The following is a 56880-nucleotide window of genomic DNA, read 5'->3' as shown; positions in this document are numbered from 1 at the left end:
CGCGCGTGACGCCCCGCTGCGGGACGAGGAGCGCCTGGGGGTTCACGCCCTCGTTGATGCGCGCGCGGACGAACATGCCGGGCAGGAGGCCGCCGCGGGGGTTCGGGAAGATCGCCCGCAGCGAGATGGAGCCGGTGCTGGGATCGACGGAGACGTCGGAGAACTGCAGCGTGCCGCGCTGGTCGTACTCGCGGCCGTCCTCGAGCACGAGCGTGACGCTCGCCCGGTTCTTCCCAGCGCTCTGCAGCCTCCCGCTCTCGAGGTCGCGGCGCAGCCGCAGGGCCTCGGTGCTCGACTGCGTGACGTCCACGTAGAGCGGGTCGAGCTGCTGCACCGTCGCGAGCAGGGTCGCCTGCGCCTGCTGGACGTAGGCGCCCTCGGTGACGGCCGAGCGCCCGATGCGCCCCGGCACCGGGGAGGTGACGGTGGTGTACCCGAGGTTGATCTGGGCCGACTGCACCGCCGCGCGCCCCGCGGCGACGTCGGCCTCCGCGGTCTTCAGCGCGGCGACCGCGTCGTCGTGCTCCTGCCGGCTCACCGCGTTCGCCTCGACGAGCTCCGTGTACCGCTGCGCCTGGAGCCGCGCGGACGCGACCTTCGCCTCGGCGCGCGAGAGCGAGGCCTTCGCGCTGTCGAGCGCCGCCTGGTAGGGCGCGGGGTCGATCCGGAAGAGCGGCTGCCCCTCCTTCACGTCGCTGCCCTCGGTGAAGAGCCTCTTCAGCACGATCCCGTTCACGCGCGCCCGGACCTCGGCGACGCGGAACGCGGACGTCCGGCCGGGCAGCTCCTTCACGAGCGTCACCTCGGACGGCGTGAGCGTCACGACCCCGACCTCGACCGGACGGGCCGCGGCGGCCGCTCCTTTTGCCTGGGTCCTTTCGCACCCGGAAGCGATGAGCGCGAGGGCCGCGATCGTCGCGAGGGACGCGCTGGCGCGCCGGGGGAACGGGTGCGCGCGTCGCGGAGCGACGGGCGAGGTCTCGAAGGGAGAAGTCATTTCGCGGCTTTCGCTTGCTCGGTTCACGCCGGACGAGCGCTCCGGCGAGCCGCAAGACATACTGTCGCACCTGTTGACGGTCAATACTGAACCGTTCAGTATAGTGAGCACGAATGAGCGAAGATGGCGCCAGGACAGCAGAATTTTCGCCCGCGAAGCGGCGGCAGATCCTCGCCGGGGCGCGCGCCACGTTCGGCGAGCTCGGGTTCGAGCGGGCCTGCGTGGACGTGATCGCGTCGCGCGCCGGCGTCTCCAAGGCGACCGTCTACAACCACTTCGGCGACAAGAAGGGGCTCTTCGTCGCGTGCTTCTCCGAGGAGGTCGACGCCCTGCGCGACGGTGTCCGGGCGTCCCTCGCCGAGCCCGCGGGCGACCTCGAGCAGGCGCTGCTGGAGACGGGCGAGAAGGTCGTGGCCCTGCTCCTCTCTCCCGCGGTGGTGGCCCTCTATCGCCACGCGCAGGCGGAGTCGGTACGGTTCCCGGAGATCGGCCAGACGCTGTTCGATCACGGCCCGAACTCGCTGCAGGCCCAGATCGCCAGCTACCTCCAGCGCTGGCACGAGAAGGGCGCGCTCTCGATCGATGACCCGAGGACCGCGGCGGTGCAGTTCGTGAGCCTCTGCCAGTCGGACCTCGTGCTGCGCGCGCGCCTCGGGATCCTCGAGCGCCCAGCCGACGCCCGGATCCGCGAGACCGTGCGGAGCGCGGTGCGGACCTTCCTGCGCGCCTTCGGGCGGTGAGGCCCCGGCGGATCGCGCAGGTGTAGCAGGACGGCCCAGGTCGGGGCGGCACGCCTACATTCACTCCGGGAGTCAGCGTACTGTCCGTCAAGCACGCGGGGTGCTATTCCTCTCGGCTCCGGGGAGGAGCATCCATGCCGCGTGCGAGGTGGAATCGGGGGCTGCCCCTCGTCGTCGCCCTGTCGCTCGTCGCGACCGCCTGCAAGGAGGCCGCGACCGCGGAAGGCGCGACGTGCGCCCCCGCGGGGAACCCGTGCACCGGCGGCCTCGCCTGCTGCTCGGGCCTGACCTGCGACGCCACGGCCGGCGCGTGCGTCGCGCCCGGCTGCGTGGACGCGAGCGGGTCGTGCGCGAACGGCGAGACCTGCTGCAGCGGCAGCGCGTGCCTCGACGGAACCTGCACGCGCGCGTGCCCTCCCGCGCTCCCCGTCACCCTGTGCCTCGCGAACGGGCAGGCCTGCCGCCTCTCCGCGGAGTGCTGCGCGGGCGCGTGTGACGGCGGCGTCTGCGGCCTGCCCGCGACGTGCATCCCGCTCGCGGAGCTCTGCCAGTTCAGCGAGCAATGCTGCGACCACGGCCGGTGCGTTCCGGATCGCGACGAGATCCTGCGGTGCTTCGCCTGCATGTCGGAAGGCGCGCGTTGCAGCGGGGCAGGCGACACGACCTGCTGCGCCGGGACGAGCTGCCTCCCGGACGGAAATCGCGGTAAGTACGCGTGCGTCGCGTCGCCGCCGCCACCGCTCTGCGGCATGGTGGGCATGAGCTGCACCGTGAACGGCGACTGCTGCTCCGGGCTCGGGTGCGAGATCCCGCCGGGCGCGACGAGCGGCGCGTGCACGCCGACCTGCGCCGGGACGGGCTCGAGCTGCACCGTGAACGGCGACTGCTGCTCCGGGAGCTGCGCCGTTCAGCCGGGCGCCACGAGCGGCGCGTGCACGCCGACCTGCGTCCAGGCGGGCGCAAGCTGTACCGTGAACGGCGAGTGCTGCTCCGGCAACTGCGCGATCCCCGCGGGCGCCACGAGCGGCGCGTGCGCCTGCAGCTCGAGCACGTGATGGCCGTCCACGCGAGTCGAGCCCCACGCCTCTCCCTTCACGAGCTCAGGGCGAGCGGCCTGTGATCCGCTCGGGCTGAGCCCGTCCAAGCACGAGCGGGGGAGGATCGCCCATCGCGCCCGCTCGCGCCGCCTTTCACGATGTGTGAGTCATCGACCGCGTCGCGTACCGCACGGCCGCGGGGCGGTCGGGTGCGGGGCGGCGCGCGACGCGGCGCGTCCCGGAGACTGCCTCGAGCGCCGCGGGGTCCCGTGCTCCGCAGTGCCGGCACGCCCGTCGCAGTTGCGCCCGCCCCACCCACCCAGGGGCGCACATGTTCCCGAGAAACGTCTCCGCCGTCGCCGTTCCACGCTTCGACTCGATCGGCGAGCCGCCGGCCCTCGACCCGGCCCGCGCTCGGGAGCTCCGCGGGCGCGAGCGGCTCCACGCGCCGGCGGAGGTCGCGCGGCCACAGGCCGTCGCCTCGCGCCCGGCTCCCGATCCGCTGTCATTCGCAGGCCTCGCCGCGTGCATCGAGGACGCCCGCGCGGCAGCCCTCGCGGGCGGCGACGGCCCGCCCGACCCGGTGACCTTCGCCTCGCTGCGGGCGCGGCTCGAGAAGGCGAGCGCGAGGCTCCCGGCGGCGTACCGGCGCGCGGTCGCCGAACCGCTCGTGAAGACGCTCGACCGGCTCGGTGCGCGCGGGTTCGCCCGCGTCCTCGCGCAGGATCCGGAGCGCGAGGGGGCCGCGCGCCTCCTGCTCGACGTGGCGCAGGCAGTGCTCCAGCACGCGGAGGGCTACGCAGCGCGCGCGACGGCGGCGTTCCAGGAGGTCGTGAGCGATCTGTACGAGGGGTTCCTCTCCGCCGAGGACCGTCGCGGCGTGAAGGCGCCGGACCACGGCGTCGTCCCGCCGCTCGTCCGGTGGGGCAGCGCCGAGGACGGTCCTTACACCTGGCCGGCGACCGCCACGGAGACGCTCGACGTCGAGGCGGCGGTGGTGAGCCTCCCGGCCGCGAACGCCTCGGGCGGGCTCCTCGCCTGGCCGGCCCTCGCGCACGAGACCGCGGGGCACGACCTCCTCGACGCGGACGACGGGCTCCGCGACGAGCTCGCGCGCGTCGTGCGGGAGCGGCTCCTCGCCGAGAAGCTGGGGCTCGCGGTGGCGGACTACTGGGCGGACCGCATCGACGAGACAGCGTCGGACGTCCTCGGGGTGCTCAACATGGGGCCGGCCGCGGCGGTGGGGCTCGTCGGGTACTTCCGGGCGATGAACGGGGCGGCTGGCGGCACGGGGTCGCTGCGAAACGTCGGGAGGACGGACGACCCGCACCCGGCGGACATCGCCCGCGCCTACCTCGCGGCCGAGACGGTGCGGCTCCTGTCGTTCGAGGGCGCGGCGCGGTGGGCGGACCGGCTGGTCGCCGAGGCCGACCGGGACCTCGGGCGGATCCGGCTCGGCGACGTCGCCGTGACCGCCGGTGTGGCGAAGGCCGCTGCGGCCGTCGTCGCGCGGGCCATCGTGCAGACGCGGCTCCGCGCGCTGGACGGACATGCGTTCCGGGACATCCAGGACTGGCGGGACCAGGACGAGGCCGTCGTCGCCGAGCTGCGTCGAGAGCTGAGGGAGGGGGGAGCGAAGGGCGGGAGAGCGCGCGCTGGCGCGGTGCCGGGAAGCTACGCGGAGGGCGCGTACGCCGCGCACGCGGTGGCCGCGGGGGTGTACGAGGCGGTCGGGGGGACCTCGAGCCCGGCGCAGGTGATGAGCCGGATGATCGGCGTGCTCTCCGGGATGCACGAGCGGAACCCTGCGTGGGACCCCGCTCGCCTCACCCCGTCCGCGCCCTCCGCGGCGCCGGGCAGCCCGCGCGTCGCCTGACGAGGGCGGGAGGGGCCGGACCCCGATCACCTGGCCGGCGCGCCCTTCAGATCCACCAGGATCCCCTCGAACCGCTCGCCCATGTTCTCGAGCGCGTGCGTGAGGGGTGGACGGTAATGGACCGCCCCGGCCTTCCCGGAGACCTCGGTGGTCTTGCCGTCGGGCGTGGTCTGGCGGACGTGGGCGTCGGTGAGGGTGATCTGCACGCCCGCGGGGTGATCGTGCATCGGTGACTTGTCGCCCTTCGCGTACGCGTACCGGACGATCCGCACCTGGTCGTTCTCGAACTCCACCTTGTCGTGCGGGGTCACCTTCACGGCGTCGCGCGGCGGCGGGGTCCAGGCGGCGTTCCCCGCTCCCTTCGGCTCGACGAGGATGCCTTCGACAGGCTTGTCGCCGATGTTCTCGGCCACGTGGACGGTCGGACCTCGCCACGCCGCGGTGCCGGCCTTGCCGTGGACCTCCGACGTCTTCCCCTCCGGCGTGGTGAGCCTCAGATCCGCGTCGGTGAGCAGGACGTTCACGAGGCTCGGGTGGTCGTGCAGCGCGGTCTTCTCGTGCGGAGGGATCTTCCAGCGCACGACGCGCACCTGGTCGTTCTCGAGCTCCACCTTGTGATGCGTGGGGTCCGCCTTCGGCGAGTCGAGCTCCTGTGCCGCCTTCGCGGCTCCGCCGACGAGCGCAACCAGGCAAAACAATGCACAAGCCGTGATCGATGCGCGCATGTCATCACCCTCCCGTCCAGTTGAGGTCGCTCTACGCGCGCGGCGGGAGCGATGCACGAATCATTCGTGAACCCTCCCGCGCAGGATGGAGGCGGCGAGGGACGTCGGGTTCGCGCGGCGGGCGCGACGCGACAGCGCGTTCCGTATCTGTTCCCTCGAGCCGGCTCGCCGGCCCCGCGAGCTCGAACACGAGGAGCGCTCGTTCACCCCGATTGCCTGGCTCGGGAGCGAGCGGCCAGAGCATGCACCTGCTCACGTGCGTTCGTTCGCCCGGGCGTCCCCGGGTTTCCCCGCGCACGGGGCCGGCTGCTCGTGTGCGTCATTTCGGGGCTCACCGATTCCCAGAGGCCGGGCGCTACAGGGCGGGCGTATCGTCGGGGTGTGGTGAAGGGTCGCGCTTGTCGAGGGTCGCCATGTTGCACGCGGCGACAGCCCGAGGTTCGAGCGCGGCGCGCGTCATCCGCACGCCGGATCAGCGCGTTCGCGTGTTCATCAGCTCCACGCTCGGTGAACTGGCCGAGGAGCGGCGCCTGGCGCGGGCCGCCGTCGACCGCCTGCGGCTGACGCCGGTGATGTTCGAGCTCGGGGCGAGACCTCATCCCCCCAGAGCGCTGTACCAGGCCTATCTCGCGCAGAGCCACGTCTTCGTCGGCATCTACTGGCAGCGGTACGGGTGGATCGCGCCCGGGGAGACGGTCAGCGGTGTCGAGGACGAATACGACCTGAGCGGCGACCGGCCGAAGCTCATCTACGTGAAGGAGCCGAGGGCCGGTCGCGAGCCGCGTCTCGAGGCGCTGCTCGCGCGCATGGAGCGCGACGCCCGCGCATCCTACAAGTGCTTCTCGAACGCGGAGGAGCTCGGCGCGCTGCTCGAGGACGACCTCGCGACCCTCCTCTCGGAGCGGTTCGAGTCATCGCGAGCGAACGCCTCGACGGACTGGGAGGAGTCCACGCACGCGCGCCTGCCGGAGGCGACCACCACGTTCGTCGGACGCGAGGAGGCCATCCGCGGGGTGCGCGCGCTGCTGCGGGAGTCGGGCGCACGGATGGTGACGTTGACCGGCCCCGGGGGGATCGGAAAGACCCGCCTCGCGCTGCAGGTCGCGAGGGGGCTGCACCATCGGTTCCGGGATGGCGTCGTCCCCGTGTTCCTCGGCGCCCTGGCGGAGCCGAGCCAGGTGGTCCCCGCCATGTGCAACGCGCTCGGGCTCGCGGAGATCCCGGGCGTCAGTCGGATGGAGACGCTCGTCCGCTATCTCCACACGCGGAAGCTGCTGCTGGTCCTCGACAACTTCGAGCACGTGATCGCGGCAGCTCCGGAGCTCACGGCGCTGCTCGCCGCGTGCCCCCGCGTCCGCATGCTCGTGACGAGCCGGGAGCTCCTGAAGGTCGCCGGTGAGCGCGGATACGAGGTGCCGCCGCTGGAGGTCTCCGGGAGGGAGACCGAAGGCCGGGCAGCAGCGCCATCCGAGGCCGCCCGGCTGTTCGTGGAACGCGCTGCATCGGCGCTGCCGGGGTTTGCGCTCACGCCGGAGAACGCGCCGAGCGTCGCGGAGATCTGCCGAAAGCTCGAGGGCCTGCCGCTCGCGCTCGAGCTCGCGGCCGCGCGCGTGCGAGTGCTTCCCCTCGACGAGCTGGCCGACCGCCTGGAGGACCGGCTCGGGCTCCTCGTCCACGGCCCGCGCGACATGCCCGAACGACACCGGACGCTCCGAGCTGCGCTGGAGTGGAGCCACGGACTGCTCGGCGACTCGGAGCGGAAGCTCTTCGCGCGACTGGCCGTGTTCCGGGGCGGGTGGACGCTGAGCGATGCCGAGGCGGTTTGCGGTCCGGACTCGGACGTCCTCGAGGGCATGTCGTCGCTCCTCGACAAGAGCCTCATCCGCGGCAACGCGTCCGGCGCGGCAGGCCCGATCCGGTTCGCCATGCTCGAGACGATACGCGAGTTCGCGTCGGAGCAGCTCCGGAAGCGCGGAGAGGAGGAGTCACTCCGGACGCGGCACGCCGAGCACTTCCTCGACTGGGCCGAGCGCTCGTACGTCCTCGCGTACCGCGGCGAAGCCATCCGCCACGAGGTGATCTGGACGAGCCGGATCGACGACGAGGCGGAGAACCTGCGGGCCGCGATGCGATGGCTCGCGGACAGGGGCAGAAGCGGCGCCGTCGCTCGCATGGGACTCACCCTGTGGCGCTACTGGTGGGTTCGCAGCGAATTCACCGCGGCGGCGGCGTGGATGCAGGAGGCGCTCGCATCGGGTTCGCTGGACGACCGCGAGCGGGCGCTCGCCCAGCTCGTGCTCGGGATCGCCGACGTGGGCCGGAGCGAGTACGAGCACGCTGTGCCGAGCCTGGCCGCAGCGCAGGCCGCACTCGACCGGCTCGGCGACGAGGAGCACGCGGCGCTCGCGGCGGTGATGCTCGGAACCGGCGTCGCGCTGACCGGTGACGCGACCGAGGGGGAGCGCATCGTTCGTCGAGCGCTCACCACGTTCCAGGCCCGCGACGACGTCTTTGGAGCCGCGTGTGCGATGTTCGGGCTCGGGCGTGTGCTGCTGATGCAGGGCCGCCTCGCCGACGCGGCCGCGATGGAGGAGGAGGGTGCCGCCTCGCTGCGCGAGGCGGGCGAGGTCTTCCTGCGGAGCATGATCCTCGTGAGCCTGAGCTGGACGCTCGTGGCGAGCGGACGCTTCGAGCGCGCGATCGCCCCGCTGCAGGAGGCGCTCGAGATCGTAACCTCGATGCAGAACCGCGACGGGATGGCCAGGGTGTTCGAGGCGCTCGGTGCCGTCGGCCTGCATCGCGGACATCCGCGCCTCGGCGCGCTCCTGTTCGGCGCCGCGGAAGGGGTTCGCCGCTCCGTGGGCGCCCGCGTCTGGGTTCTCGACCGGGTCCTGAATGACAACCTGGAGGGCGAGCTCCGTCGGGCTCTGGGGACGCAAGCCTTCGAGGCTGTCTTCGCGGAAGGCGTGGCGCTCCCGCCAGAGCGCGCGATTCAATTCGCGCGCGCGGCGGCGGGACGCGTCACCGCGAGCCGAGCCGAGGCGACCGGCGCGTCGGCGGGGGTCGACCTGTGACCTGCCCACCCGCCGCGACCGCCGTCGGCGTCGCGGCGGTCGCGAGTGCGCCTCCTCGTCGAGATCGATTCACGTGCGGCAGCTCACCGGGAGAGCACGCTCGACCGCTCACGCCGGCTCACGCGCCGCGGATCTCGGCGGGATCGATCGCGAGCTCCACCACGGTCCTGCGGAATCCCATTGCCTCGGCGATCGCGAGCGCACGGTCGTTGCGCGCCGCGACCTGGATGACGGCCTGGGGCGCTCCGCGCCGGCCGAGCTCACGGACGAGCGCCTCGATGAGCATGCGGCCCGCGCCGCGGCGGCGCGCGCGCGGCACGACGTAGACGTCCACGCCGACGCCGCAGGGATCGCGCAGCGTGTTCCAGTCTCGCCCCTCGAGCCGGCCGTACGCGTACCCGACGATCCGCTCGCGCCCGCGTGAACGCGCGATCGCCGCGAGCACCACCGCCTTCCGGCTCGCCATCTCCCTGGAGAGCCAGGAGGCGTAGCCCTCCTCCATCCCGCGGATCGCGAAGAAGCGCCGGGGGTCCATCCGGTTGTGCAGGCGCGCCAGGGTCGCTCCCATCCGCCCGAGCGTCGGTGCGTCCTCTGGGCGTGCCTTCCGGATCTCGATCTCGCTCACCCCGCAACCGTAGCCCGGCCGAGGCCGGTCCGCCCGCCCTGCCTGACGGGGCAGGCTCCGACGAGGCGGCGGCACGCACCGAGGCAGGGTCCATCGGCGAGAGGCCGCGATGAGCGCGTGGCGGCGACGCGGCGCGGCCGCACCTGCGCTAGGATGGCTCGCGGCGAAGGGAGTGTGCGATGGGCGCAAAGATGCCACGCCTCGCGGATACCGCTCGGCGATACCTCGACGACACCGTCCGCGCGCGCCTCGCGAGCCCGGGCGTCGAGCGCTATCGCGTCGAGCGAAGGGGCGGCGCCGGGGCGGTCATCGTCGCTGCGCTGAGCCTCCTCGCGCTCATCGCGGCCTTCGCGTGGCTCTCCATGACCTCCTGAGCGGCTCCCGATCGGGCGGCCTCACCCCGCGAGCAGCCCGATCAATACCGGATGCAGCTCCGGCGTGAAGAGCCCCGCCACGACCGCGGGATCGCGCTCCACGAGCGCTCGCGCCTCGGCGGCGTCGGTCACCTTGAAGATCGCGACGCCGTAGGCGCCGTCCAGGCAGGGGCCGGCGAGGAGGAGCCTTCCCTGCTCGAGCAGCTCCTTCAGGAACGCGGAGTGCCTGCCCATGATCTCCCGCTCCGCCGGCGTCGCGTCGTGGACGAACGTGGGGCGCGGCGGGCGCGCGAGATAGAGGAAGTGCGTCGGATCCACGGGCGATGACCTCCGGGGAAGGTGGCGCCCGGTCACGGCTGCCCCGTTGCACGCCACGCCCGGTCCGTTTCATGCTGGCCGGCCATGACGCCCGCCACCGAATGCCAGCGCCGGATCGACGCGCTCCGCGAGACGCTCCGCACCCAGGGGCTCGACGGCGCAGTCCTCGTCCACGCCACCGACGTCTTCTACCTGTCCGGCACGCGCCAGAACGCGGCGCTGTGGGTGCCGGCGGCCGGCGACGCGGTGCTGCTCGTGCGCAAGAGCCTCGAGCGCGCCCGGGCCGAGAGCCCGCTCGCCGACGTCCGCCCGTTCCCCTCCTCGAAGGAGCTCGCGGCGGCGCTGGGCGCGCCGAGGCGCGTGGGGTTCACCTTCGACGTCGCGCCGGGCGCGGTGGAGCGGTTCTGGGCCCGGGCGCTCGGGGCGGAGCTCGCGGACGTCTCCGCGCCGCTCCGCGTGCAGCGGAGCGTGAAGTCGCCCTGGGAGCTCGAGCGGATGCGCGAGACCGCGGCGCTCCTCTGCGGCGTCTTCCGCGAGGTCCCCTCGTTCCTCCGCGCCGGCATGCGCGAGGTCGAGCTCGCCGCCGAGATCGAGTACCGCATGCGCAAGGCGGGGAACGAGGGGAGCCCGCGGCTGCGCGGGTTCAACCAGGAGTTCTTCATGGGGCTCGCGCTCGCCGCCGGGTCCGCCACCGCGCCGAGCTACTTCGACGGGCCGGTCACCGGGCGCGGGCTGTCGCCGTCCTCGCCGCTCGGCGCGTCGGTCGAGCCCATCCCGCGCGACGTCCCGATCCTCCTCGACTACACCGCCATGAAGGCGGGCTACGTCACCGACATGACGCGCATCGCGGTCTGCGGCCGGCTCGCGCCCGAGCTCGCGCGCGCGTTCGAGGTGGCGCTCGCGATCCAGGAGGAGGTCGTGCGGGGGCTCGTGCCCGGCGCGATCCCCTCGGAGCTCTGGGCGCGCGCGAAGGCGCTCGCCGAGCGGGAAGGGCTGGGCGATCGCTTCATGGGGCCGCCGGGCGCGCAGGCGCGCTTCGTCGGGCACGGCGTGGGCCTCGAGCTCGACGAGCTGCCGGTGCTGGCGCCCGGGCTCGACACGCCGCTCGTGCGCGGGCAGGTGCTCGCCATCGAGCCCAAGTTCGTGCTCCCCGGGCTCGGCGCGATCGGCATCGAGAACACCTGGGCGGTCGGCGAGGGCGGCGGGGAGCGGATCACGGAGCTGCCCGACGCGGTCATGGCGCTCTGAGGCGTCGTGTCGGGGAGGAGGAGCGTGGCGGAGGGCGATCGAGAGCGGTGGGACGCGCGGTACCGCGACGAGGACGCCGTCCCCGATCCCTCGCCCTTCCTCGACGCGCTCGACGCGCTCCTGCCGCGGCGCGGGCGAGCGCTCGACGTCGCCGGAGGCTCCGGCCGGAACGCGCTCTGGCTCGCGCGGCGCGGGCTCGACGTCACGCTCGCCGATGTGTCGGAGGTCGCGCTCGAGCGGGCGGCGCGCGAGGCGCGCGCGCGGGGCCTCGCGATCGAGACGCTCCGGATCGACCTCGAGGCGTCGCCGCTGCCGGCCGGGCCCTGGGACCTCGTCCTCTGCACGTACTTCCTCCACCGGCCGCTCCTGGCCGCCGTCGCCGCGGAGCTCGCGACCGGCGGCCTCCTCGTCGTCGCGCACGCGACGCGGACGAACCTCGAGCGCCACCCGCGCCCGGGCCCGGCGCACCTCCTCGACGACGGCGAGCTCCCGACGCTCGTCCGCGGGCTCGAGATCGTGCGCTACGAGGAGGGCTGGCTCGAGTCGGGCCGGCACGAGGCGCGGCTCGTGGCGCGGAGGCCGCTCACGGGCCCGTGAGCTTGGGCCCGCCCGTCGAGACAGGGGCAGGGCGAGGAACGCCGCGCGCGCGACGCGCTCGTCCCGCCCTGCGCGCTCTTGCCGCAGCTCGCAGGGATCGCGCCCGCCGGCGCCCGGGTTCGCGGTAAGTCACCGGTCCTGGACGACCCCGCGGCAAGGCGGATTGTCAGGGATCAACGGACGGCAAAACGCCGGATGATCCCCGGGGTTGCACAGGTGGAAGGAGGCGGCCCACCAGGGGCGCACTCGGCGCGTGCGTTGCAGGACGCGTGCCCTCATGGCGATAGCTCACTCACGGTCTCTGCGGGCTGCGCTCGTCCTGCTGTCCGTGGCCGGCCGGGCGGCTGCGCTGGCGGCCGAGGGTTCCCCGATCATCGACGCGCTCTCCGCGCCGAGCGCGTCCGTCCTGACCGGCTCCGAGAGCGCACTGTCCGTGACGGCCAGGGATCCCGCGGGGCGGCCGCTGGCCTACGCCTGGACCGCCTCGGCCGGCACGATCGTCGGCGCGGGGGCGAACGCCACCTGGACCGCGCCGGCGAGCGCGGGGTGGGCCCAGATCACGGTGACCGCGACCAACGACGCCGGACAGGCGGCGTCGGCCGCGGCGTCGATCTATTCGACCATCGCGCTGTACGAGGGCGGGCTCTCCGCGCCGCTCTCCGCGCCGCGCCGCATCGCCGTGGCGGACTCGGGCGAGCTCTACGCGGTGAACGGCCGCGATCCTTCGCTGTTCCTCCTGACGGCGAACGGCGGGCTGAAGGGCGCGGTCTCGCTCCCGGGCGTCCCGCTCTCGATCGCCACCTCCTCGCGCGGGCTCTACGCCTCGCTGCGCGACGGCAGGCTCCTCCTGCTCGATCCGGCGCGCGGTCGCGTGCTCGGCTCCATCGCGAGCGGCGCCGCCGCCGGCGCGGTCGGCATGGCGTGGGACGAGGCGAACGGCCTGCTCTGGATCGCGGAGCGCCACGCGAACCGCGTCCGCGCGCTGCGGGCCGACGGCTCGGTGGCGGTCACGCTGGCGCAGGCCGGGACCACCGTGCTGAAGGAGCCGGTGGACGTCGCGCTGGACCCCGCCGCGGGGCTCGTCTGGGTGGCGCTGGAGACCAACGAGAGCGGCAAGCTCGTCCACGCGTTCCGGCCCGACGGGACGTACGTGAGCTCGATCATCGGGTTCGGCGGCGGGCCTGGCCAGGTCACGCGCGCCGCCGGCCTCGCGGTCGACCGCGCCGGCCGCGTGTACGTGGCGGACGCGTTCCAGGGAGTCGTGCAGGTGGTGAGCCGCGCGGGCCTGGCCCTCGGCACCGTGGGCACGTTCGGCCGGGGGCCGGGGCAGCTCTTCCAGCCCGCGGACGTGGAGCTCCTCGCCAGCGGCGACCTCCTCGTCGCGAACCAGGACGCGGGCACGCTGCAGCGGTACGGCAGCGGGGCGCCGCTGCCGACCTGCGCCGGAGACAGCGACTGCGACGGCCTGCCGGACGACTGGGAGCTGGCGCACGGGCTGTCCCCCTTCTGGGCGGGAGACGCGCTCGCCGATCCCGACGGCGACGGGCTCGACAACCTCCATGAGCTCGCGTACGGGACCGACCCGCGCAACGCCGACTCCGACGGCGACGGCTTCGCGGACGGCGAGGAGGTCCTCGCCGGCACGGATCCGCTCTCCCGCGAGGTCCCGCTCCTCGCGGCGCGCGCCCCCGCCTCGAGCCCGCCCGGGCTCGTCCAGCTCTCGTCGTCGCTCGTGACGCGCCTCCCGGCGTGCACGTACCGCTGGCGGCAGGTGCAGGGGCCCGCGGCGAGGCTCCTCGACGGCGCCTCCGGCGCGCCGCGGTTCATCGCCCGCACGCCCGGGGTCTACGCGTTCGAGGGCGTCGCGTCCTGCGCGGGCGTGGCGAGCTCGCCGGCGGGGGTGAGCGTGGAGATCCTGAACGTGCCGCCGCGGCCCGATCCGACCCGCCTCGTCGTGACGCGGGCCGGCGAGCCGTTCGTGCTCGACGGCAGCCTCACCTCGGACGCGAACGGCGACGCCTTCTGGCTGCGGTGGGATCAGACGATCGGCGCGCCGCTCGTGGCGCCCAGCGGCGGGCCCGAGCTCGTGGCCACGGCCGACGTCCCCGGCTACTACGCGTTCGCCCTGACCGCGACCGACACGCGCGGCGCGGCCGCGACCGAGGAGGGCGGCGTGTACGCCGTGGGCAAGGCGATGGCCCCATCGGCCCTCGTTTCGAGCCCGCTCATGGCCTCGGTCGGCGAGCTCGTGACGCTCGACGCGACGCGGAGCGAGTCGCGGAACGGCAAGCCCCGCTACGCGTGGACGCAGGAGTCCGGGCCGCCCGTGGCGCTCTCGGACGCGGCGGCCGGCGCGCCCACGTTCGTGCCGCCGGAGCCCGGCCTCTATGCGTTCACCGTGCACGTCCGCGACAACAAGATCACCGCGCCGCCCGCGCGCGTGGAGGTGTACGTCGGCCCCGCGGAAGGCCTCCCCATGGCCTTCGCCGAGGTGAGCGCGCCGGCCGTGGACGCGGGCGCGCCGGTGCGACTCGACGGCGCCCGGAGCCGGGCCGCCGCGGGAGGCCGCCTCACGCACGCGTGGCGGCAGGTCTCGGGTCCGGAGGCCGGCCTCACCGACGCCGATCGCCCGGTCGCGACGGTCGTGCCGTTCGCGCCGGGGCACTACGTGTTCGAGCTCGTCGTCCGCGAGGGCGCCTCCGTCGGCGTGCCGGTGCAGGTCGAGCTCGACGCGGACGCGCCGGGGGTCGCGCGGCCGCGCGCCGTCGCCACCGCGCCCGCCACCGCCCTCGAGGGCGACACGGTCAGCCTGGACGGCTCCGCCAGCACCGGGAACGGGCCGCTCGTCTACCGCTGGACCCAGGTGGCTGGTCCCTGGATGCCCCTCCTGGATCCCGGGTCGCCGAGGCCGGCGTTCGAGCCCGCCGCCCCCGGCACCTACGGGTTCGAGCTCCAGGTCGAGGACGGCGGCGTCCGGAGCGCGCCGGCGAGGGTCAGCGTGATCGTGTTCGGCAAGAAGGCGTCGAGATAGAGGCCCGCGATGAAGAAGATCACGCTCGCCCTGCTCCTGTCCGGCGTCGTCGCCGCCGCGCCCGCTGGCGCGATCGACGCGCCGCACGACCGGTCCTTCTGCACCGGCAGCTGCAACGCCTGTCACAAGACGCACAGCGCCCCCGGGGGCGCCATCACGATCGAGGCCGGCAACGCGAACCTGTGCGCGAGCTGCCACAAGGCGGATCGCACGCTCCCGGACAACCGGCTCAAGTTCCCGTGGACGTCCGGCGAGCAGGCGGTGCCGCGGACCTCCGGCGTTCACCACCGGTGGGATGCCCCGGCGCAGAGCGCGGAGCACGGCGCGCAGACGCCGACGAGCCCCGCCCTCTCGGCCCTGAAGAAGGACGGGACGCTGGCGTACCTCCCCGGCGGCAAGCTGCAGTGCTCCACCTGCCACGACGTGCACAAGGCCAACCCGGCGTTCGCGCCGGACCGGGTGCACGCCTCGCTCCCCACCGGCGTGTTCGTCGCCGGGAACGGCGCGGTGACCGGCAACGGCACCCTGCGGCTCGACCCGCCGGCCGCAGGCGCCGCGGCGAGGGGGTACCTCGTCGAGATCACGGTGGGAGGGAGCGCCACGGCGGCGCGCTTCAAGCTGTCGAACGACAACGGCGCGAGCTGGTGGGGCTTCAGCACCGGCACCTGGGTCGCCTACTCGGCGTCGCCGGAGAACGGCCGGAGCCTCGGGGGCGGCGCCACGGTGACGCTCAACGACCCGGCCGTCGGCGTGGCGTTCGGGGTGGGCACGTTCGCGGTCGGCGACCAGTGGAAGTTCTACGTCTCCTATCCGCACCTGCGCGCGGAGCTCGGGTCGCTCTGCGACGACTGCCACCGCGAGCGCGTGCAGGACCATTCCTGCATCGAGGGCGGCGCCGGCTGCGTCGCCGACGGCGTGCGGACGTTCAGCCACCCCGTCGGCGAGGCGCTCGACGCGAACGCGCAGGGCTACGACCGCGTCGCCGCCGGCGCGCCGCAGATCCTCGACGCCGACGGGCGCGTGCAGGGGTCCGCCGGCTCGAACGGCGCGGGCGATCCGGGCGGCGCCACGAACGACCTCCGCCTCGACGCGCAGGGCCGCGTCCGGTGCACCTCCTGCCACTCGCCGCACAACGCCGACTCCAATGCCCTCACGGTCGACTAGCGCGCCGCGGCCTCGCGGCCTCCGCCGCTCCGGAGCCATGAAGATGCGACCCCTCCGTACCGGGCCCCTGCGGCTCGCGCTCGCGGCGCTGCTCCTCGTGCCCGCCGCGGCCCTCGCCCAGACGCTGTACCTGCGCAACGACCCGGCGTCCGTCGCGGGCTACCGCGAGGCGAACCCCACCGCGGGGACGGCCGCCGTCCAGGCGACCACGAACACGACGAACGCCGGGACCCGCATCAACTGGACCGCGACCGCGGGCGGCACGCAGCTCGCGTGGCTCTCGCCCCCGCTCGCCGCGGCGTACAGCTTCGGCGCCGCCGCCACGTGCAACGTCTGGGCGCGCGAGAGCAACGCCGCCGCCAACACCACGGTCCGCTGCGAGTTCTTCCGGTACACGACCTCGGAGGCGGGCACCGCGCTCTGCGCGGCGAGCCGGACGGCGGCAGAGGTCAGCGCGACGACGATGACGCAGTACAGCTGGACCTGCACGCCGACCACGACCTCGTTCGCCGCTGGCGATCGCGTGGCGATCCGCCTGTACGTCGCGAACCTCGGGACCATGGCGGCCGGCTACCAGCAGCTCGGCCAGTACGACGGGACGAGCGCGCAGAGCGCCCTCACGTACGTGACGCTCCCGGGAGCGCCCTCCTTCCGGACGACCACCGTCGGGAACGGCACCGACCCCGCGAGCGCCACGCTCGCGCCCGGGGCCGCGGCGACGAACCTCGACACCTTCACGCTCGCCACGAACAACGGGACGGACTCGGTCGGCAGCCTCACGGTCACGCTCGCGGCGGGCAGCGCGCCGGCGCTCTCGCGGGTCGAGATCACCAACTCCGCCGGCTCGACCGTCTACGGCTCGGTGGTGAACCCGGCGTCGGACACCCTCCCGATCACGCTGACGACCGCCATCCCGGTCACGACCACCGCCACGACCTACCGCGTGCGGATCACGCCGCTCACGCACGCCGCCATGCCGGCGCCCCCGGGCGCGTCCTACGCCGTCACCGGAACCGTGACCGGCATCGCCTCCGCGAACGATCACGTGGTCACGCTCTCGGATAGCGCCAGCGCGACCCTGACCATCGACAACCGGTCGCCGGGCGCCCCGGGCGCACTCGCGGCGACGGCCGGCAACGGCCGGGTGGACCTCTCGTGGACGAACCCCGCCGACGCCGATCTCGCGAGCGTCGTCGTGCTCCGGTCGGCGGGCGCGCCGGTGACCGCGGTGCCCGTCGAGGGCGCGGCCTACACGGCCGGCGCCGCCCTGGGCGCGAGCACGGTCGTGTTCTCCGGCGCCGGGACGGCCTACGCCGACACCACCGTCGCGAACGGGACGACCTACTACTACGCCGCGTACGCGCGGGACGGGTCGGGCAACTACTCCGCCAGCGGCGCGACGGCGGGCCCGGCCACCCCGGCGGCGATCACCGTGGTGGGCGACGGCGCCGCGACGCCGAACGTGGGACCCATCGCCCCGGGCTCCGCCGACGCGCTGCTCGACGCGTTCACGCTCTCGACCTCGACCACCGACACGGTGACCGGCGTCACGGTCGGGCTCCCCTCCGGCGCGGGCGGCGTCGCCGCGGTGCGCCTCATGGGGACGAGCGCCTGCGGCGGGACGCAGTACGGCTCGGCGACGCCGGTCTCCGAGGCGGCGACGAGCGTGGACGTCGCCGTCACGCCCATCGCGGTCGGCCCGACCGCGACGAGCCTCTACGTGTGCATCACGCCGAAGTCCCACGCCGCGATGGCCGCTCCCCCGGGCGCGACGTACGCGATCGCCGGGACGGTCACCGGCGCCGTCTCGACGAACGCGAAGTCCTACCAGGACGCGACGGGCGCGACGGTGACCCTCGACAACCAGTCGCCCGCGGCCGTGACCGGGTTCCTCGCCACCGGCGCGCTCGATCAGATCACGCTCTCCTGGACGAACCCGCCCGACGCCGACCTCCAGCAGGTCGTCATCCTCCAGAACACCTCGGCCATCACGGACGTGCCCGTCGAGGGGCAGTCCTACGCCGCGGGCGCGACGATCGGCACGAGCACCGTGGTGTACGCCGGGACCGCCTCGCCGCAGACGCTCGCGCGGCCGGCCCGGACGACCTACAACTTCGCCGCGTTCGCGCGCGACACGCGGGGGAACTACGCGACCGGCGCCGCGGCGAGCGGCGCGGCGCTCTCGCGCGCGGTCACGCCCGGCAGCGTCTCCGCGGTCGCCGACGCCTGCAACAGCGTCACGGTCAAGGCGGGCTTCTCAGACGACGGCGACAACGACAGCTTCATCGGCGTGAGCCGCGGCACCGCCCCCGCGGGCCCGTTCACGACGAGCGTCTGCGCGAACCAGGGCGCCGGCACGGGCAACCCGAGGACCTGCGTGGACACCGGCGCGCAGGCGCTCGCGACCTACTACTACCAGGTCACCTACGGCGACCCCGACGGCGTGAACGGGACCGCCACGAAGGTCACGCCCGCGGTCGCCACCCCGGCCTGCCCCGGCAACCTCTCGCTCGCGAACGGCGGCAACCCGGCCGTCGCGCCGCTCGTCGCGGGCGGCGCGGCCGTGCCGGTCGCGCGCCTGTCGCTCACCGCCTCGGCGAACGCCAACATCACCCTCGCCTCCATCGCGGTGGGGAACGGCGCGACGGCGCCCGTCGCGCTGGCGGGCCGCGACGTGCAGGCCCTCACGCTGCACGACGCCTCGGACGCGGTCCTCGCCGTGTCGTCGTGGGACGCGTCGAGGTCGCGGTGGGTCTTCTATCCCCGGGGCGCGAACGGCGACCTCGTCGTGGTGGCGGGCGGGACCACCGCCGTGCTCACCGTGAAGGCGATGGCCGCGTCGAGCGCCTCGGCGGGACAGCGGCTCGCCATCTCCGTCGCGCCGGGGGACGTCGCCGTGGCCGCGCCGGACAACGGACCGACGGCGGGCGGGTTCACCGCGCTCACCTTCACCACCTCCGCGTCGGCGATCGCCGAGGGCGACAAGACCGCGAACAGCACGGCGCCGATGGTCTCCATCGTGAACCCGACGCGGGGCGGGGTCCTGAGCGGCTCGTTCCGGCTGCGGGTCCTCGTGCACAGCCCGACGGCGAACGGCGTCGCCGACGTGACCGCCCTCCAGTACGCCACGGACGCCTCCGGGACGTGGACCGCGCTGAACCTCACGACCGATCGCAACACCCAGTACGACGGCGGCGTGAAGGGCGCGGTCTACGAGAAGACGCTCGCGCTGGCCCAGGGGGCCTACACGCTGCGCGCCCGCGCCACGAACGCGAGCGGGACGGTGAGCTCCGCCCCAGTGTTCGTGACGGTCCGCGCCTCCGGCTCCGGCGACGGCAACCTGCTCGTGCGCGACAACTCGAGCCAGCTGTGCACCGACTGCCACGCGCTCCCCAGCCACACGAGCCAGGTCGTCGGCAGCAAGTACGGCTCGTGGGCGACCGTGTGCCGAGACTGCCACCAGCCGCACGGCGGCAAGAACCTGTACCTCGTCGCGAACGAGATCACGCCACCGGCGGTGAACGGGGCCCAGGCGCCCGCCGCGGTGACGTTCTACGACGCGACGGCCGGCGACTCCGGCTCGGCGGGGAGGCCGTCCTTCGTCTCGAGCGATCCGGCGAAGCTCAACGGTCCGTGCCAGGTGTGCCACACGCGGACGCAGGGGGCGGGCGGCGTCGCGCGCTGGCGGAGCACGGGGAACTCGGACACGCACTACGCCGGCGCGGCGACGCAGGCCTGCACCGGCTGCCACTCGCACAAGAAGGGCTTCGGCGCCGGCGAGAGCTCGGGGGGCGCCAGCTGCGCCGGGTGCCACGGAACCGTCTGGGACGTCGTGACCGGCACGACCGGCGGGATCGCCTCGAGGCATGGCCTGTCGCTCGACTCCTTCCAGGACACGGGGACCGCCGCGGAGTGGGGCGCCCAGGCGAACCTCTCGAACGTGCCGGCGGCGAGCCGCTCCTGCGTGAACATGTGCCACACCGATCACGTCCACAACGCGCCCGGGGCGAGCCCGGTGACGCACGACTCCGACGTCCACAAGGACGCCTCGAGCCAGGCGAAGCGCGCCGTGACGCGCGACGCCGCGGGCCTCGTCACGGCGGGCACTCCGGCGCGCACCGACTTCGACTCCGCGACGAACACGGGGCTTTGCGTCTCCTGCCACGTGAAGCCGGTGGACGCGGCCCACCCCGCGATCGACGCCGCGGCCTACGGCGCGTCCGCGCACGACTACGTCACGGCCGCCGGCCAGACCTGGCAGTTCGGGCTGCACGACGGGTCGAAGTTCGACCGGAACTGCACGAAGTGCCACGCCTCGCGCGCCGAGGGCACGACCCCGCAGTCCGCGGGCGGCAGCGGGGCGGTGCACGGCACCGGCTACCCGTCGCTCCTCTCCGGCAACGTGAACCCGGCGGCGGCCGGGAACGTCGCCGGCGAGCTCGTCTGCTACAACTGCCACGGCAACGCGACGACCGGCGCGAACCTGTCCGGGAAGGACATCGCCTCGCTGGTGACCCACACGAGCAACCATCCCGCCAGCGCCGACGGGGTGCACGACTCGGTCGCCGAGCTCAACGGCGCGGCGTTCGGGAACGCCCTCGGCAACAAACCTCGCCACGCGAGCTGCCTCGACTGCCACGATCCGCACGAGGCGAAGGCGGGCCTGCACGCGGCGCAGACGAACCAGGCCGGCCCCTCGCTCCACGGCGCGTGGGGCGCGCAGCTCTCCACCCTGCCGGCGCGCTGGGCCGCGCCGACCGCGGCGAGCTTCACGAAGAAGGTGATCGTCTCGGGGACCGACGTCGAGGCGACGCTCTGCTTCAAGTGCCACTCGGCGTACTACGGCGCGCTCCCGATCTCGCCCTCCAGCGGCTCGCCGGGGTGGAACGAGACCGACCAGGCGCGCGAGTTCAACCCGAACAACGCGAGCAGCGGCGCGACGGCGGGCGGCTTCCACCCGGTGCTCGCGTCGGCGGGCGGAAACCTCGGCGCGACGGGCAACATCAAGGCGCCGTGGACGCGCACGAGCCTCATGACCTGCAGCGACTGCCACGCCTCGGACACCACCACGGATCCGGCGGGGCCCCACGGCTCGGCGGCCGGCTTCCTCCTGAAGGGGCCGAACACCACCTGGAACGCCTCGATCGCGACCCTGTCCAGCGGCATGCCGAACGGTACGTTCTGCATCAACTGCCACAACCAGGCCTTCACGAGCAGCCGGTTCGCGGAGCACGGGTCCATCGACAAGCACCGGGTCGCTTGCTGGAACTGCCACGCGGCGATCCCGCACGGCACGGCACGGCCCGGGCTGCTCGTGGCGGTGGACCAGTCCACCTACGGCGACAAGACCACGGACGTGGCGCCGTACCGGCAGATGCCGGCTGCGGCCGGCTCCGGCCTGTACATCAAGAGCTACCCGACGAGCAACACGACCGCCTGGGGTCAGAGCAACTGCGGCTGTGGAACCGGCGGCGGTCATTAGCGCGCCCGCGGGCGGAGCGGCGGCCTCCGGGGGCCGCGGTCCCGGCGCGCCGCTCTGGCGCCGCCTGCGATCCCCTGCCTTTGCGCGCGCGGTCCTCGTGTACCTCGCCGCGCTGAGCGGAGTCGCGGCGTGGCTCCCATGGGTCCGCGCTAGCGGCCTCGGTGCGCCGGCCTGGGCCGAGGCCATCGGCCTCGATCACCCGTTCTCGTCGCTCGCGTTCCTCGCCGGCGTGGGCGCGCTGTTCGCGAGCACGCTCGCGTGCACGTGGGGCAGGCGGAGCCGGATCGCCGCGCGCGCCCGCGGCGCGCTCCCCGTCGGATCGATCGAGCTCGAGGGCGCGCCCGCGGAGCAGCTCAGGGCCTTCCTGCGCGCGCGGGGATTTCGCGGCGAGGGGCCAGTGCTCCGGCGCCACGCCGCGGCGCTCTGGGCGGGGTGGGTGCTCCACGTCGGGCTGCTCGTCCTCGTCGCGGGGGTGGGCGTGCAGCAGGCCTTCCACGACGGCGCGAACTTCGAGCTCGCCGAGGGCGAGACGGCGCGTCTCGACGGCCCCGGCGCGGTCTTCCAGCGCGAGCGCGGCCCGCTCGCGCCGCGGGACGCGCCCGCGCTCGAGGCGACGCTCCTCGCGTTCGACCCCTACCTCCGGCAAGAGGGCTACGCGCCCGACCGGCGGAGCCGCGTCCTCTTGCGGGCGGGAGCGGGGCCGGGGCGCGTCCTCGACCTGGACCGTGCCGAGGGGACGCGCATCGAGGGCGTCGACGTCTACCAGGCGATCCCGACCGGCTACGCCCTGCTCCTCGACGTCGCGGGGCAGGGGATCCGGAGCGTCCACCTGCACGCCGACGGCCCGCGCCGCGCGACCGCGGAGGTCGCCGCGCCCGGCGGAGCGCCCATGCGCTTCGTCCTCGAGGCGGAGCGGGGCCTCGACGATCGCAGCGGGGCCGGGGCGATCTCGGTGAGGATGGGGAGCGCGGCCGGCGAGGCGGCGCTCGGGATCGGCGCCCCCTTCGCCTTCGGCCTCGCGCCCGCGCGCCTCGTCGCGGTCGACCGCTGGGCCGGGTTCACCTACGAGCGGTCCCCGGGGATGCCGGCCGTGCTCGCCGGGTTCGCCGTCGTGCTCGCGGGCTGCGTCCTGCTGGTCTTCCCTGCCGGAGTGGCCCGGATCGAGCATGAGGGCGGGCGGGACGTGGCGCGGGTCTGGGTCTCGCGCGGCGGGGACGTGCTCGCGGACGAGTGGCGGAGCGAGCGGGACGGCGGAGGAGGGGCGTGATGGAGACGATCGCGTTCTGGGCGGCGACCGCGTGCTATGCGCTAGCGACGGTCGGCTACTTCGTGTGGGCGGCTTTCCGCGCCGATCGCGCCGGCACGGCGGGGCGGTGGCTCCTCGCCGCCGGGACGATCCCGCATGCGGCCGCGGTGGTGCTTCGGTGGATCGCGGTGGGCCACGGCCCCTACAACACGCGCTACGAGGTGCTCTCCGCGAACGTGCTCGTGCTGGTCGTCGTGCTGCTCGTGGCGAGCGCCCGGGCGAAGGAGCTCGGCGGCCTCGGGGCCTTCGTCGCGCCCCTCGCGTTCCTCGGCATGGGCTGGGCGGTCTCGTCGTTCGGCGTGCGCGCCGAGGTGCCCATCATCCTGCGGTCGTCCTGGCTGGTCCTGCACGTGGGCTTCGCGAAGCTGTTCGCGGCCACCGCGCTGCTCGCCGCGGCCTGCGCCGCCGCGTTCCTCGTGAAGGCTCGGCGCACGGAGGCGCTGCGCTGGCTGCCGTCCGCGGCGCGCCTCGACCTCCACGCGCACCAGTTCCTGCTCGTCTCGTTCCTCTTCCTGGGCGTGATGATCGTCGCGGGCTCGCTCTGGGCCCACCAGTCGTGGGGGCGCTACTGGGGCTGGGATCCCATCGAGACGAGCTCGCTCGTCACCTGGATCGTCTTCGGGATCATCCTCCACTTCCGCGTCCTGCACGGCTGGTCCGGCCGCCGCATGGCGCTGCTCACCTTCGTCGGCCTGGCGTTCGCGCTCACCACCGTCTACGTCGTGGCGATCGTCGTGCCCACCATCCACGACGCCTACCTGGTGGGCGGATGACGCGGCTCGGCGCGTGCCCCGCCGCGGCGCTCGCGGCGATCCTCGCGGCCGCGGGCTGCCGTCCCGGGGGAGAGGGCGGCAGGGCGGTCCGCGCCTACGACGACGCGCTCATCGCGGCGTTCCGCACCGGGGACCACGCTCCGCTCGCCGCCACGGCGGGCGAGGCGGAGGTGCGGAGGGTCGACGCGCTCGTCGACCTCAAGAAGGCGGCGGGCCTCGTGCTCGAGAGCGAGCTCACGTCGTTCGCGGTCGAGCACGAGGAGCGCACCGGCGAGGAGACGATCCGCGTCCGCACCCGCGAGCGCTGGCGATACCACGACCGCGCCCTGCGCCCCGGCGTCGCCGCCGGCCCTGCGTTCGTCGCCGACATGGTGATGGCCTACGACGTCGCCCGCCTCTCCGGGACGTGGAAGGTCGTGAAGGCGGAGACCGTGTCGAACGAGTTCCTGGAGCCGAGGGGATACGCGATCGCGCCGGGTCACCACGGCGCGGCGGAGGCGCGGGCGCCGTGACGATCGCGCCGCCCCGCAGGCGTTGCGCAGCGCCTCCGCGCGACGAAGCCTTTGCGCCAGCCACCCCTCCACGAAACGGACGCCGCTCGTGATCATCCCGAACATTGCCCCCCGCCGCCCCCGGGTCCTGCTCGTGACGTCGCCGTACCACTCCGGCGTGGTGGAGGCCGCGGGCGTCTGGCTCCCGCTGGCGTTCGTCTACCTCGCGGGCGCGGCGCGCGCGGCCGGCGCCGAGGTCCTCGTCTACGACGCGATGAGCCTCTTCGCCACGCACGACGACATCGCGCGCGTCATCGCGGACTTCCGCCCCGACGTGGTCGGCACGACCGCCATCACCGCGACGGAGCCGGACGCGCGCGTCATCTGCGAGACGGCGAAGCGCTGGGACCCGGCCGTGAAGACGGTCGTCGGCAACGTGCACGCCACGTTCTGCTGGCAGGACGTGTTGCGGGATCCGAACGTCGACTTCGTCGTGCGGGGCGAGGGCGAGGCGACCCTCGCCGAGCTCGTCCGGGCGGTGGCCGCGGGCGAGGGCTGGGACCGCATCGCCGGGCTCGCGTGGAAGCGCGACGGGGTGCCCGTCTCGAACGCCGCGCGCGGACTGGCGCCGGATCTCGACGCGCTGCCGCGGGCCTGGGACCTCGTCGACTGGCCGCGCTACTGGTATCGGCCCCGCCCAGGCGGCCAGCTCGCGATCGTGAGCTCGGCCCGCGGGTGCGCGCAGCGCTGCTCGTTCTGCTCGCAGCAGAAGTTCTGGGCCCGCACCTGGCGCGGGCGCGATCCGCTGCGGTTCGTCGAGGAGCTCGAGCTGCTCCGGGACACCTACGGGGTGCGGGTGGCGATGCTCTCCGACGAGACGCCGACGGCGAGCCGCGAGCGGTGGGAGCGGGTGCTCGATCTCCTCGCCGAGCGCCGCACCGGCGTCGAGCTGCTGATGGAGACGCGCGTCGACGACATCCTGCGGGACGAGGCCATCCTCCCGAAGTACGTCCGCGCCGGCGTCTCGCACGTGTACGTCGGCGTCGAGTCCACCTCCCAGTCCACGCTCGACCTGTACCAGAAGGACATCCGCGTCGCGGAGTCGCGGCGCGCCATCGAGCTCATCAACGCGCACGGGATGGTGAGCGAGACCTCGTTCGTGCTGGGCACGCCGGACGAGACGGTCGAGTCCATCCGGAACACGGTCGAGCTCGCGAAGTGGTACGCGCCCGACATGGCGTTCTTCCTCGCGCTCACGCCCTGGCCCTACGCGGATCTCGCCCCGCAGCTCGACTCGCGGATCGTCACGCGCGACTACCGCCGCTACAACCTCGTGGAGCCGGTCATGAAGCCGGACCGCCTCACGGTGGAGGAGCTCGGGCGCGAGCTCCACCGCGCCACGGGGCACTTCTTCCGCCACAAGTTCGAGAACCTCGGCCAGCTCTCTCCGGAGAAGCGGTCGTTCATGGTGCGCGTGCTGAAGCTGCTCATCGAGAACAGCTACCTCGGCGACGAGATGCGGCGCATGGCGCAGCACGCGCAGATGCCGGAGTCGGTGCGCGCGATGCTCGGCGAGCTCGACAGCGGCGCCCGCGACGCCGGCATCCGCGCGGGGCACGAGGCGCGGCCGGTCGTCTCGTCGCGCTGAACGACAGCTTCGCGATTCGCGTTCACCTTCGGTGACGCCCGTCGGAGGCTCGCGCTCAGTGCGTGAAGAAGAACACGTGCACGAGGCCCGCGCAGGCGGAGGCCAGCGCGAGGACGAGGACGAGCTTCCGGGGATCGAAGCGGCTCGACATGAGGTGACCTCGTGAGGGAGCGGGGGCGCGAGGGGCGCCGGGCTAGGCGCTCGCGGTCAGCTTCAGCCCGACGATCGAGACCACGAGCAGCGCGAGGAACATCGCGCGCGCGAGCGTGAGCGGCTCCTGGAACAGGACGACGCCGAGCACCGCGGCGCCGGTCGCGCCGATGCCGACCCACACCGCGTACGCGGTCCCAATGGGCAGCGTCCGCGCGGCGGCGGCGAGCAGCCACATGCTGCCGGCGATCGCCGCGCACGTCAGGATCGTCGGGAAGGGCCGCCGGAAGCCGTCCGTGTACTTGAGCCCGATGGCCCAGCAGACCTCGAGGAGACCCGCGATGACGAGATAGATCCAGGACACACGACCTCCACTGCGTCGTCTTGTCCTCACCGGGTACGGCGCATCTCGTCCGGGGTCGCGGAGCGCGAGCCGCCTGGGAGTTAACCCGGCGGTGGGCGCCGATCAAGGTCGAGCGCCGCAGGGCGCGGCGCGGCGCGGCGCGGCGGGCGGACGCGAGCCGCCCGGACGAGCGCGAGCCGCCGGCCTCGTGTTACTCCTGACGCCTTGGGGGCCGCGGCTGTTCGTCGGCTCGATCCTGGCGGAGCGCTTCGCTCGGCGGCTTCGGATCGCGCCGGGCGCGGAGCGCGGCCGCTCACGCGTGAGGCACGGCATGCAAGAGACCCCGAGGAGCTCGCTTCGCAAGCCCAGCAGGGTGCCGCTCGTCGTCGCGATCCTCGTCGTGCTCGGCGCGGCGGGGTTCTGGGCGAGCCGCCGCTTCCGAGCGGGCAACGGGCCCGAGGCGCCGTCTGCCGCGCCCGCGGCACCCGCCGGCGAGGCCGGGCCCACCGCGCCGCCGGCGGCGCCACCCGTGAAGGCGACGGATCTCGGCCCGAACGTCAGCGACCCCGAGGCGCGCGCGCTCGCCGACACGATCTCGCCGAGCGAGCTCTACCGGCGCACGCTCGCGCAGGGCGAGGTCGTCCGGCACGCCGCGGTGCTCCTCGACAACCTCGCCGAGGGCGTGTCGCCCCGCAAGCAGCTCGAGCCGCTGCGGCCGGAACGCCCGTTCGCGGTGCTGCGCCGTGGCGAGGGGGCCGTGATCGACCCGGCCTCGTACGCGCGCTACGACGCCTTCGCCGATGCGGTCGCGTCGGTGAACGCCCGGGAGGCGGCGCGCGTCTACCGCTCGCTTCACGGGGTCCTCCAGCTCGCGTACCGCGCGCTCGGCTACCCCGAGGCGTCGCTCGACGCCGTCGCCGCCCGCGCGCTCGGCCGGCTCGCGGCCGCCCCGGTGGTCGAGGGGGAGGTGCCGGTCGTGGAGCGCGAGGGGGTGTTCCTGTTCCAGGACGAGCGGCTCGAGACGGCGCCGCAGGTGGAGAAGCACCTGCTCAGGATGGGGCCGCGGAACACGCGCATCGTGCAGGGGAAGGCCCGCGAGCTCCTCGAGGCGCTCGGCATGCCCGCACCTCCCGCGCTGGACGCGCCCTCGCCGGCGACGCGCTAGAGCGCGCGGGACCTCACGACCTCGCCTCGATGGGCGATCGCCGCGGGCGAGGTCGGGGTCGGGGTCGGGGTCGGGGTCGGGGTCGGGGTCGGGGTCGCGGTCGCGGTCGCGGTCGCGGTCGCGGTCGGGATCGCGGTCGGGATCGTTCTGGCCGACACTGCCGCGGGCTGACGTCACCGTGGCGCGCCGCCTGGACGGGACCTCACGTCCTCGGCGGGCCACGATGGACGGGGACAAGGTACGGGGAGCGGTGCCGTCCGCCAGACGCCGCCGGCAACGCGGGGCTGCGGGCGGGAGCTGCGCATGGGCGAGGTGGCCGTGGCCAACCGCGTTGCATTGCGGTCCGTGGGTCGGGGCGGTGCCTACCGCGTCCAGTGGCCCGCCTGCGGGCGCGAGGTCCCGCCACGTGGGGCGGCGCGCTACTGGCGGGGTGAGTGGTGGGGCTTGGCCTCGGTCGCCGAGGTCGAGGTCGACCTCCCGGCGGGTTACTCGAGCTTCGCCTCGACGAAGTCACCCCCGTCGAACCGGTAGCGTCTCACCTCGTCGACGCGGCCTCCTCGGACGCCGAGGACGAGGTACTCGGCGCCGGGCAAGAGCTGCAGGCCGTCCACCACCGCGTCGGCCCGGTCCTTCGCGGAGAAGTACGCGCCGACCTCGACGTGCGAATGCCACACCGCCACGATCTCGCCGCCGCTCGCCTCGAGCTCCTCGTGGACGCGGAGCTGGGCGCGCGGGTCCATGAGGTAGCTGTCGCGGCTCGTGCGCGGGAACTGCGCGGGATCGTGCGCGTGGTAGCGATCGGCGACGTTCGGCACGGCGAGCACCTCGAGCGCGCCGGCGCGGCGGACTACGAACCCGCACGCCTCTCGCTCCGGATCGGCCTCGCACAGCGCCCGCACGCGCGCCAGGATCTCCTGCCCGTAGGTCACCACGTGATCCTCCGGTCCCAGCGGCGCGGCTCGAAGTAGCGGTCGGCGCGGTCCGGCAGGACGGTCACGACGTTTCCCCGTTCGCCCGCCGCCGCCATGCGCTCGGCCACCTGGAGCGCGCCCGCCACGGCGGCGCCGCTCGAGTGCCCGACGCGCAACCCTTCCTCGCGGCCGAGCCGCTCCGCCATCGCCCACCCCTCGGCGGTCGGCATGGAGATCTTCCCGTCGAGCTCGGCCTCATCGTAGATCGCCGGCACGATCGAGCTCTCCATGTGCTTCAGCCCCTCGAGGCCGTGGAGCGGCTCGGCGGGCTCGACCGCGTGGCAGCGCACCCCCGGCGCGAGCGCGCGCAGCCCGCGCGAGGTCCCCATCACCGTGCCGCTCGTGCCGATCCCGGCCACGAACGCGGCGACCTGGCCGTCGAGCGCCTCCGCGATCTCGACCGCCGTCCCGAGCTCGTGCGCGCGCGGGTTCTCCGGGTTCCCGTACTGGTCCGGGTAGAACCAGCGGTCGGGCTCCTGCGCCACGAGCTCGCGCACCTGCCGGATGGCGCCGTCGGAGCCCTCGAGCGGATCCGAGAAGACGAGCTCGGCGCCGAACGCCTGCGCGATGCGCTTGCGCGCGGCGCTCACGTTGCGCGGCATGACGAGCGCGCAGCGGACCCCGAGCGCCGCGCAGATCCAGGCGTAGGCGACGCCGGTGTTGCCGCTCGTGGAGTCGACGAGGGTGCGCCCCGGGCCGAGCCGCCCGTCCCGGAGCGCCGTCTCGATCATGCGGAGCGCGGGGCGGTCCTTCACCGAGCCGCCGGGGTTCATGAACTCGCACTTCACGTAGAGGCGGACGCCGGGGAGCTCGGCGCCGATCCGGCGGAGCCGGACGAGCGGCGTGCTGCCGACGAGCCGCGCCACGGTCTCGACGGGCGCGGCGCCGTGACGGAGGGGGCGGAGCGCGGTCATCGCCCGCCCTCGCGCGCGAACCACTCCGCCGCGGAGAAGTAGCGCTCGCCCGTGTCGGGGAGCACGGTCGCGACCCTGCGGCCGGGGCCGAGCTCGCGCGCCACGCGGATCGCCGCCACGACGGCGGCGCCGCTCGAGGTGCCGACGAGGAGCCCCTCCTCGCGCGCCAGCCGGAGCTTCATCGCCCACGCCTCCTCGTCGCTCACCCGCTCGACCCGATCGTACGCGGCCGGATCGAGCACGCGCGGGACGAAGCCCGCGCCGAGCCCCTGGATCCGCGTCGGGCCGGGCGTCCCGCCCGACAGGACGGCGCAGGCCTCGGGCTCGACCGCGACGACGAGCGTCCCGGGACGCTCCCGCCGCAGGACGCCGGCGACGCCGGTGAGCGTGCCACCCGTCCCGACGCCGGCGACGAACGCGTCCGCGGGCGCGCCGAGGGCCTCGAAGGCGAGGAGGAGCTCGCGCGCGGTGCCGTCGCGGTGCGCCTGCGGGTTCGCCGGGTTCTCGAACTGCTGGAGGAGGAGCGCGCCGGTCTCGCGCGCGAGCTCGCTCGCCCGCGCCACCGTGGGGGGCATGCCCGCCTCCGCGGGGGTGAGGACCAGCTCCGCCCCGTATGCCTCGAGCGCCTGCCGGTGCTCGAGCGACGTCGAGTCCGGCATGACGAGCGTGAGCCGGTAGCCCTTCACTGCGCAGACGAGCGCGAGCCCGAGCCCGGTGTTGCCGCTCGTCGGCTCCACCACGCGCCGCCCGGGCGCGAGGCGGCCGTCGCGCTCGGCCGCCTCGATCATGGCGACCGCGATGCGGTCCTTCACCGAGCCGCCCGGGTTGAACGATTCGAGCTTCGCGAGCACCTCCGCCGCGCCGGGAGGGACCACGCGGCGGAGCTTCACGACGGGCGTGCCGCCCACCGCGTCGAGGATCGTCTCGAGCGGCGGGGCGGCGCGGGGGCGCGCGGAGGCGGGCACGGTCAGTACCGCGGCACGGTGGGGTCGATCTCCTCGCTCCAGCGGAGGATGCCGCCCTCGAGGTTCCACACGCGCTTGAACCCTGCCTCCTGGAGCTGGCGGACCGCCTTCGCGCTGCGCACGCCGCTCTTGCAGTAGAGGACCACGTCGCGCGCGCTGTCGAACGTGCGGAGCGCGTCGGCGAAGGAGGAGAGCGGCGCGAGGCGCGCGCCCTCGATCCGGCCGATGTCCCACTCGTGCGGCTCGCGCACGTCGACGAGGTCGAGGTCGGCGCCGCCGCGGCGCCGCTCGTCGAGCTCGGCGACCGTGAGGACGGGCACGCCGGCCGTCTCGTCCTCGCCGCCGCGGATCCCGCAGAACTGCTGGTAGTCGATGAGCTCCTTGATCTCGCGCGTGCCGCAGGCGGGGCAGCGCGGATCCCGGCGGAGCTTCACGGTGCGGAACTGCATCCCCAGCGCGTCCACGAGGAGGAGCCGCCCGACGAGCGGCTCGCCGATGCCGGCGATGAGCTTCACCGTCTCGGTCGCCTGCACGAGCCCGACGAGGCCGGGCAGGATCCCGAGCACGCCGCCCTCGGCGCAGGAGGGGACGAGGCCCGGGGGCGGGGGCTCCGGGTAGAGGCAGCGGTAGCACGGGCCCTCGTCCGTGCAGAACACCGTGGACTGGCCCTCGAACCGGTAGATGGAGCCGTAGACGTTGGGCTTGCCGAGCAGCACGCACGCGTCGTTCACGAGGTAGCGCGTCGCGAAGTTGTCGGTGCCGTCCACGACGAGGTCGTAGTCACGGATGATCTCGAGCGCGTTCTCCGAGGTGAGCCACGCCTCGTGCGCCACCACCTCCACGTGCGGGTTGAGATCGCGGATCCGGTCGCGGGCCGACTCGACCTTCTTGCGGCCCACGTCCTTCGTGCCGTGCAGCACCTGGCGCTGCAGGTTCGTCGCGTCGACGACGTCGAACTCGACGATGCCCAGGCGGCCCACCCCCGCGGCGGCGAGGTAGAGGCCGATGGGAGAGCCGAGGCCGCCCGCGCCGACCATGAGGACGCGCGCGGCCTTGAGCCGGCGCTGACCCTCGACGCCGACCTCGGGGATGATGAGGTGGCGGCTGTAGCGGAGGATCTCGTCCTGCGACAGCGGCGGGAGCTCGTTGGCGGGGCGGCCGATGGGCATCTCGCTAGCCTCCTGCGATGGCGGGGACGACCACGATCTCGGCGCCGTCCGGCACGGGCGTCGCGAAGCCCTGCTGGAACCGGATGTCCTCGTCGTCCAGGTAGAAGATGACGTAAGGGTACGGCTCGCCCTTCGCATCGCGAAGGCGGGGGCCGAGCTCGGGGAACCGGCCCGCGACGTCGCCGACGACCTCGCCGACGGTCGCGCCGCGCGCCTCGTGGACGGTCTTTCCGCCCGCGGCCTTCGCGAGCACGGCGGGGAGCCTCAGGGTGACGGGCATCTTCGTTTCTCCTCGGATCAGGCGTCGACGAGCGCCGCGACCTCGCGGAGCTTCGCGGAGATGACGGGCGTCTCCGGCAGGGCCGGCACGACCGCGTCGATGGTCTTGAGGCCGTTCCCGGTGATGCAGAGTACGACCTCGTCGTGCGCGCGCAGCTTCCCCTCGCGCGCGAGCTTCAGCGCCGCCGCGACGGTGACGCCGCCGGCGGTCTCGGTGAACACGCCGGTGGTCTCGGCGAGGAGGCGGATGCCGCGCACGAGCTCCTCGTCGGTCACCGCCGCGGCCGCGCCGCCGGAGGAGCGGATCGCCCGCGCCGCGAAGGCGCCGTCGGCGGGGTTCCCGATGGCGATCGAGCGCGCGATGGTGCGGGGCACCACCGGCTCGATCGCGTCGCCGCCGCGCTCGAACAGGTTCACGATCGGCGCGCACCCCGCGGCCTGGGCGCCGAACATGCGCGGGTGCGCCCCGTCGACGAGGTGGGCGTCGGCGAGCTCGTGGAAGCCCTTGTCGAGCTTTGTCACGAGCGAGCCGCCCGCCATCGGCGCGATGACCGCGTCGGGGAGCCGCCACCCGAGCTGCTCGGCGATCTCGAAGGCCATCGTCTTCGAGCCCTCGCCGTAGTAGCTGCGCAGGTTCAGGTTCACGAGCCCCCAGCCGAAGCGGTCCGCCACCTGAACGCACAGCCGGTTCACGTCGTCGTAGGTGCCGCGCACGCGCACGAGGCGCGGCCCGTACACGGCGGTGCCCACGATCTTCGCGAGCTCGAGGTCCTCGGGGATGAAGATCCAGGCGGCGAGCCCGGCGCGCGCCGCCTGGGCGGCGACGGCGTTCGCGAGGTTGCCGGTGGACGCGCAGCCCACGGTCTCGAGGCCGAAGCCGGCGGCGGCGTTCAGCGCCACCGCCACCACCCGGTCCTTGAACGACTGCGTGGGGTGCGAGACGGCGTCGTTCTTCACGAGCGCTCGCCGCACGCCGAGGGCGCGCGCGAGCGCGGGCGAGTCGAGGAGCGGCGTGAAGCCCGTGTCGAGCGAGAGCACCGGCTCGCCGAGGATGGGGAGCCACTCGCGGTACCGCCAGATGGAGCGCGGACGCGCCTCGATCTGCCAGCGCGTCGGCAGGGTGCGCTCGGGCGCGTAGGCGGGCTCGAGCGGCCCGATGCACTCCTCGCAGACCGCCACCGGGCGGGGCTCGAAGCGCGCGCCGCAGCGGCGGCAGACGAGGGGGGACAGCTCCGGGCGAGACGGATCCGCTGGAGCGGACGCCGCGCGAGGCGCGGCCGCGAGGGACGAGGACATGCTGGAGACTTCCTTCTCCCTCGCCGGACGGGCCGGTGAGGGGCTTTTTAGCTGTTGTTTTACGTGGCCGCAATACGCCGCAAATCGCCACGGGCTCCGATCGCCGCGCGCCGCGGCGATCGGACGGTATCCTATTTAGCGGACGAGCCTCCCGTCAAGCGGATGGAGCCGGTTTTCACGCGGCGCACTCGCCGGCCTGGGTCTCGGGGCGGAAGTCGTCGCTCGCCCCGGGCTCGACGAAGTCCTCCGGCGCGGCGTCCTCGAGCCGCAGCGCCTCGAGCGGGGCGACCGCCGCCTTCACGCCCTCGAGCGACCGGGCGAAGAACGGCCCGGCGGCCTCGCCCTCGCGCCGCTCGGCGAGGTAGAGCGCCGTGAGCTTCTCCACGACCTCCGGGACGCGCCGCGCCGGCACCTTGCCCGCGAGCCTGCCGAACGATGCGCCGCCGTCCGCGGCGCCGCCGCCCACGAGCACGAAGTACTGGGGGACCGCCTTGCCGCCGAGCTTGCGCGCGCTCCCCTGCAGGCCGATCGCCGCGAGGTGGTGCTGGCTGCAGCCGTTCGGGCAGCCCGAGACGTGCACCGGCAGCGCGGCCGCGAGGGCGGCCGGGCCGAGCCGCTCCCGCACCCGCTCCTCGACGAGCCCCGCGAGGCTGCGCGTGCGGGTCACGGCGAGGCGGCACACGTCCGCGCCGGGGCAGGCGACCACGTCTGCGGCGCTCCGCGCGCCGTCGCGCGCGAGCCCCGCGGCCGCGAGGCGCGCGACCAGCGCGGGCAGCGCTGCCGTCTCCGCCCAGCGCAGCACGACCTTGCCGTCGCTCCCGAAGCGGACCGCGCCGTCGCCGTACGCGAGGGCGAGGTCGGCGAGCACCTCCAGCTGGGCGGCGGTCACGTCGCCCTGCGGCAGGGAGACCGTCACCGCCGAGAAGCCGGGCTGCCGCTGCGCGCGCACGTTCGTGGCGCGAAACGCCGCGAGCGCCGCCGGCGCGGCATCGCGGGCCGGCACGACGGCCGGCGGCTCGCCGGGACCCCGGAGCACCTCGGCGGCCACGCGCGCGGCGAGCTCCGCCACGCCCGGCGCGGCGGCGCGCCCCTGCGGCGGGGCCTCCTCGGGCGCGGCGTCCGGATCGAAGGGCAGCGCGGGGACGCCCTCGGCCCGCACGGTCGCGAGCTCGGCCTCGACGAGCGCGCGGAACGGCTCGAACCCGAGCTCGCGCACCAGGAACTTGAGCCGGTTGCGCTGCTTGTTCACCCGGTCCCCGCGCGCGTGGAAGACGCGGACCACTGCCTCCGCGAGCGCCAGGACGTCGGAGGCGGGGAGGAACTCCACGAGCGGGGTGCCGGAGGTGCAGAGCGACGAGGTCCCGCCCGCCACCGTCACGGAGAAGCCGCGGACCTCGCGGCCGCCCTCGGCGCGCACGCGCGCCCGGAAGCCCAGGTCGTGGATGGCGGTCGCGACGTGGTCCTCCTCGCAGCCCTCGAAGGCGATCTTGAACTTGCGCGGCAGCGCGTTCCCGAGCGGGTGGCGGAGGAAGTGGCGCGTCGTGGCCTCCGCGTACGGCGTGACGTCGAAGACCTCGCCCGGCGAGACGCCGGCGTGGGGGCAGGCGACCACGTTGCGGACCGCGTTGCCGCCCGCGCCGGAGGTGGTGATGCCGTCCTCGGCGAGCCGCCGGAGCGCGGGCTCGAGGTCCGCCGGCCGCACGAAGTGCACCTGGAAGTTCTGGCGGGTCGTCACGTGCCCGTACCCGCGCGAGAAGCGCGCCGCGACGTCTGCGAGCGCGCGCAGCTGCGCTGCGGAGGTCGCGCCCTGCGGCAGCTTGATGCGCAGCATGTGCAGGCCGTCCTGCCGCTGCGAGTAGGCGCCGCGCACCACGCGGTAGGCGCGCCAGGCGTCGGCGTCGAGCTCGCCGCGCTCGAACCGGCCGAGCGTCTCGACGAACGCGTCGATCTCGCGGTCGTCCGCGAAGGTCTCCCGGGCGGCGGGGGTGGGAACGTGGGGGCGGGGCTCGTGGGGGCGGGACATGCGGGGCTCCTTTCAGGCGCTCTCGGCAGGCGCGAGCGGGTCGAGGTCGCGCGCGTCGGCGTGCGAGGAGGTGAGCTGCAGGGCGGCGACCGCGCCGATGACGAGGGTGCCGGGGAGGTCGGCGCGATCCGACGGCAGCGCGGCGCGGCGCAGCCCGGAGAGCGTGCCGGTCCAGGCGAACGCGTCCGGGGACGACGCGCCGAGGACGATCGCGGCGGGCGTCTCCCGATCCCAGCCGCGCGCGATGAGCCGCGTCGCGATCCGCTCGCGCTCGCCGATCCCCATGAGGACGACGAGCGTGAGCGGGGTCTCGCTGCCGAGCCGATCCAGGATCGGCCCGTAGGTCCGCTCGTCGTGCCCGGCGACGACCGCGAACCCGGCCGCGAGCCCGCGGTGCGTCACCGGGATGCCGGCGAGCGCCGGCGCGGCGATCGCGGAGGACACGCCGGGGACCACCTCGAACGGCACGCCCGCGTCGGCGAGCGCGCGCGCCTCCTCGCCCCCGCGCCCGAAGACGAACGGGTCGCCGCACTTGAGCCGGACGACGCGCCTGCCCTGCCGCGCGGCGCCGACGAGGAGCCGCTCGATCGCGCGCTGCGACACGCTCGGGCGGCCCGCGCGCTTCCCGACCTGGAAGCAGTGCGCCCGCGGCGCGAGCCTCAGCACGTCGGCGTCCACGAGCGCGTCGTAGAGCACCACGTCCGCCTCGGCGAGCCGGTCGGCGGCGCGGCGGGTGAGGAGGCCGGGATCGCCGGGGCCCGCGCCGACGAGAGACACGAAGCCGGGTGGCGGCGGCGCGGTGACGCCGGGGGAGGGCGCGCGGGCGTAGAGGGCGTTCAGCTTCTCGAGCAGCAGCGGGCGGCGAGTCGCGAGCGGCACGCGGGCCCGCTTCCAGCCCTCGCGCTCCGCCTCGGCGGTGTCCACCCAGGAGGCGAGGTCGCGCGGGAGGAGCGCGTCGAGCGCCTCGCGCAGGAGGCCGGCGAGGGCAGGCGCCCGGCCGCCGGTGGAGATCGCCACGGTCGCGTCGCCGCGCCGGACGACGCCGGCGGTGTAGGCGGTCGCGGTCTCCGGATCGTCGACCGCGTTCACGAGGAGGCGCCGCGCCTCGGCCGCCTCGGCGACCTCGCGGTTCACCGCGGGCGTGGCCGCCGCGACGGCGAGCCAGGCGGCGTCGAGATCGGCGGGGCGGAACGGCCGGCGGTGCACCGCCGCCGCGCCCGCGGCGACGTCCTCGCGCACCTCCGGCGCGACCACGGTCACGCGCGCGCCCGCCTCGGCGAGCTGTCGGACCCGCAGCGCCGCCATCGCGCCGCCGCCCACGACCACCACCTCGCGGCCGGCGAGCTTCACGAACAGGGGGACGAGCGGCGCGGTCACAGCACCCCCCACTGGCGCACGTACTCGAGGAACACCTGGAACTCCCGGTCGCGGAACCCCAGCGCGAGGAGCTGGCGCTTTGCGTCGCCGGCCTCGACGGTGACGGACTCCGCGACGATGCGCGCCCGCTCGCGGCGGACGCTGAAGCCGCGCGCCGCGAGCGCGTCGGCGAGCGCGCCGGCCCGCGGCGCGGCGGCGTCCACGGTGACGCGGGTGACGTGATCGACCACGGCCGCCCCCTACTTCACCGCGTCCCAGTAGGACGCGAACACCGAGCTGGAGAGCCAGTAGCCGAGGGGGACGTTCACGAGGACGCCGAGCGCGAAAGCCGCGAACGGGCGCCAGCCGAACCGGGTGAGCTCGCGGAAGCGCGTCGTGAACCCGATCGAGAGGAACGTCCAGGTGAACGCCCAGCCGCGCAGGTTCTTGAGCGGCCCGATCGCCTCCTTGGAGAACTGCGTCCCGATCTTCGCGTCGACCGAGGCGAGCACCACCGTCACGACGAGCGACGCGACCAGGAACCCGAGGATGAACTTGGGGAAGCGCTGCCAGACCTCGGCCGGGCGGACCCGCTCCGCCTCCGCCGCGCCCTTGCGCTCCCAGCGCGTCACCGACAGGAACGCCACCACGAGCGCCCACACCCCCACGAACATGTCGCGCCCGACCACCTTCATGAGCGTGAACGTCTTGATGGCGCGCTCGTCGCCGAGGGTGGCGGCGGCAGCGAAGCCCGCGGCGTCGGCGAACTCGGAGGTGCCGATCCAGGCCCCGGCCTGCCCCGGGGCGAGGCCGAGGTGCCGGGCCCCGACGGGGAGGAGGAAGATCATCGCGACGGCCCAGAGGATCACCATCGAGATCGCCACCGAGACGTGGCTCTTCTCGGCGCGGCACGCGCCGCCGATGGCGATCGCCGCGGACACGCCGCAGATCGACCCGCCCGCGCCGAGGGTCGCGCCGAAGCGCGGATCGAGGCCGAACAGGCGCGTCGCGGCGAGGTAGATCGCGACGAAGGTCGTCACGGCGACGATCGTCGCCTGCAGGATCGCGAGCGGCCCGGCCTGGAGGATGATCGTGAACGGCAGCGTGGCGCCCATGAGCACGATGCCGACCTTCACGTAGAACTCGGTGCGGAGCGCCGACTGGAACCAGCGCGGCAGCGCGACGGCGTTCCCGAGCACCATGCCGACGACGAGCGCGAGCAGCGGCGGCTCGAGCTGCCAGGCCTTCAGCACCTCGTTCGAGCCGAGGATCGCGACCGCGATCGAGAAGACGAACAGCACGCCGAACCCGGCGGCGTACTTCGCGACGTCCCAGCCGATCACCGCCGAGGCGGCGCCGAACAGCGCGAGGAAGACGCCGAAGAGCACGAGCGGTGCGGCCGGGTTCGCCTGCAGCGTCGCGAGCACCTTCCCCGCGTCGGACCACGCGGGGAAGGAGAGCGCCGCAGTCGAGACGAGCCGGGTCGCGCCGAGGAAGAACGCGCTCGTGACGGCGAGCACGAGGCCGAGCGCGATGAAGATCGCCCAGGTGTCCTCGCGGCGGTGCCAGGGGAGGGTGGAGGGGGGAGCGGCGGGCATGGCGGTTCCTCGTCGGGAGGGCAGGGCTTCGCCTCGAGCGCGCCGGCGAGCCGGCGCGTCGTGCTTCAGGAGTGGAGGGGTGGATCGCCGGCGCTCAGCCGCGCATTCGCGCGGGAGGCGCCGGCCGGCGACAGGTGCAGCGCCGGTGGAGCGGCCGATGCGCGGCGGGGCGGGGGAGGACGAGGAGGCGGGCGCGCATCGTGGGGCAATCCTAGATGGCGGACGAAAGTCCTGTCAAGCGGACAACGGATGATCGTCCGACTTAACGGATGCGCGGCGGGTCGCCTCGCGCGGCCGAGCCCGTGCGCGGGGCTCCTCGGTGAGCCCGGGCGCCCCTATCTCCTGTGCGGGGAGGCCGTCATGACGGGGCGTTCACGGGTCGCTGCGCTCGCGCTCTGGGTCCTGGCCGCTCCGGGCGGGGCGGAGGTCGCGCCGCGCTCGCCGACCGCCGCCGCCGTCGGGGACACCTGCGCGCTCCACTCGCCCCAGGCGACCGCGTCGAGCGCCGCCTGCGTGGCCTGCCACCCGAGCGCTCCCGGCCACGCGCACCCGGTCGACGTCCCATACGCGCAGGCGCAGGCGCGTCGCCCCTCCGAGCTGCGCGACCCCGCCGAGGTCGCCCGCCGGCAGATCCCGCTGCCCGACGGGGAGGTGCGCTGCGCGAGCTGCCACGACGCCGCCTCGCCCTGGGCGGCGCACGTCGCGCTGCCGCCCGGCGCCGAGGCGCGCCCGGCGTTCGATGCACGGGCGGCCCTCGCCGGGGAAGACGGGGGCGAGGCCCAGGCGCGGAAGCCGCGGCCGGGCGAGGCGGTGGCCACCCGTCCGCTCTGCGTGGGATGTCACGCGTATTGACGCGGTTGCGGGACCTCGGCGCGCGGCGCTAAGGTCCGCGCCGAGCATGGACTACGACGCCGATCGCGCGCCCGAGCCGCGCGCCTGGAAGGACGCCCCGCAAGAGGAGCGCCTGCGCGCAGTCGAGGCGCACCACCACGAGCTCTCCCGGCCGCACCCGCCGATGCCGAAGCCGCGCGTCCACGCCGCGCTCCACCTGGTGGTCGAGGACCAGCTCGCCTCGGGCGAGCCGCCGGAGGCGCGCCGGGCCGTGGAGCGGCTCGTGGCCGGCGGCCTCACGCGCCACGACGCGCTCCACGCGGTGGGGCGCGTGGCGGCGGACGCGCTCGACGCCGCGCTCTCCGGCGGGCGCTTCGACGCCGCCGCGTACGCGCGCGCGCTCGACGCCCTCGAGCCCGTCCGCGCGCAGTAGCCACGGGCGGCCGCTCGTCGCGACCTCGGGTGGCTACGGCATGAGCGCGCCGCCGCTCACCGGCACGTAGACGCCCGTGAGGAAGCGGCCGTGCTCGGACGCGACCATCAGCACCGCCCCCGCGACGTCCTCCGGTACGCCGATCCGGCGGAGCGGCGCCATCCGCGCCATGGCCTCCTTCTGGGCGGCGGGCTGGTGGGCGGTCGCGTCGGTGTCGGTGAGCCCGGGCGCGACGGCGTTCACGCGGATCCCGTGCGGCCCGAGCTCGAGCGCGAGGGCGCGGACGAACGCGTCGAGCCCGGCCTTGGCGGTGCTGTGGGCGCAGAAGCCCGGGCCGGGGTGGCGGGACAGGCCGCTCGAGATCGCCACGATGCAGCCGGAGCGCCGGGCGATCATGCCGGGGACGACCGCCTGGCAGCAGTGGAACGCGGCGCCGAGCTCGCCGAGGAGCTTCGCCTGGAAGTCGGGCCAGGCGTACTCGACGAAGGGGCGGATGGGGAACGAGATGGACGCGTTCACGACGAGCGTGTCGATGGGGCCGAGCGCGCCCTCCGCCTCCGCGACCATCGCGGCGACCTGCGCGGGGTCCCGGACGTCGGCCCTCACCGCGATCGCCCGGCCGTCGGCGGCGCGGATCTCGTCCACGACGGCGCGGGCCGCCGCCTCGCTCTGGAACCAGTTCACGGCCACGGCGGCCCCCTGGCGCGCGAGGAGCTTCGCGGTCGCCGCGCCGATGCCGCGGCTCGCGCCCGTCACGAGGGCGACACGTCTCTTCATCATGGGGGTGACCTCCGGTGCGAGGGCGAGCCTAGCACGGGGGCCGCGGCCGTTGCGGATCGGCGCCGGCCGCGATAGACCGGCGGCCGTGATCCGGCTCCTCCTCGTGTGCGTGGGCGGTGCGCTCGGCAGCGGCGCCCGCTACCTCATCTCGACCTGGGCGGCGCGCGCGCTCGGCGCGGACTTCCCGCGCGGCACGCTCATCGTGAACGTCGTGGGCTCGTTCCTGCTCGCGCTGCTCATGGGGCTCGCGGGGGCGCGCGAGGGGATCTCGCCGGAGGCGCGGCTCTTCCTCGGCGCGGGCGTCCTCGGCGGCTTCACCACCTACTCGTCCTTCAACTACGAGACGCTCGCGCTCCTCGAGCGCGGCACGGCGCACGCCGTCGCGAACGTCGCCCTCACGCTCCTCGGCTGCCTCGCCGCGGGCGTCGCTGGGCTCCTCGCCGCGCGCGCTCTCGGGTGAGGTCCGCGGGCCGGCTCGCCCGGACGTCGCACACCCGCCGGATGCGCCCGGGGTGCCCCCGTGCACACGCTTAGCAACGGGGAAGTACCGGGAGCCGCGAGCCGGAACGCCGGCCGGCGACGGTGCGGCCGGGCGCCACGCGGCGGGAGGGGGCCATGCGAAAGAATCTCTGGGCGGCCACGCTCATGGCGCTCATCGCCTCGGCCTGCGCGCACGGTGGGCGCAGCCAGCAGGCAAACACACGGCAACAGCAGCCGGTAGTGCAACAGCAGCCGGGGGCGCAGCAGCAGCCTACGCAGCAGCAGCCGACGCAGCAGCAGGCGGCGCAGCAGCAGGCGACGCAGCAGCAGGCGACGCAGCAGCAGCCCGCCGGGAGCACGCCCGGACGGACGCTCGCGGACGAGTGCATCGATCTCCTGAACGGGCGCGTGCAGCAAGGCACCGACGCGGCGGCGCTCCGCGTGCGGTGCGAGGGGCTTTTGCGCGGGAGCGGCGCCGGTACGGTGGCCGCCGCGGGCGTGGGCACGGTGACGCCCCCGCCGGGCGAGACCGTCTCGTCGGGGTTCACGCAGGTGGACGGCGAGCTCGCGGCGCGACGACGGGTCGGTTTCGGCATGACCTCCCGCGGTCCCGTGAACAACACCGTCGTGACGAATCCGCTCGGCTGGTTCAGCGGACTCGGCGTGAACGCCGCCTACATCCGCCCGTTCCCGTGGGAGCACGCCTCGTGGCTCGTGTCGGCGCGCTACTCGCGCACGAACGCCACGAACGGCAACGTGAGCACCTTCGGCTTCGGGACCGGCGCCGACCTGTTCGTCTTCGGGCGCAACAACGAGGGGCTCCGCATCGGGCCGCGCCTCGACCTCGCCTTCGGGCGCGAGACGGTCCAGGGCTCCTCGAGCTTCGCGCGCCTCGGCGTGGCCGGGGAGATCGGCTTCAACTTCATCCACGAGAGCGGCTTCAGCTCGACGGTGGGCGGCGGCTGGGGCGCGAGGCTCGCCGGAGACGCGCAGGACGAGAACTTCTCGAGCTACACGGGCGGGGAGGACGGGCCCTTCCTGAAGCTCGGCATGGGCTATAGCTGGTGAAGACGGGACGCGCGCGGCGCCGCCACGTCGACGGCGCCGTGCGCTCCCCGCTCCCTCCGGTTCGCTGCGCCCCGGGCGCTCGGGATCAGCAGGAGATCCCGGCGCCCCTCCGCGCGTACCACCACGCGGTCGCCGCGACGGCGAGGGCGTAGTACACGACGAGCCCGACGATCGCCGCTCCCGGGCCGCCGGTCAGCGCGAGCGAGGTCCCGAACGCCTTCGGCACGAAGAAGGCGCCGTACGCGGCGACCGCAGACGCGAACCCCGCGACCGCGGCGGACTCGGTCGCCGCCGCGCGGCGCGCGGCCGCCAGGGCGGCGGGAGCGGCGCCGGCGGGAGCGCGGTTGAGGGTCGCGAAGATCGCCGGGATCATGCGGTAGGTGGAGCCGTTCCCGACGCCCGTCGCGGCGAAGAGGAGCACGAACGCGCCGAGGAACGGGCCGAAGTGGCCCGGCGCGCCGCCGCGCGGCAGGAAGGAGAGCACGGCGAGCGCGAGCCCGGCCATGGCGAGGAAATTCCAGAGCGTCACGCGCGCGCCGCCGACGCGATCGGCGAGCCAGCCGCCCACCGGCCGGAACAGCGCGCCCACGAGCGGGCCGAGGAACGCGTAGCGCACGGGGTCCACGCCGGGGAAGGACCCCTTCACGAGGAGCGGCAGCGCGGCCGAGAAGCCGATGAACGAGCCGAAGCTCCCCAGGTAGAGGGCGGAGACGATCCAGGTGTGCCGCTTGCGGAAGATGCGCGCCTGCTCCCGGAACGACGCCCGCGCGCTCGCGACGTCGTCCATGCCGAGCCAGGCGAGGGCCGTCGCGACGAGGATGAACGGCACCCACACGAAGCCGGCGTTCTGCAGCCACAGGTTCTGCTGGACGCCGTTCTTCACGACGACCTGCGGCGCGCCGCCCAGGGCGCCGAACACGCCGGCGGTGATCGCGAACGGCACGAGGAGCTGCATCCCGGACACGCCCAGGTTGCCGAGGCCGCCGTTGAGGCCGAGCGCGGTGCCCTTCTTGGCGCCGGGGAAGAAGAAGCCGATGTTGGCCATGCTGGAGGCGAAGTTCGCGCCGCCGAGGCCGGCGAGGAGCGCGAGGACGAGGAGCACCGGGTAGGGGGTGGTGGGATCCTGCACCGCGACGCCGATGCCGATCGCCGGGACGAGCAGCGACGCGGTCGTGATCGTCGTCCACAGCCGCCCGCCGAACAGCTGGACCGCGAACGAGTAGAAGATCCGGAGCGTCGCCCCGGAGAGCCCCGGCAGCGCGGCGAGCCAGAAGAGCTGGCCGGTGTCGAGCCGGAAGCCCACGTCGGGCAGCCGCACCACCACGACGCTCCAGACCATCCACACGCAGAACGCGAGGAAGAGCGCGAAGATCGAGATCCACAGGTTGCGGCGCGCGGTCGCCTCGCCGCTGCGCGCCCACGCGGCCGCGTCCTCCGGGTCCCAGACCGAGAGCACCTGCGGCTCGAGCGCGCGGGAGCGCAGCACGGCGGAGGCGGGCCGAGGCAGGGTCACGCCGGCGGGGGCGCGGGACCAGACCGTGCGCCCGCGGACGCCGCCGGCGAAGCGCAGCGGGAACGCGACGACGTGCGCGAGGCGCGAGAACGGGATGAGCGCGACGAGCACGAACGCGAGCACCGCGTGCAGCTTCACCGGCGTCGGGAGCACGGCCGCGTAGGCGGGCTCCGGCGAGAGGGTGAAGAGCGAGCGGAGCCAGGGGACGGCCGTGTGCAGGTACCAGACCGAGCCCCAGCGGAGCGAGAGCGTCACGTAGAGGCCGAGCCCGACCTGCAGGACGAGGAGCGCGAGGATGACGACGTCCATCACGCTCGTCACGGCGCGCACGCGCGGCAGGGCGAGCCGGCGCCACAGGAGGATCGCGCCGGCGGCGAGCGCCCAGCCTGCCAGCGCGAGGCCCGTCACCTCGAGGAGGTGCAGCCGCGCCGGGTGGCCGAGCACGCGGCCCATGACGCCCGGGGCGAGGGCCGCGAAGAGGTGCGCGAAGAGGATCGCGAGGATCGCGACGTGCCACGGGATGGCGCCGAAGTGGAGGAGGCGCGACTCGAGGAGCTGCGACGAGCGGGCGGAGATGGGGGCGCCCGCGCCGGCGTGGCGCAGGACGAGCCCGGCCGCCGCGAGCGCGACGGCGACGTAGGGGACGACGGCGAAGAGGACGAGGTCCGTCATGGTCCGGCCTCCTGGGGCGCGACGGGCGGGCCGGCCGGCGCGGGCAGCGCCGCGACGAGCGCCTCGAGGGCGGCCCGGTACGGGTGGTCGTGGGGGAGCGCGTCCGCCGCGCGCCGGGCGGCGGGGGCGAGCACGAGGGCGGCGACGTCCTCCGCCTCGCCGCCCTCCGGCGCCTCGGCGACGTAGCGGAGGAGCTCCGCGAAGTGGTCGGGCACCTCGCTCGCGCGCGCGAGGCCCGCCGCCGCGCGGAGGGACGCGAGGTGAGCGAGGAGCGCGTTGCGGCGAGGCCCCTCGCCGCAGAGGTGCACGCCTGCGTACGGGCTCACCGCGGGGCGGAGATCGAAGGTGGCCGTGTAGAGCTCCTCCGCGCCGCCCGGGCCGAGCAGCGCGAGCCGGTCGGCGAGCGCGTCGAGCGCGGCGCCGACGCCGCCGGGGAGCCGGCCCGCGTGGGCCCGCAGGCGGCCGGGGAGCGCGTCGTCGGGGTACGAGAGGAGCTCGGCGAAGGCGCGCGCCGCCTCGCGCGAGAGCGCGGGTCCGGTCACGGCACCCTCGCGCGGAGGCCGGCGAGGCCCTGGAGCCCGACGAGCTGCTCGGTCTCCTCCTCGCGCCCGCCGGGCGGCCGCACCACGCGCTCGCGCAGCGTCGGGTACACGGTGAGCCGGTGGAGCGCGTCGGCCGCCTCGGGGGTGAGGCCCGCTGCCTTCAGCGCCTCGGCCGCGTCCGCCTCGCTGACGTCGCCCACGGTGGCGGCGCGGCGGCGGGTGCGCACCGCGACGAGCCGCCGGAGCGCGGCCCGGACGACCTCGTCGTTGCCGGCCGCGAACATCGCGGCGAGGTAGCGGACCGGGATGCGCTGCGCGTCGGCCTGGGTGAGCGCCGCGCCGTCGGCCGCGCCGGTGCGCACGGGCGAGAGGGGCGGGACGTAGAAGACCATGGGGAGCGTGCGGAACTCGGGGTGGAGCGGCAGCGCCACCTCCCACTGGCGCACGAACCGGTCGGCCGGCGAGCGCCGCGCGGCGTCGAGGGTCGCGTCGGAGATCCCGCTCCGGCGCGCCGCGGCGACGACCTCGGGGTCCCCCGGGTCGAGCAGCGCGGCGCGCTGCGCGGCGACGAGCTCCTGCGCCGGCGCGCGCGCGGCGCGCAGGGCCGCCGCGGGGTCGTAGAGCAGGATCCCCTGGTAGCGGATCCTGCCGACGCACGCCTGGAAGCAGGCTGGCGGCTCGCCGCTCTCGACGCGCGGGTAGCAGCCGATGCACTTCTCCGACTTCCCCTCCGACCAGGAGTGGAACGTCTTCTTGTACGGGCAGGCCGGGACGCACATGCGCCACCCGCGGCAGGCCTCCCGGTCGATGAGCACGATCCCGTCCTCGCCGCGCTTGTAGATCGCGCCGGATGGGCAGGCGGCGGCGCAGGCCGGGTTGAGGCAGTGGTTGCAGGTGCGGGGGAGGTGGAAGAAGACGAGCCCCTCGAGCGCCAGGAGCGCCTCGCGCTCGGCCGGCTCGAGCGCGGCGAGGTTGGGATCCGCGGCGGCGTGGACGTCCGAGCCGGCGAGATCGTCGTCCCAGTTCGGGCCGGCGCTCGGATCGATGGGGCGGCCGGTCACCGCCGACACCGGCCGCGCGGTGGGCAGGTCGTCCGAGGGCTTCGCCTGGAAGAGATCCTCGTAGCGGTAGGTCCACGGCTCGTACTGGTCGTCGAGCGTGGGCAGCCGCGGCGCCTGGAACAGGTGCTCGAGGAGGCTGCCGCGGCCGCCGAGGCGGAGCCGGAGCTCGCCGTCCTCGACCACGAAGCCGCCGCGGTGGCGCTCCTGGTCCTCCCACAGCGCCGGGTACCCCGTCCCGGGCCGGGTCTCCACGTTGTTCCACCACATGTGCTCGGAGCCGCGCCGGTCGGTCCACAGGTTCTTGCAGACCACCGAGCAGGTGTGACAGCCGATGCACTTGTCGAGGTGGAACACCGACGCGAGCTGCGCGCGCACGTCCATTCCCATGGTGTCCTCCTAGTACTCCGGCGCCCGCTCGAGCCTGCGCACGAGCGCGTACGCGTCGCGGTTCGTCCCGGTGGGCCCCCAGTAGTTGAAGCCGTACGAGATCTGCCCGTAGGCGCCGAGCATGAGCGTGGGCTTGAGGCGGATCCGCATGAGCGAGTTGTGCACGCCCGCGCGCCGGCCGCCGCGCGTGGGCGTCCGCGGGGTCGCGATCGTCCGCTCCGGCGCGTGGTACTGCATCGCGATGCCGCGCGGCACGCGCGCGCTCACCACCGCCTTCGTCACCACCGCGCCGTGGTCGTTCACGACCTCGACCCAGTCGCCGTCCCGGATCCCGGTCCCGGCGGCGTCGCGGTCGTTGAGCCAGAGCGGGTGGAGCCCGCGCGAGAGGGTGAGCATCCGGACCGTGTCGCCGTAGGTGGAGTGGATGCTCCACTTTCCGTGCGGGGTGATGAAGTTCACCTTCAGCACCGGCCCGCTCGCCTGGGTGGCGTCGAGGTCCTGCAGGAGCGCCGGATCGAGCTTCGGCTTGTAGGTGGGGAGCCCCTCGCCGGCGGCGAGGAAGCCCGGGTGATCGAGGTAGAGGTGCGCGCGGCCGGTGAGCGTCCGCCACGGGACGAGCCGCTCGACGTTGAGGGCGTAGGCCGTGTACGGCCGGCCGTCGTTCACGATGCCGGTCCAGCACGGGCTCGTGAGGACGCGGCGCGGCTGGGCGGCGAGGTCCTCGAAGGTGGTCCGCACGCCGCGCGTCCCCTCGGCGAGGTCCGCGAGCGGCACCCCGACCTTCTTCTCCTCCTCGTGGAACGCGCGCCAGGCGACCTCGCCGTTCGTCTCGGGCGCGAGGTGCAGCACCACGTTCGCGGCGTCGCGCGCCGTCGCGACCGAAGGGTAGGTCTTCCCGCCGAAGGTGACGGTGGGCCGCTCGCGCACGAGCTCGTCGTAGAGATCGGCGATGGGCCAGGAGAGGCCGTGGGCGCCGACGCCCTGCTCGCGGGCGAGCGGCCCGAGCGCGCGGAAGCGCTCGGCGAGGTGCGCGTAGTCGCGCTCGACGACCGAGAGCACGGGCGCGTTCTTGCCGGGGACGAGCGGCGCCGCGCCGTCCACCCAGTCCGGCGTCTCGGGATCGCCCATCTCCGCGGGCGTGTCGTGGGCGATCGCCGTCGCGACGAGGTCGAGCACGGGGGAGGGGAGGTGCGCCTTCGCGAGCGCGGTGACCGCGTCGGCGAGCGCCGCGAACGCGTCGAAGTCGCTCTTCGCCTCCCAGCAGGGCGGGACCGCCGCCTGCATCGGGTGGACGAACGAGTGGAGGTCGGTCGAGGAGAGGTCGTCCTTCTCGTAGGAGGTCGCCGCGGGCAGGACCACGTCGGCGAGGAGGCCGGTGGTGGTCATCCGGAAGTCGAGCGCGACGACGAGGTCGAGCTTCCCCTCCGGCGCGGGGCGCACCACCGCGTCGCGCGCGCCGTCTGGCGACTCCTCGGCGATCGAGAGCGCCTTCACGCCGAGGTAGTAGCGGAGGAAGTACTCGTGCCCCTTGGCGCTCGAGGAGAGGGCGTTCCCGCGCCAGGCGAGGAGCACCCGCGGCCACGCCTCCGGCGCGTCGGGATCCTCCACCGCGAGCCGCACGCGCTTCTCCTCGAGCGCGCGCGCCAGGTGGGCGGTCATGGCCTTCGGATCCGGCCCGACGGCGGCGGACGCCTCCCGGGCGAGCTCGAGCGAGCTCCGGTCGAACTGCGGGTAGAAGGGGAGCCAGCCCCGCCGCACCGCGCGGATCTGGTGGTCCATCGCGTGCGGGCGATCGCCGCGCGAGGCAGGGTCGAGCCGCCCCTCGCGCTCGGCGCGCTCGTAGCGCCACTGGTCGGAGTGGACGTAGTGGAACGAGGGCGCGTTCTGGAAGCGCGGCGGCTTCGCCCAGTCGAGCGCACCGGCGAGCGTGGCCCACGGCGCGACCGGCGCGAGCTTCTCCTGGCCGACGTAGTGGTTCAGGCCCGCGCCGTTCTTGCCGACGCAGCCGCAGAGCATGAGGGTCGTGAGCGCGGCGCGGTAGGCGAGGTCCGCGTGGTACCAGTGGTTCACGCCCGCGCCGATGATGACGGAGCAGCGCCCGCCGGTGCGCTCGGCCGTGTCCGCCCACTCGCGCGCGAGCCTCACGACCTGCGCGCGGTCCACGCCGGTGTACCGCTCCTGCCAGGCCGGCGTGAACGGCTGGGCGTCGTCGTCGTAGCTCGCCGGGTACTCGCCCGCGAGCCCGCGCCCCACCCCGTGCTGCGCGAAGAGCAGATCCTGGACGGTGGCGACCGCCACGCGGCCCGCGTCCGTCTCGACGAAGCGCACCGGCACGCCGCGCCGCCACACCCGGTCCGAGCCGAAGTCGGCCACCTCGAGCTCGACCACCGCGTCGTGCCGCTCGAGGAACGAGAGCACCGGGTCGATGGGCGTGCCGTCCTGGCCGTCCTCGAGCTTCAGGTTCCACTGCCCCTTCCGCGCCTGCCAGCGGAAGCCGAGCGTGCCCTGCGGCATGCGCGGGGCGTCGGCGGCGCGATCCCACACCAGGAACTTGAACCCGCCGTGCTCCTCTCCGCGGTAGCGGGGGAGGGCGCCCGCGCGGAGCATGCGCCCGGGCGCGGCGACGCCGTCCTTCACGTCGAGCGCGACGAGGAACGGCGCGTCGGTGTAGCGGGCGAGGAAGTCGCGGAACGCCGGGACCTCGCGCTGCGCGTGGACCTCGGTGAGCAGCACGTGGTTCACCGCGCAGAGCAGCGCGCCGTCCTGCCCGGCGTGCGCGGGGATCCACCAGTCGGACTGGCGGCAGGTGGGGTTGAAGTCGGGTGACAGGACGACGACCTTCGACCCGTCGTGGCGCGCCTCCGCGAGGAAGTGCGCGTCGGGCGTGCGCGTCACCGCCACGTTCGAGCCGAGCACGAGCACGTACTTGCTGTTGAACCAGTCGGCGCTCTCCGCGACGTCGGTCTGCTCGCCGAACACCTCCGGCGAGGCGTTCGGGAGGTCGCAGTACCAGTCGTAGAAGGAGAGGTTCACGCCGCCGAGCAGCTGGAGGAAGCGCGAGCCCGCCGCGAACGAGAGCATCGACATGGCCGGGATGGGCGAGAACCCGATGACGCGGTCCGGCCCCCAGCGCTTCACGGTGTGGACGATCGACGCCGCGACGATCTCGAGCGCCTCCTGCCAGCTCGCGCGGCGGAAGCCGCCCTTGCCGCGCGCCGCCTGGAGCGCGGCGCGGCGCGCGGGGTCGGCCATGAGCGCGCCGAAGGCAACCACGGGATCGGCGTCCGCGGCCTTCGCCGCGCGCCACGCGTCGAGGAGCGCGCCGCGCACGTAGGGGGTCTTCACGCGGAGCGGAGAGTAGAGGTACGTCGAGTAGCACGCGCCGCGCTGGCAGCCGCGCGGCTCGTAGGGCGGCACGCCCTCGAGGGCGGGGTAGTCGGTCGCCTGCGTCTCGAAGGCGACGATCCCCTCCTTCACGTGCACGTTCCAGGAACAGCTCCCGGTGCAGTTCACGCCGTGGGTGGAGCGCACCGTGCGGTCGTGCTGGTACCGGTCGCGCCAGAGCCGCTCCCAGCGGCGCGAGGCCGGATCGAGGACGTCGCGCAGGAAGCTCATCGGGATCCTCCCTCGGCACGGCGGGCTGCCGCGAGCGCGGCGGTGACGGGCGGCATGCGGCGGCGGAACAGGACGGCGAGGAGCGCGAGGATCGCGGCGGCGACGAGGCCCGCCTCGAGGAGCAGGCGCCCGAGCGCGCCACCCGCGGGCGGCGGCGCCGCGCGCGCCTCGAGCAGGAACGCCGCGAGGTCCGCGCGCTCGCCCTGGGTGAGCGCGTGGCCGCGGTAGATGGGCTCCATGCTCGGGAAGGGCACGTCCTCGAGCGCGGTCGCGAGCGTCTCCGCGTCGTAGGTCTCCCCCGCGGCGGAGAGGTCCGGCCCGAAGCTCGCGCTGAAGGCGAGCCCGTGGCCCGCGAGCCCGTGGCAGGCGAGGCACGGCGCGCCGCCGTTCTTGAGCGGGGTCGTGCCGACGTACAGCGCCTCACCCTCGCGCGGGTCCACGGCGGCGCTGGACAGGGTGGGGGTGAGCGCGGCGGCGACGATGAGCGCGCCGCACAGGCGATCGATGTGGCGCATCGCGTGCTCCTCGGTGCGTGTCGATGATGCGATTCCTGGTTAGCGCAGGAATTGCCGACGCTGGAAGAGACCCCATCGGTGGCCATTCGGGGCCTAAATTGACGTGCGTCAAGAAGACGCGCCGCACACGGCCGCGGCCACCGATGGAGCGGTAGGTCGGATCCGGGCATCCGCATGCTTTGCGCGCGCTTGCTCCGCGAGTCGCTGGGAATGGGGACCGCGTTGACGGAGCGGCGAGAGCGGTCGTGGCGGTCGCGGCGGGCGCGCCGCGGGGCCGTCACGCGGGCTCGACGAGCCCGAGCCGTGCGAGATCCTCGGGCGTGTTCGCGTTCGCGAAGGCGCGGCCTTCGGGATCGATCGCGCGCCACTCCGCCTCCTCCACGATCGCCGCCTCGACGCTGCGGGCGATCGTCTGGAGCGACGGATCGCCCTCCGCGAGGAGGCGCGAGAGGAGCGGCAGGCACGCGCGCGACCAGAGCGCGTGCAAGGGCTCGAGGCGCCCCTGCCAGCGCACCACCACCGCGTCGACCCCGGCGCGTCGCGCCGCGAGGAGCGCGACGCCGGCCTCGGAGACGAAGGGCATGTCGCAGCCCGCGGTGAACACCCAGGTCGTGCGCGACGCCGAGAGCGCGGCGTGCACGCCGCCGGGCGCGCCCTTCCCCGGGACGAGATCGGGCACGATGGGCGCGCCGAGCGCCGCGTAGGGCGCGGGGTCGTTCGCGACGACGAGCGCGCCGCCGTCGAAGAGCGCGCGGAACAGCCTGAGCGAGCGCGCGGCGATGGGCTCGCCGCCCACGCGCAGGAGCCCCTTGGGCCGGCCGCCCAGGCGCGTCGCTCGCCCGCCCGCGATGAGCGCGCCCGTACAGTCCGAGATGCGTGCCGCCGTCACCGCGGTCGAGCATAACCTGCGGGGGCCGCTCCCGCGGGGCGGCCGGCCTTCCCCCGCTACTGGAGTCGAGCGGTCGATTCGGGTACAACCCTACCCCCCTATGACGCCGGAACAGCGCATCGAGGCCTTCCGGGCGTTCGTGGCGAAGAGCCCGGACGACGCCTTCGCGCGCTACTCGCTCGCGATGGCGCTCCGCACCGCCGGCCGCGGAGACGAGGCCATCGCGGAGTTCCGCGAGACGGCGCGGCGCAAGCCCGATTACGTCCCCACCTACCTCATGCTCGGCCAGTCGCTGGAGACCGCCGGTCGCGAGGGCGAGGCGGCGCGGGCCTACGAGGACGGGATCGCGGCCGCGACCCGCACGAACGACATGCACGCACGGAGCGAGCTCTCGCAGGCGCTCGACGCAGTGCGCGCGCGAGGAGCCTGACAGAAGATGAGCCCCATCGATCCCAAGAACGTGGAAGTCACCCGCGCGCGCATGGAGACGGACGACGTCCGGCGCTCCCTCGGCGGCCTCCTGCGCGGCAAGCGCGCGCTCGTCACGGGCGTCGCGAACGATCGCTCCATCGCGTGGGCGATCGCCGAGGCGTTCCAGCGCGAGGGCGCCGAGCTCGCCTTCACGTACCCGGGCGAGTCGATGGAGAAGCGCGTCCGACCGATCGCCGAGGGTATCGGCGCGAAGGCCATCCTCGACTGCGACGTCTCGAAGGACGAGGACATCGACCGCACGGTCGCCGAGCTCGGCAAGGTCTGGGATCGCGTCGACGTGCTCGTCCACTCGATCGGCTTCGCGCCGCGCAGCGCGCTCGACGGCCGCTTCACCGAGGTGACGACGCGCGACGCCTGGCGCATCACGATGGACGTCTCGGCCTACTCGCTCATCGCCCTCGCCCGCGCGTTCAAGCCGATGATGCCCGCCGGCTCGAGCATCGTGACGCTCACCTACTACGGCGCCGAGAAGGTCGTCCGGAACTACAACGTGATGGGCGTCGCGAAGGCCGCGCTCGAGTCGTCGATGCGCTACCTCGCCGAGGACCTCGGCCAGGACGGGATCCGGGTGAACGCGATCAGCGCCGGGCCGATCAAGACGCTCGCCGCCGCGGGCATCAAGGGCATGCGCACCATGCTCGGCGAGAACGCGGCGAAGACCCCGCTCCGCCGGAACGTCGACCAGGAGGACTGCGCGAGCGCGGCCCTCTACCTCTGCTCGGACCTCGCGCGGAACGTGACGGGCGAGGTGCTGCACGTCGACGCGGGGCAGAACATCCTGGGCGTCGTGTCGATGGAGTGAGTCGCCCGCCCGTCCTATCGACGGGCCAGGGACAGCTGACCTCGGGCTCGGGCCGCCGCTCGGGACGAGCGGATCGAGCCCGGCCGCCGCTCACAGGAACCGGCCGCGCCGGGGCTTCTCCCCCACGAACGGGTTCGAGCGCCGCTCCTCGCCGAGGAGGCCCGCCGGCCCGTGGCCGGGGTGGAAGCGCACCTCGTCGCCGAGCGGGAAGAGCTTCCCCTGGATGGACGCGTGCAGGGCGTCGAAGTCGCCGCCCGGGAGATCCGTCCGCCCGACCGAGCCCGCGAACAGCGTGTCCCCGCTGAAGAGCAGCCGCTCCTCGGGGAAGAAGAGGCAGATCGAGCCGGGGCTGTGACCGGGCGTGTGGATGACGCGCCCCTCGGACGCGCCGACGCGGAAGGACTCGCCGTCGGCGGGGTGGTGATCCACGGCCGGCGCGACGACCGGGTCGAACCCGAACATCTCCGCCTGGCGCGGGAGCGCCTCGAGCCAGCCCGCGTCGGCGGCGTGGAGCGAGAGCGGCGCGCCGGTCGCCTCCTTCGCCTCGGCGGCCCCGGCGACATGATCGATGTGGCCGTGGGTGCAGACGATCCGCGTCACGCGCCAGCCCGGCTCGACGAGGCCGAGGACGCGCGGGACCTCGCCGCCCGGGTCGACGAGGAGCGCCTCGCCCGTGCGGTCGCACGCGGCGACGTAGGCGTTCGCGGCGAAGGGGCCGACGACGGCGTTCCGGACGACGAGCATCGCTGCGACCCCCCGCCGCCGCGCCTCGCCGGGCCCCTCGAAGCACGAGGGCCGGTGGGAAGTGGATCCCCCGGCCCTCGGCGACGATCACGGGCCCGCCGCTCGCGGGCGCGCGCCTAGTACGAGAACGACGACCCGCAGCCGCAGGTCGTACGCGCGTTCGGGTTGACGAACTTGAAGCCGGCGCCCTGCAGGCCGACCACGTAGTCGATCGTGACGCCCTGGAGGTACATCGAGCTCATCGGATCGACGTAGAGCTTCACGCCGTCCTGCTCGAACGCGACGTCGCCCTCGCGCGGATCCTTCTCGAAGTCCATCGAGTACTGGAAGCCGGCGCAGCCGCCACCCATGACGCCGACGCGGATGCCGTACGCGTGGAGGCCTTCGCGCTCCATCGCGTCCTTCACCATCTCGATCGCCTTGGCGGTGAGGCTGACGGGATTCTCCGTCCCTACGTCGGCGGGAGCGGCAGGGGTGACGGGAGTCTGGGTGATGGCATCCATGTGTCGAAAGTCTCCGTGGCGGGCTGATTGCCCGCCCGCTTTGATGTGACGCAAGGGAGTCTAACAGCGGGGGTCGGACGCTTCAACGCGAGGTGGGACGGCCGACAGCGCGCCGCGATTCAGGCTCGCCCCGAGAGGTGGCGTCCGCCGTCCACGGGGAGCACCGCGCCCGTCACGAAGGGCGCCCCGGCGAGGAAGCGCACGGCCGCCGCGACGTCGGCGGGGGTGCCCGCCCGCCCCAGCGGGATGCGCGCGGTGAGCGTGCGGCGCAGCCTCTCCGGGTAGGTCTCCGGCCAGAGCACCGTCCCAGGGGCGACGGCGTTCACCCGGATCTCGGGGGCGAGCTCCAGCGCCAGGCACTCGGTGAGCCGGACGAGCGCCGCCTTGGAGGCCGCGTAGGCGGCGAAGCCGCGCCACGGCACGAGCCCGCCGCCCACGTCGGCGACGTTCACGATGGAGCCGCGCGCGCGGCGCAGGAGGGGGAGGAGCGCGCGAGAGAGCAGGAGCGGCGCGCGAGCGTTGAGGTCCATCTGCGAGTCGAACGCGGCGGCGTCGGTCTCCTCGAGCGGCAGCGCGTCGAACGCGGCGGCGCTGTTCACGAGCAGATCGAGCCGCCGGTGGGTGCGCCCGAAGGCGGCGGCGAGCGCGGCGGGCCCGTCCGGCTGGGCGAGGTCCGCCTGCAGCGCGCCGCCGAGGCCGCGCGGCGGGTGCGAGCGGTAGTGGGCGACGACCGTGTACCCGTGGCGCGAGAGGTCGCGCGCGATGGCGTTCCCCAGCCGCACGCCCGCGCCGGTGACGAGCGCGACGGGCCTCACCCCTCGCCCCCGCGCGGCGGATCCCAGATCGTCTCGTCGCGCCTCGCCCGCGCGTTCGCGAGGCGGGCGGCGACGAACAGGAAGTCGGAGAGCCGGTTCAGGTACGCGAGCGCCTCGGGCGCCACCTCGACCTCGGCCGCGAGCGCCACCACCCGCCGCTCCGCGCGGCGGCAGACGCAGCGCGCGAGGTGGAGCGCCGCCGCCGCGCGCGTGCCGCCGGGGAGGACGAACTGGCGGAGCGGCGGGAGCGCGGCGTCGAACGCGTCGATCGCCGCCTCGAGCCGGGCGGTCCACGCCGCGTCGATGGGCGGGATCGCGCCGCGCGCCTTCGCCTCGTGCGGCGTCGCGAGCTCGGCGCCGACGCAGAACAGCTCGTGCTGCACGCGCGCGAGCTGGGCGTCGATCTCGGGGTCCTCGACGATGGCGCGCACCGCGCCCACCGCCGCGTTGAGCTCGTCGACCTCGCCGTAGGCGTCGACCCGCGCGTCGCTCTTCCGCACGCGCGGCCCCCCGAACAGGCCGGTCTCTCCGCGATCGCCGCTCTTCGTGTAGATCTTCACGCCAGCGTGCCTATCAGAGGCACGAGGCGGGCCGCAACGCCCGCGCGAGGAGCGGATGGAGCCGATCTTCGAGGGAGACGCGCTCGCCACGATCGGGCGCGCGGCGGCGGAGCGCGCCTGGGCGGGCGGGCTCACGGTGGCGAGGCCCGACGGGAGCGTGGTGCCGATCCCGCTCGTCGCCGAGCCGGAGGTGCTCTCGCGCGAGGCGCTCGCCGCCGCCGCGCGGGAGGCCCAGGCGATCCTGTCCGGCGCAGTGAAGCTCGCGCGCCACCTCCTCCTCCAGGGCGACGCGCGCGACCGCGCCGCGCTCGTGGGGCCGTTCGAGGGGCTCGAGGCGGAGGCGATGGCGAAGCTCTTCGCCGAGGCGCCGCTCCCCGTGCTCCACGCCCGGGTCGACTTCCTCGTCCCGGAGGACGGCGGGCCACCCCGCGCGCTCGAGCTCAACGCGACCATCCCCGCCATGTCCGGCTACGCGGATCTCGCCGCGCACGCGTGGATCCGCGCCGCCGCGGCCGCGCGCGGGAAGCCGCCGCGCGAGGCGGAGGCGCTCGTCGCCCGCTGCGGCAGCCACATGGAGCGGCTCCGCGAGGTGCTCGTCGCGTACTACCGGGCGCGCGGCGGCACGCGCGAGCGCCCCTCGATCGCGATCGTCGCACGCCCCGGGGACGCGCAGATCGGCGAGCTCCGGCGCCTCGCGGCCCACCTCGGGCAGATGGGCCACGCGGCGGCGAACCTCGTCCCCGCGGAGTGCGAGCCCGAGCGCTGGGACGTGCTCTACCGGCACGTGTGGGCGAACCGCGTGGACCCGGCGGCGCCGTTCGCGCGCGCGCTGCTCGCCCCCGCGCGCCACGTGCTCGTGAACCCGGTGAACGGCCTGCTCGAGGCGAAGGCGCTCTTCGCGCGGCTGTCGGAGTGCGCGGAGGACGGGGAGCTCGCCGCGCGCGCCGGGCTCGACGCCGCGGAGCGCGCGGCCGCGGCGCGCCTCCCCGTGACGCGGCGGCTCACGGAGACGCTCGCGCCGCGCCTCCTCGAGGAGCAGGCGCGCTGGGTGCTGAAGCGGAGCTGGGACTACGGCGGCAAGAGCGTGCACCTCGGCGCGGAGGAGGGGCGCGAGGAGTGGGCGAGGACCGTCGAGGCGGCGCTCGGCGACGCGCGCGGGGGCGGGTTCGTCGCGCAGGAGCGGATCTTCGCGGCGCGCCGGCCGGCGACGCGCGTGACGCCCGACGGCCTCGAGCGCGGCGTCCTCTACCGCGACCTGTCCACCTACTGCGGCCTCGGGCCCTCGCGGGCGGACGGCTCGGTCGTCCGCGCCGCCGCCTCACCGGTGGTCAACATCCTCGGCGGTGGCGGCCTCGCGCCGGTGGTGCCCGCGGACGTGTACGAGGCCCTGCGGTGATCGCCCGGGGGAGGCGACGACGAGCTCTGCTCGGAGGGGCGGGGCGCAGCCCTCAGAAGGATTCATCACAGTTCAGGGCCGACCGCCGGAGGGCCGTACGCCGATGGACCGGCGTATGGATGCGCACATCGGACTCGGGCATCGACGAGGTGGGATCGCGCTGTCCGGGCACCGGTTCCGAGCGGCCCAGCGGGCGTGGCGGGTGCAGGCGAGCGTCTCTCCACCGAGAGCGTCTTGCCGCGGGCGCTCGCGCCCAAGCGCGGAGGCGAGCCGGAAGCGGCGCAGGCGCTTGCGTGTGTTCACTGTACGTAACAACTATCGCCAGAGGTAGTGCCGGCCGTCGTACGCGATTCATGGCGATGTGAACAATCCGTCCCAGTTGCGGTGCGTGAAGGAACGCCCTTGACTGCTCCCCGCCGAAGTTCCGCTCCTGGGTTCGAGGCGGCGCGACAGAGCCACTCACGCGCGCGCACCTGGGCCTGGCGCGCGCGTTCGACCGCGGCAGGGGGTTGCCGAGGGGAGGCCGAAGATGGCCGCGCTGGCGCGAGCCTGGAGCGCCTCCGGAGCTCCCGAAAACGCGTGTTACGAAGGGTGCATCTGGAGGTGCACTCCATGTCTTCGCTCGCCCCCGCTTCCCTCGACTCGAGCGTCCTCGCCGTTCGCCTGCGCGAGCTCGCCGGAGAGGAACGAAACGTCCAGGTGGACTTCCTCCTTCACCTCGACGAGTTCGAACGGCGGCGCGCCTTCGTCGAGGCGGGGCATGCCTCGCTCTGGGCCTATTGCCTGAAGGTCCTCCACCTCCGGGAGGGGGCCGCCGGCCGGCGCATCCAGGCCATGCGCGTGCTGCGCCGGTTCCCGAGCCTCGAGGCGCCGTTGCGCGATGGGCGCGTCTGCCTGTCTACCGTGGGGCTCCTCGGCCAGGTTCTCACCGACGAGAACGTGGGCGATCTCCTCGCCCGCGCCGCGTACCGGACCCGCGCCGAGGTCGAGCACCTCGTCGCCTCCATCCAGGCCCGCGCCGCGCCGCGCGCGGGGATCCGAAAGCTC

49 protein-coding genes, 1 pseudogene and 2 riboswitches (1 of these 52 only partly in view) are annotated in these 56880 nt (G+C 74.6%); of the genes and pseudogenes, 23 read left to right on the top strand and 27 right to left on the bottom strand.

Features of this window, described 5'->3' with window-relative positions; translation table 11 throughout:
* Positions 1–823: the 5' portion of an efflux RND transporter periplasmic adaptor subunit gene (locus MNY62_RS11515; protein ID WP_279426458.1), read on the bottom strand. 215 nt of this gene lie to the left of the window's left edge; the window shows 823 of its 1038 coding nt (coding positions 1–823); its start codon is at positions 821–823; its stop codon lies off the left edge, out of view.
* 287 nt (positions 824–1110) lie between these two features.
* On the opposite strand from MNY62_RS11515, the gene MNY62_RS11510 reads away from it, so the two are divergent.
* From MNY62_RS11510 to MNY62_RS11500, 3 genes are all read left to right on the top strand, one after another.
* On the top strand, positions 1111–1737 hold the full coding sequence (locus MNY62_RS11510) for a TetR/AcrR family transcriptional regulator (RefSeq protein WP_242344299.1): 627 nt from the start codon (positions 1111–1113) through the stop codon (positions 1735–1737).
* A gap of 134 nt (positions 1738–1871) precedes the next feature.
* Positions 1872–2792 carry a solute carrier organic anion transporter gene (locus tag MNY62_RS11505; protein ID WP_242344298.1) on the top strand — a complete coding sequence of 307 codons (921 nt, stop codon included), beginning with the start codon at positions 1872–1874 and terminating at the stop codon, positions 2790–2792.
* A 313-nt stretch (positions 2793–3105) separates the two neighbouring features.
* A complete protein-coding gene (locus MNY62_RS11500) occupies positions 3106–4650 on the top strand; it encodes a hypothetical protein (protein WP_242344297.1) in 1545 nt (514 codons plus the stop codon).
* A 26-nt stretch (positions 4651–4676) separates the two neighbouring features.
* Here MNY62_RS11500 and MNY62_RS11495 read toward each other — a convergent pair whose 3' ends face one another.
* On the bottom strand, positions 4677–5375 hold the full coding sequence (locus MNY62_RS11495; RefSeq protein ID WP_242344296.1) for a cupin domain-containing protein: 699 nt from the start codon (positions 5373–5375) through the stop codon (positions 4677–4679).
* Between the two features lie 485 nt (positions 5376–5860).
* Here MNY62_RS11495 and MNY62_RS11490 point away from each other — a divergent pair, with 485 nt between their 5' ends.
* A complete protein-coding gene (locus MNY62_RS11490) occupies positions 5861–8449 on the top strand; it encodes an ATP-binding protein (RefSeq protein ID WP_242344295.1) in 2589 nt (862 codons plus the stop codon).
* 118 nt (positions 8450–8567) lie between these two features.
* Here the strand turns inward: MNY62_RS11490 and MNY62_RS11485 are convergent, their stop codons facing one another.
* On the bottom strand, positions 8568–9017 hold the full coding sequence (locus tag MNY62_RS11485) for a GNAT family N-acetyltransferase (RefSeq protein WP_242344294.1): 450 nt from the start codon (positions 9015–9017) through the stop codon (positions 8568–8570).
* A gap of 248 nt (positions 9018–9265) precedes the next feature.
* Between MNY62_RS11485 and MNY62_RS11480 the strand changes: the two genes are divergently transcribed.
* Positions 9266–9448, top strand: a complete 183-nt coding sequence (locus MNY62_RS11480) for a hypothetical protein (RefSeq protein WP_242344293.1) — start codon at positions 9266–9268, stop codon at positions 9446–9448.
* A gap of 21 nt (positions 9449–9469) precedes the next feature.
* Here MNY62_RS11480 and MNY62_RS11475 read toward each other — a convergent pair whose 3' ends face one another.
* Positions 9470–9766 carry a YciI family protein gene (locus tag MNY62_RS11475; protein ID WP_242344292.1) on the bottom strand — a complete coding sequence of 99 codons (297 nt, stop codon included), beginning with the start codon at positions 9764–9766 and terminating at the stop codon, positions 9470–9472.
* An 84-nt stretch (positions 9767–9850) separates the two neighbouring features.
* Between MNY62_RS11475 and MNY62_RS11470 the strand changes: the two genes are divergently transcribed.
* From MNY62_RS11470 to MNY62_RS11430, 9 genes are all read left to right on the top strand, one after another.
* Complete coding sequence (locus tag MNY62_RS11470; RefSeq protein WP_242344291.1) at positions 9851–11014, top strand: M24 family metallopeptidase; 1164 nt, start codon at positions 9851–9853, stop codon at positions 11012–11014.
* A gap of 24 nt (positions 11015–11038) precedes the next feature.
* Positions 11039–11611 (top strand): class I SAM-dependent methyltransferase, encoded by a 573-nt coding sequence (locus tag MNY62_RS11465; RefSeq protein WP_242344290.1) that lies wholly within the window; start codon positions 11039–11041, stop codon positions 11609–11611.
* A 277-nt stretch (positions 11612–11888) separates the two neighbouring features.
* Positions 11889–14642 carry a PKD domain-containing protein gene (locus MNY62_RS11460; protein ID WP_242344289.1) on the top strand — a complete coding sequence of 918 codons (2754 nt, stop codon included), beginning with the start codon at positions 11889–11891 and terminating at the stop codon, positions 14640–14642.
* A 9-nt stretch (positions 14643–14651) separates the two neighbouring features.
* Positions 14652–15806, top strand: coding sequence for a cytochrome c3 family protein (locus tag MNY62_RS11455; RefSeq protein ID WP_242344288.1), 1155 nt, complete (start codon positions 14652–14654; stop codon positions 15804–15806).
* Between the two features lie 43 nt (positions 15807–15849).
* The gene (locus MNY62_RS11450) at positions 15850–21288 is read left to right on the top strand and encodes a cytochrome c3 family protein (protein WP_242344287.1); all 5439 of its coding nucleotides are present in this window, start codon (positions 15850–15852) and stop codon (positions 21286–21288) included.
* 97 nt (positions 21289–21385) lie between these two features.
* On the top strand, positions 21386–22555 hold the full coding sequence (locus MNY62_RS11445) for a hypothetical protein (protein ID WP_242344286.1): 1170 nt from the start codon (positions 21386–21388) through the stop codon (positions 22553–22555).
* Positions 22555–23367, top strand: a complete 813-nt coding sequence (gene ccsA / locus MNY62_RS11440; protein WP_242344285.1) for a cytochrome c biogenesis protein CcsA — start codon at positions 22555–22557, stop codon at positions 23365–23367. The genes MNY62_RS11445 and ccsA overlap by 1 nt, the downstream gene beginning before the upstream one ends.
* Complete coding sequence (locus MNY62_RS11435) at positions 23364–23879, top strand: hypothetical protein (protein WP_242344284.1); 516 nt, start codon at positions 23364–23366, stop codon at positions 23877–23879. Before ccsA ends, MNY62_RS11435 begins: the two co-directional genes overlap by 4 nt.
* 88 nt (positions 23880–23967) lie before the next feature.
* On the top strand, positions 23968–25506 hold the full coding sequence (locus MNY62_RS11430; protein WP_242344283.1) for a B12-binding domain-containing radical SAM protein: 1539 nt from the start codon (positions 23968–23970) through the stop codon (positions 25504–25506).
* Positions 25507–25699: 193 nt separating this feature from the next.
* Here MNY62_RS11430 and sugE read toward each other — a convergent pair whose 3' ends face one another.
* Complete coding sequence (gene sugE / locus MNY62_RS11425) at positions 25700–26020, bottom strand: quaternary ammonium compound efflux SMR transporter SugE (protein WP_242344282.1); 321 nt, start codon at positions 26018–26020, stop codon at positions 25700–25702.
* A gap of 9 nt (positions 26021–26029) precedes the next feature.
* A riboswitch (guanidine-III (ykkC-III) riboswitch) is annotated at positions 26030–26093 on the bottom strand.
* Positions 26094–26330: 237 nt separating this feature from the next.
* Between sugE and MNY62_RS11420 the strand changes: the two genes are divergently transcribed.
* Positions 26331–27164 (top strand): DUF3014 domain-containing protein, encoded by an 834-nt coding sequence (locus tag MNY62_RS11420; RefSeq protein WP_242344281.1) that lies wholly within the window; start codon positions 26331–26333, stop codon positions 27162–27164.
* On the opposite strand, the gene MNY62_RS11415 is transcribed toward MNY62_RS11420, so the two are convergent.
* The 11 genes from MNY62_RS11415 to MNY62_RS11365 form a co-directional block, all read right to left on the bottom strand.
* Positions 27161–27322: a hypothetical protein gene (locus tag MNY62_RS11415; protein WP_242344280.1), complete on the bottom strand. Its 162-nt coding sequence runs from the start codon at positions 27320–27322 to the stop codon at positions 27161–27163. The genes MNY62_RS11420 and MNY62_RS11415 overlap by 4 nt on opposite strands.
* Before the next feature lie 327 nt (positions 27323–27649).
* Positions 27650–28093 (bottom strand): Mov34/MPN/PAD-1 family protein, encoded by a 444-nt coding sequence (locus MNY62_RS11410; protein WP_242344279.1) that lies wholly within the window; start codon positions 28091–28093, stop codon positions 27650–27652.
* Positions 28090–29049 carry a PLP-dependent cysteine synthase family protein gene (locus MNY62_RS11405; protein ID WP_242344278.1) on the bottom strand — a complete coding sequence of 320 codons (960 nt, stop codon included), beginning with the start codon at positions 29047–29049 and terminating at the stop codon, positions 28090–28092. Before MNY62_RS11405 ends, MNY62_RS11410 begins: the two co-directional genes overlap by 4 nt.
* Positions 29046–30014 carry a cysteine synthase A gene (gene cysK / locus MNY62_RS11400; protein ID WP_242344277.1) on the bottom strand — a complete coding sequence of 323 codons (969 nt, stop codon included), beginning with the start codon at positions 30012–30014 and terminating at the stop codon, positions 29046–29048. The genes MNY62_RS11405 and cysK overlap by 4 nt, the downstream gene beginning before the upstream one ends.
* A gap of 2 nt (positions 30015–30016) precedes the next feature.
* On the bottom strand, positions 30017–31183 hold the full coding sequence (moeB, locus tag MNY62_RS11395) for a molybdopterin-synthase adenylyltransferase MoeB (protein ID WP_242344276.1): 1167 nt from the start codon (positions 31181–31183) through the stop codon (positions 30017–30019).
* Positions 31184–31187: 4 nt separating this feature from the next.
* Positions 31188–31463, bottom strand: coding sequence for a MoaD/ThiS family protein (locus MNY62_RS11390; protein ID WP_242344275.1), 276 nt, complete (start codon positions 31461–31463; stop codon positions 31188–31190).
* A gap of 17 nt (positions 31464–31480) precedes the next feature.
* On the bottom strand, positions 31481–32758 hold the full coding sequence (gene thrC, locus MNY62_RS11385; protein ID WP_242344274.1) for a threonine synthase: 1278 nt from the start codon (positions 32756–32758) through the stop codon (positions 31481–31483).
* 26 nt (positions 32759–32784) lie between these two features.
* Positions 32785–32859: riboswitch (SAM riboswitch) on the bottom strand.
* Between the two features lie 74 nt (positions 32860–32933).
* Positions 32934–34781, bottom strand: a complete 1848-nt coding sequence (locus MNY62_RS11380; RefSeq protein ID WP_242344273.1) for a nitrite/sulfite reductase — start codon at positions 34779–34781, stop codon at positions 32934–32936.
* A 12-nt stretch (positions 34782–34793) separates the two neighbouring features.
* A complete protein-coding gene (gene cobA, locus MNY62_RS11375; RefSeq protein WP_242344272.1) occupies positions 34794–36158 on the bottom strand; it encodes a uroporphyrinogen-III C-methyltransferase in 1365 nt (454 codons plus the stop codon).
* Positions 36155–36388 carry a hypothetical protein gene (locus MNY62_RS11370; RefSeq protein ID WP_242344271.1) on the bottom strand — a complete coding sequence of 78 codons (234 nt, stop codon included), beginning with the start codon at positions 36386–36388 and terminating at the stop codon, positions 36155–36157. Before MNY62_RS11370 ends, cobA begins: the two co-directional genes overlap by 4 nt.
* Positions 36389–36397: 9 nt before the next feature.
* A complete protein-coding gene (locus tag MNY62_RS11365) occupies positions 36398–37735 on the bottom strand; it encodes a YeiH family protein (protein WP_242344270.1) in 1338 nt (445 codons plus the stop codon).
* Positions 37736–38095: 360 nt separating this feature from the next.
* Here MNY62_RS11365 and MNY62_RS11360 point away from each other — a divergent pair, with 360 nt between their 5' ends.
* Both MNY62_RS11360 and MNY62_RS11355 read left to right on the top strand, forming a co-directional pair.
* Entirely contained in the window at positions 38096–38587 is a 492-nt protein-coding gene (locus tag MNY62_RS11360) for a hypothetical protein (protein ID WP_242344269.1), read from the top strand.
* Between the two features lie 46 nt (positions 38588–38633).
* Positions 38634–38999 (top strand): DUF1841 family protein, encoded by a 366-nt coding sequence (locus MNY62_RS11355; protein ID WP_242344268.1) that lies wholly within the window; start codon positions 38634–38636, stop codon positions 38997–38999.
* Between the two features lie 33 nt (positions 39000–39032).
* Here the strand turns inward: MNY62_RS11355 and MNY62_RS11350 are convergent, their stop codons facing one another.
* Entirely contained in the window at positions 39033–39779 is a 747-nt protein-coding gene (locus tag MNY62_RS11350) for an SDR family NAD(P)-dependent oxidoreductase (protein ID WP_242344267.1), read from the bottom strand.
* An 85-nt stretch (positions 39780–39864) separates the two neighbouring features.
* Here MNY62_RS11350 and crcB point away from each other — a divergent pair, with 85 nt between their 5' ends.
* Complete coding sequence (gene crcB, locus MNY62_RS11345) at positions 39865–40239, top strand: fluoride efflux transporter CrcB (RefSeq protein WP_242344266.1); 375 nt, start codon at positions 39865–39867, stop codon at positions 40237–40239.
* Positions 40240–40394: 155 nt separating this feature from the next.
* A complete protein-coding gene (locus tag MNY62_RS11340) occupies positions 40395–41327 on the top strand; it encodes a hypothetical protein (RefSeq protein WP_242344265.1) in 933 nt (310 codons plus the stop codon).
* A gap of 85 nt (positions 41328–41412) precedes the next feature.
* Here MNY62_RS11340 and MNY62_RS11335 read toward each other — a convergent pair whose 3' ends face one another.
* The 6 genes from MNY62_RS11335 to mobA all read right to left on the bottom strand — a co-directional run bounded on the left by MNY62_RS11335 (position 41413) and on the right by mobA (position 50521).
* The gene (locus tag MNY62_RS11335; protein ID WP_279426452.1) at positions 41413–43512 is read right to left on the bottom strand and encodes a NarK family nitrate/nitrite MFS transporter; all 2100 of its coding nucleotides are present in this window, start codon (positions 43510–43512) and stop codon (positions 41413–41415) included.
* Positions 43509–44054, bottom strand: a complete 546-nt coding sequence (locus MNY62_RS11325) for a molecular chaperone TorD family protein (RefSeq protein WP_242344264.1) — start codon at positions 44052–44054, stop codon at positions 43509–43511. Before MNY62_RS11325 ends, MNY62_RS11335 begins: the two co-directional genes overlap by 4 nt.
* Positions 44051–45502, bottom strand: a complete 1452-nt coding sequence (narH, locus tag MNY62_RS11320) for a nitrate reductase subunit beta (RefSeq protein ID WP_279426451.1) — start codon at positions 45500–45502, stop codon at positions 44051–44053. The genes MNY62_RS11325 and narH overlap by 4 nt, the downstream gene beginning before the upstream one ends.
* Before the next feature lie 9 nt (positions 45503–45511).
* Positions 45512–49117: a nitrate reductase subunit alpha gene (locus MNY62_RS11315; protein WP_242344263.1), complete on the bottom strand. Its 3606-nt coding sequence runs from the start codon at positions 49115–49117 to the stop codon at positions 45512–45514.
* Entirely contained in the window at positions 49114–49632 is a 519-nt protein-coding gene (locus MNY62_RS11310; RefSeq protein WP_242344262.1) for a c-type cytochrome, read from the bottom strand. Before MNY62_RS11310 ends, MNY62_RS11315 begins: the two co-directional genes overlap by 4 nt.
* 277 nt (positions 49633–49909) lie before the next feature.
* Positions 49910–50521 (bottom strand): molybdenum cofactor guanylyltransferase, encoded by a 612-nt coding sequence (gene mobA, locus MNY62_RS11305; RefSeq protein WP_242344261.1) that lies wholly within the window; start codon positions 50519–50521, stop codon positions 49910–49912.
* A 100-nt stretch (positions 50522–50621) separates the two neighbouring features.
* On the opposite strand from mobA, the gene MNY62_RS11300 reads away from it, so the two are divergent.
* Positions 50622–50951: a tetratricopeptide repeat protein gene (locus MNY62_RS11300; protein WP_242344260.1), complete on the top strand. Its 330-nt coding sequence runs from the start codon at positions 50622–50624 to the stop codon at positions 50949–50951.
* A 6-nt stretch (positions 50952–50957) separates the two neighbouring features.
* Positions 50958–51815: an enoyl-ACP reductase FabI gene (locus MNY62_RS11295; protein ID WP_279426450.1), complete on the top strand. Its 858-nt coding sequence runs from the start codon at positions 50958–50960 to the stop codon at positions 51813–51815.
* Positions 51816–51905: 90 nt separating this feature from the next.
* Here MNY62_RS11295 and MNY62_RS11290 read toward each other — a convergent pair whose 3' ends face one another.
* The 4 genes from MNY62_RS11290 to MNY62_RS11275 all read right to left on the bottom strand — a co-directional run bounded on the left by MNY62_RS11290 (position 51906) and on the right by MNY62_RS11275 (position 54437).
* Positions 51906–52559 carry an MBL fold metallo-hydrolase gene (locus tag MNY62_RS11290; RefSeq protein ID WP_242344259.1) on the bottom strand — a complete coding sequence of 218 codons (654 nt, stop codon included), beginning with the start codon at positions 52557–52559 and terminating at the stop codon, positions 51906–51908.
* Between the two features lie 116 nt (positions 52560–52675).
* Positions 52676–53062, bottom strand: coding sequence for an iron-sulfur cluster insertion protein ErpA (gene erpA / locus MNY62_RS11285; protein WP_242344258.1), 387 nt, complete (start codon positions 53060–53062; stop codon positions 52676–52678).
* Positions 53063–53181: 119 nt separating this feature from the next.
* Positions 53182–53877 carry an SDR family oxidoreductase gene (locus MNY62_RS11280; RefSeq protein ID WP_242344257.1) on the bottom strand — a complete coding sequence of 232 codons (696 nt, stop codon included), beginning with the start codon at positions 53875–53877 and terminating at the stop codon, positions 53182–53184.
* A complete protein-coding gene (locus tag MNY62_RS11275; protein WP_242344256.1) occupies positions 53874–54437 on the bottom strand; it encodes a cob(I)yrinic acid a,c-diamide adenosyltransferase in 564 nt (187 codons plus the stop codon). Before MNY62_RS11275 ends, MNY62_RS11280 begins: the two co-directional genes overlap by 4 nt.
* Positions 54438–54492: 55 nt before the next feature.
* Here MNY62_RS11275 and MNY62_RS11270 point away from each other — a divergent pair, with 55 nt between their 5' ends.
* A complete protein-coding gene (locus tag MNY62_RS11270) occupies positions 54493–55833 on the top strand; it encodes a hypothetical protein (protein WP_242344255.1) in 1341 nt (446 codons plus the stop codon).
* A 612-nt stretch (positions 55834–56445) separates the two neighbouring features.
* Positions 56446–56880: pseudogene (locus tag MNY62_RS11265) on the top strand (HNH endonuclease); the annotation flags it as partial.

Origin of the sequence: Anaeromyxobacter terrae, assembly GCF_022690685.1 — a bacterium.
Taxonomy (GTDB): domain Bacteria; phylum Myxococcota; class Myxococcia; order Myxococcales; family Anaeromyxobacteraceae; genus Anaeromyxobacter; species Anaeromyxobacter terrae.
The sequence above is the reverse complement of the archived record's forward strand: the minus strand, read 5'-3'. Positions and strand labels throughout refer to the sequence as shown.

Coding starts and splice junctions, on each gene's coding strand:
- MNY62_RS11510 (WP_242344299.1), top strand. CDS start 1,111: ATGAGCGAAGATGGCGCCAGGACAGCAGAATTTTCGCCCGCGAAGCGG.
- MNY62_RS11505 (WP_242344298.1), top strand. CDS start 1,872: ATGCCGCGTGCGAGGTGGAATCGGGGGCTGCCCCTCGTCGTCGCCCTG.
- MNY62_RS11500 (WP_242344297.1), top strand. CDS start 3,106: ATGTTCCCGAGAAACGTCTCCGCCGTCGCCGTTCCACGCTTCGACTCG.
- MNY62_RS11495 (WP_242344296.1), bottom strand. CDS start 5,375: ATGCGCGCATCGATCACGGCTTGTGCATTGTTTTGCCTGGTTGCGCTC.
- MNY62_RS11485 (WP_242344294.1), bottom strand. CDS start 9,017: ATGGGAGCGACCCTGGCGCGCCTGCACAACCGGATGGACCCCCGGCGC.
- MNY62_RS11480 (WP_242344293.1), top strand. CDS start 9,266: ATGCCACGCCTCGCGGATACCGCTCGGCGATACCTCGACGACACCGTC.
- MNY62_RS11470 (WP_242344291.1), top strand. CDS start 9,851: ATGACGCCCGCCACCGAATGCCAGCGCCGGATCGACGCGCTCCGCGAG.
- MNY62_RS11460 (WP_242344289.1), top strand. CDS start 11,889: ATGGCGATAGCTCACTCACGGTCTCTGCGGGCTGCGCTCGTCCTGCTG.
- MNY62_RS11455 (WP_242344288.1), top strand. CDS start 14,652: ATGAAGAAGATCACGCTCGCCCTGCTCCTGTCCGGCGTCGTCGCCGCC.
- MNY62_RS11450 (WP_242344287.1), top strand. CDS start 15,850: ATGCGACCCCTCCGTACCGGGCCCCTGCGGCTCGCGCTCGCGGCGCTG.
- ccsA (WP_242344285.1), top strand. CDS start 22,555: ATGGAGACGATCGCGTTCTGGGCGGCGACCGCGTGCTATGCGCTAGCG.
- MNY62_RS11435 (WP_242344284.1), top strand. CDS start 23,364: ATGACGCGGCTCGGCGCGTGCCCCGCCGCGGCGCTCGCGGCGATCCTC.
- MNY62_RS11420 (WP_242344281.1), top strand. CDS start 26,331: ATGCAAGAGACCCCGAGGAGCTCGCTTCGCAAGCCCAGCAGGGTGCCG.
- MNY62_RS11405 (WP_242344278.1), bottom strand. CDS start 29,049: ATGACCGCGCTCCGCCCCCTCCGTCACGGCGCCGCGCCCGTCGAGACC.
- moeB (WP_242344276.1), bottom strand. CDS start 31,183: ATGCCCATCGGCCGCCCCGCCAACGAGCTCCCGCCGCTGTCGCAGGAC.
- MNY62_RS11390 (WP_242344275.1), bottom strand. CDS start 31,463: ATGCCCGTCACCCTGAGGCTCCCCGCCGTGCTCGCGAAGGCCGCGGGC.
- thrC (WP_242344274.1), bottom strand. CDS start 32,758: ATGTCCTCGTCCCTCGCGGCCGCGCCTCGCGCGGCGTCCGCTCCAGCG.
- MNY62_RS11380 (WP_242344273.1), bottom strand. CDS start 34,781: ATGTCCCGCCCCCACGAGCCCCGCCCCCACGTTCCCACCCCCGCCGCC.
- MNY62_RS11365 (WP_242344270.1), bottom strand. CDS start 37,735: ATGCCCGCCGCTCCCCCCTCCACCCTCCCCTGGCACCGCCGCGAGGAC.
- MNY62_RS11360 (WP_242344269.1), top strand. CDS start 38,096: ATGACGGGGCGTTCACGGGTCGCTGCGCTCGCGCTCTGGGTCCTGGCC.
- MNY62_RS11355 (WP_242344268.1), top strand. CDS start 38,634: ATGGACTACGACGCCGATCGCGCGCCCGAGCCGCGCGCCTGGAAGGAC.
- MNY62_RS11350 (WP_242344267.1), bottom strand. CDS start 39,779: ATGATGAAGAGACGTGTCGCCCTCGTGACGGGCGCGAGCCGCGGCATC.
- MNY62_RS11340 (WP_242344265.1), top strand. CDS start 40,395: ATGCGAAAGAATCTCTGGGCGGCCACGCTCATGGCGCTCATCGCCTCG.
- MNY62_RS11335 (WP_279426452.1), bottom strand. CDS start 43,512: ATGACGGACCTCGTCCTCTTCGCCGTCGTCCCCTACGTCGCCGTCGCG.
- narH (WP_279426451.1), bottom strand. CDS start 45,502: ATGGGAATGGACGTGCGCGCGCAGCTCGCGTCGGTGTTCCACCTCGAC.
- MNY62_RS11315 (WP_242344263.1), bottom strand. CDS start 49,117: ATGAGCTTCCTGCGCGACGTCCTCGATCCGGCCTCGCGCCGCTGGGAG.
- MNY62_RS11310 (WP_242344262.1), bottom strand. CDS start 49,632: ATGCGCCACATCGATCGCCTGTGCGGCGCGCTCATCGTCGCCGCCGCG.
- MNY62_RS11300 (WP_242344260.1), top strand. CDS start 50,622: ATGACGCCGGAACAGCGCATCGAGGCCTTCCGGGCGTTCGTGGCGAAG.
- MNY62_RS11295 (WP_279426450.1), top strand. CDS start 50,958: ATGAGCCCCATCGATCCCAAGAACGTGGAAGTCACCCGCGCGCGCATG.
- MNY62_RS11290 (WP_242344259.1), bottom strand. CDS start 52,559: ATGCTCGTCGTCCGGAACGCCGTCGTCGGCCCCTTCGCCGCGAACGCC.
- erpA (WP_242344258.1), bottom strand. CDS start 53,062: ATGGATGCCATCACCCAGACTCCCGTCACCCCTGCCGCTCCCGCCGAC.
- MNY62_RS11270 (WP_242344255.1), top strand. CDS start 54,493: ATGGAGCCGATCTTCGAGGGAGACGCGCTCGCCACGATCGGGCGCGCG.